Genomic DNA, 56,280 nt, shown 5'->3' with positions numbered 1-56,280 from the left:
CGTCGAGGCGGTGGACTCGGCGGGCCGCCGCGTACCGACCGACCAGACCCGCGTGGACTTCACGGTCACCGGCCCGGCGAAACTCCTCGGCGGCCACAACCCGGGCGTCCCGTACAGCGTGTTCCAGTCCTACGTCAGCACGGAAGCGGGCATCAACAGGATCTTCGTACGCACGACGCGCACCGCCGGTGCCATCACGGTCCGCGCCACGCGCAGCGGCCTGGCCGCCGCCGCGGTGACGGTCACTTCCACACCTGTCGTGACGACGGGGGGACTCACAGAGCCCCCGCCGTCGTGAACTCCACGCGCCTAGGCTGCCCCGGACTCCCTCAGCTCGCCCAGCAGTTGGGGCAGGGCCGTGCCGATCGGTTCCCGTACGACCTCGTCGGCCCGGTCGTCGTACGGGGTCGGCTCGGCGTTGACGATGACGAGCCGGGCGCCATGGTCGGCGGCGACACCGACGAGCCCGGCGGCGGGCTGGACCTGGAGGCTGCTTCCGACGGCGATGAACACCTGGCAGGCCTTGGTGACGGCGAGGGCATCACCGAGGACGACCGGGTCGAGGCGCTGACCGAACATGACGGTCGCCGACTTCAGGATCCCACCGCAGATGAGGCAGGCGGGGTCGTCCTCGCCGGCCTCGACCCGGTCGAGGGCGTCCTCCATGGGCCCGCGAGCGTGGCACTTGGTGCACACGAACTCCCTTGCGGTGCCGTGCAGTTCGAGTACCTTCCGGGCCGGCATCCCGGCGAGCTGGTGCAGCCCGTCGACGTTCTGCGTGATCACCCGCACGGGGACCCCGGCCCGCTCCAGCTCGGCCACGGCCAGGTGCGCGGCGTTGGGCTCGGCCTGGAGGGTCCGGTTCTGCCGCCGCATCTGCCAGGAACGGCGCCGGATCTCGGGATCGCCCATGTAGTAGTCGTACGTCACGAGCTTCTCGGCCTCGGGATCCCGCCGCCACAGGCCGTTCGGGCCGCGATAGTCGGGGATCCCGGAATCGGTCGAGATGCCGGCGCCGCTGAGCACGGCGACGAGAGGCTTGGTCATGTTGCCGAGGGTAGGTCCCGGGGGTTCGGGGCAGCGACCGGTTAACGGCCCGAGGCCCGTCTCCCGCAGCCGGTGTACGAACAGACGCCCGGTGTTAGGGTCCGCCCATGGCAGCCAAGGTCTCCGTCTCGCTCGACGCCGAACTCGTCGTCGAAGTCATGGTGCTCGCGGGCGTCGGGAACCCGCAGGACGCCGTCGAACTCGTCGTACGTGACTACATCGCCCGCGGCCACCGCACGGAGGCCCGTGTCGCCGAGCGCGACGACTGGCGACGGGCGGCGGACGATGTGACGCCGCCGGACGTCCAGGGCTGAACCGCGTCCTGGGGTGCTCGTCAGGCCACCCGGCTGCCGTTCTCCAGTTCCGCCGTTCCCCCGCCCTCCGCCAGGACGTCGAGGGCGTGCAGTACCCGGCGGCCCAGGGAGCCCTGGAGGTACCCGGCGAGGTCCTCGCGCGCTACCAGCCGCCACGACAGCAACTCCTCCTCCTGCAAGGTGATCGACTTCAGCTCGTCCTCGCCGAGGACGCCACCGTCGTACAGGTACGCCACCAGCGGCGGGTGGCCCGCGATGTGGACCCAGTCGACGGCCAGCAGACGGCCGAGTTCACGGTCGAGGCCGATCTCCTCAAGGGTCTCCCGGCGTGCCCCCTGGCGCGGGGTCTCCCCGTCGTCCGACTCGATCGTGCCGCCCGGAAGAGCCCAGCCCTCACGGTAGTTGGGCTCGACGAGCAGGATCCGTCCGTCGGCGTCACGGAAGAGCGCGGCGGCGCCGGCCAGGACACGGGGCAGGCCGGCGATGTACGTGGCGAAGTCTTGAATGGTCATCCGGGAAGCGTAACCAGGGGAGATGACCCGGAGACGTCCGTCGATGTTCCGTCACACCTGCGGGTGCGGTCCGTCACTTCGCGCACTTCGCGCGGGCACGAACGCCCGGGCTGTGAGCGGCCGGGAAGGCATGACGGGGCGGGTCTCCTGCGGTTAAGGTCGCAGCGGCGCGACTGCCCTGACGTGTACGGGGCCGAGAGCAAGGGGAATACAGGGTGGCGGACGCTGCGGTTTCGGCGAAGGTGACAGGCGCGCGGACGACTCGGGTGCTGATCGCCGCCGACAAGTTCAAGGGATCGCTGACGGCTGTGGAGGTCGCCGAGCGGGTGACCGCCGGGCTGCGCAGGGCCGCCCCCGGTGTCGAGGTCGAGTCGCTTCCCGTGGCCGACGGCGGCGACGGGACCGTGGACGCCGCTGTCGCCGCCGGATTCGAACGGCGTGAGGTACGGGTCGCGGGGCCGCTCGGGCACGAGGTGACGGCCGCGTTCGCGCTGCGCGGCGACACCGCCGTGGTGGAGATGGCGGAGGCGAGCGGGCTCCAGCGGCTGCCCGCTGGCGTCTTCGCGCCGCTCACGGCATCGACGTACGGCTCCGGAGAACTGCTGCGGGCCGCGCTCGACGCGGGCGCGCGCACGATCGTCTTCGGGGTCGGCGGCAGCGCCACCACCGACGGAGGCGCGGGCATGCTCTCCGCGCTCGGCGCACGCTTCCTGGACGCCGACGGCGAGTCCGTGCCGCCCGGCGGCGGCGGCCTGGACGGACTCGCCTCGGCCGACCTCTCGGGCCTCGACACCCGCCTCGCGGACGTCGACTTCGTGCTGGCCAGCGACGTGGACAACCCGCTGACCGGGCCGAAGGGCGCGCCCGCGGTGTACGGCCCGCAGAAGGGCGCCTCCCCGGACGACGTGGCCGCCCTGGACGAGGCCCTCGCGCACTACGCGAAGATCCTGGAGACGGCGCTCGGCGCGAAGGCCGCCGGGTACGCGACCGCGCCGGGTGCGGGCGCCGCCGGTGGCATCGGTTACGGCGCCCTGGTCCTGGGCGCCCGGTTCCGGCCCGGCATCGAGGTCATGCTCGACGTCCTCGGCTTCGCGTCCGCGCTGGACCGCGCCACGCTGGTGATCACCGGCGAGGGCTCCCTCGACGAGCAGACCCTGCACGGCAAGGCCCCGGCCGGCGTCGCCGCGGCGGCCCGGGCCGAGGGCCGCGAGGTCGTCGCGGTCTGCGGGCGCCTGGCCCTGCGCCCGGAGGCGCTGGGCCGGGCCGGCATCCGCCGCGCGTACCCCCTGACGGAGATCGAGCCGGACCTCGCCAAGTGCATCTCCGACGCCGGGCCGCTCCTGGAACGGGTCGCGGAGAACATCGGACGGGACTTCCTGGTCTGAGGCCCGCAGGGCGCCGACCGCGTCACTGGGCAAGGCGTGCGGTCTCCTCCTGCGCGCCCGCCGGCCCCGACAGCCGGTACGCGTCCAGCGCCAGCGTCATCTCGATCAGGTCCCGTGGTCTGGCCAGCGACCGGGACGTCAGCTGTTCCAGCCGCCGCAGCCGGTTGAACACCGTGTTGCGGTGGCAGTACAGCCGCCCCGCCGCCCGGCCCGCCGACCCCTCGCAGGCCAGCCACACGTCGAGGGTCTCCAGCAGCACCTCCCGGTCGGCGGGCTCCAGCCCGACCAGCGCGCCGAAGACGGCCGAGACCAGCCGGTTCGCGAGTTCCGGCTGGCTCACCACCAGCGCCGTCGGCATCCGCTGATCCAGGCGTACGACCTCACTCGCGTCCGGCAGGCAGGTACGCAACGCCAGTTCGGCCAGCCGCCGGGCCCGCCCCAGCTCGGCCAGCCCCGGTACGACGGGACTGATCCCGCCCGCCCCCGAGCACCGCCCGCTCAGCGCCTGCGCCACCGCGTCGAGCCCCTGGTCGGGCCCCAGCAGCACCACGCCCACCTCCTGGTCGGCCCGCATCCGCCACACGAACCGGTACCCGGCGCCCCGTAACGGCCGGTGGAAGGCCTCCCGGGGATCCCGCCGCTCCGCCCGCAGCACCACCACCGCGTACGCGCCCCGCTCCGGCAGATCGAGCCCCGCCGCTGCCCTGGCGGCCAGCCCCGGTGACTCCTGACCGTCGAGCAGCGCGTCCAGTAAGGCCTGCAACTGCTCGTCCGTGCGCCGCCGTAACTCCATCTCGGTCGCCCGGTAGGCCTCGGACGCCGTCGCCGCCTGCGCGTCGATCGCCGCCCACACCAGGGTCGCCGACCGCATCAGGACGCCGAGCCGTTCCGGGTCCTGGCCGCCGACGCCCTCCAGCAGCGCGTCCCAGACCAGATAGCCCGCACTCCGGTACGCGTGCACCAGCAGTTCCAGCGGCAGTCCCTGCTGGGCGCGGCGCCGGCCCGCGTCCTCCGCGTACTCCAGGTCGCGGCGCGGGGAGCCCCGGGGTGCGGAGATCGTCCCGATGCCGATCCGCATCGCCTCCTCCGCCTCCCGCCACTGCTGGTCGTACGGGAGGACCTGGCCGTAGACGGGGGAGTGCTCCGACAGTTGCCGCACATGTTCGTCCACCAGCTCCGGCACCCGTTCCAGCAGCGCCGTGCAGGAGTCGGCGAGCACCTGCCAGTCATGACCCGTACGCCTTCTGCGCGGTCCCATGAACGGAGGATGCCACCCTGCGCGCACCTTCGGCAGGCCCCTGACACGCAGCGTTGTGCGCGTGCACAACGGGTGGGGGAGCCGACTGGTCCCCGGCCACGTTTCGGCGCGGGTTCGGTCGCGACCCGTGGACGGACGCCCGCCCCGGTGCTGGGGTGAGCGCCACACCGGACGTGTGTGCGGGAGGGAGCAGACGCCATGGGCGGTGGGACAAGGGGATCTCCGGACGGCCCTACGGGCGGTTCCGCGGGCAGATCTCCGCGTGGGGCTTCGGGCAGCTCTCCGGGTGGCGCCGATCTCGTCGTACGGGATCTGTCGGTCGGGTACGGGCCCGTGCGTGCCCTTCGCCGGGTGTCGCTGGAGGTGCCCGAGGCGGCCGTCGTGACGGTGCTGGGCAGCAACGGCGCAGGCAAGTCCACGCTGTTACGGGCCATCAGCCGCACCCTCTCCTTCCAGGGCGGGGCGACGACCGGCGGCACCGTCACGCTCGGCGGCCGCCGGATCGACGGGCTCGCCCCCGACCGGGTGGTGGCCGCCGGTGTGTCCCAGGTCCCGGAAGGGCGGCGGGTGTTCGCCCGGATGACCGTCGCCGACAATCTGCGCGCCGGAGCGCTCGGCGCGAGCGGCGGACGTGTGGAACGGGCCGCCGCCCTGCGCCGCGTGCACGAACTGTTCCCCGTCCTCGCCGAGCGCGCCCAGCAGCGCGCCGGACTGCTGTCGGGCGGCGAGCAGCAGATGCTGGCTGTCGCGCGTGCCCTCATGGCCGCCCCCAAGGTCCTGCTCCTCGACGAGCCGTCACTCGGCCTGGCCCCGCTGATGGCCGCGCGGATCGCCGACACCGTGCGCGAGATCAACGCCCAGGGCACCTCCGTCCTGCTCGTCGAACAGAACGCCGCTCTGGCGCTTCGGCTGGCCACCCAGGCCTATGTCCTGGAGGTCGGGGAGGTCACCCTTTCCGGTCCCTGCGCCGAACTCGCCGCCTCCGACGAGGTACGGCGCCGCTATCTGGGCGTGGTGGACGAGGACGCGGCGGCGGACGCGGCAGGGGCGACGGGGGCGACGGGCGGAGCGGGTGCGTCCGGGTTGACGCGGTCCACTCCGAGGTTGACCAGATGGGAGAGTTGATCCACATTGACCACACTTGACGGACCGGCGTCCACCATTGACGCCCACGCCGTACCCTCCCTCAACGTTGATCACCTCACCGTCCGCTTCGCCGGCCTGCTCGCCCTCGACGACGTCAGCTTCACGGTCCGCCCCGGCACCGTCCACGCCCTGATCGGCCCCAACGGCGCGGGCAAGTCCACCTGCTTCAACGTCCTGTCCGGTGTCTACCGGGCCACCTCCGGCAGCGTCCGCTTCGGCGAGCACGAGCTGACCGGCATGGCCCCGCATCGCATCGCCGGCCTCGGTGTCGCCCGTATCTTCCAGAACCTCGCCCTGCCGCCCCACGCCACCGTCGAGGACAGCCTGCTGCTCGGCCGCCACCGGCTGACGAAAACCGGGTTCGTCGCCGCCGGACTCCGGCTGCCGTCGGCGGCACACGAGGAACGCAGGCACCGCGCGCGCGTGCGGGAGATCGCCGAGTTCGTCGGTCTGGAGGCGCACCTGGGACGCCCCGCCGGCTCCCTGCCCTACGGGCAGCAGAAGCTCGCTGAACTCGCCAGGGCCCTGTGCATGGAGCCCCGGCTGCTGCTCCTCGACGAACCGGTGGCCGGGATGACCGCCGACGAACGGCGCCGGGTCGCGGCCGTCATCGCCGGGGTCCGCGACAGCCTCGGCATCTCGATCGTCCTGGTGGAGCACGACATGGGGGTGGTGATGAGACTCGCGGACACGGTCACGGTCCTGGACTTCGGCCGGCTGATCGCGGACGGGGCCCCGGCGGACGTACAGAACGACCCGGACGTCGTACGGGCCTATCTCGGTGAGGAGGCCACCCCATGAGCACCTTCGCCGAACTGCTCCTCAACGGCATCTCCATGGGCAGCGTCTACGCCCTGATCGCCCTCGGCTTCGTCGTGATCTTCCGGGCCACGGAGGTCGTCAACTTCGCGCACGCCTCACTGCTGCTCGCCGGCGGCTACGTCACCGCCTCCCTCCACGACGACATCGGCTTCTGGTTCGCTCTGCTCGCGGGAATCGCCGGTGCCGCGCTCGTCGGCGCGGCCGTGGAGTTCCTGGTGATGCGCCGTGCCAGGGGCGGCGACCACAGTGTGCTGGCCATCGTCACCATCGGCGTCGACATCCTGCTGACCACCGAACTCACCCGCCGCCTCGGTACGGACGTCCTCGCGCTCGGCGACCCCTGGGGCGACGCCGTCCTCACCCTCGGCCCGATCTCGCTCGCGCACACCCGGATCGCCGCCTTCGTCGCCGCGGCCCTGCTCATCACGGCCTTCCTGCTCGCGTTCCGCTACACCAGCTGGGGCGTGGCGATGCGCGCGGCGGCCGAGAGCCCGGAGACGGCGGCCCTGATGGGGGTCAGGCTGGGCCGGGTCTCACTCGGCGCCTGGGCCGTCGCGGGCGGACTCGCGGCCGTCGCCGCCCTCTTCCTCACCGTCTTCCCGACCCCGGGGCTCGAACGGGCCACCTCGCTCGCCGCGTTCAAGGCGTTCCCGGCCGCCATCCTCGGCGGCCTCGACTCCACGACCGGAGCCCTCGTCGGCGGCCTGGTGGTCGGCGTCACCGAGTCCCTCGCCACCGGTTACCAGAGCGACCTGGCCTTCATGGGCCGGGGCCTCGGCGACCTCGCGCCCTATCTGGTCATGGTCGCGATCCTGCTCGTCCGGCCCGCCGGGCTCTTCGGCACGAAGGAGCCCGCCCGTGTCTGACGTCCTCGCCGACCGGGCCGCCAAGCCCCGAAGCGTGCTCCGCCGACCGCACGCGCGTACGTACACGGCTGCCGCGGGCGCCCTTCTGCTCTTCGCCCTCCCGTTCTACCTGGACCGCTTCTGGCTCCAGGCCGGCCTGTTCGCGATGGCTGCCGCGATCGGCGCCATCGGCATCAACCTCCTCACCGGCGCCACCGGCCAGCTCTCCATGGGCCACGCCTTCTTCCTCGCGGTCGGCGCCTACGCCTACTGCGTGTTCGCCTCCGACGGGGGCGACGGGCTGACCGGGTTCGGGCTGCCCACCTGGCTCGCGGTCGTGCTGGCCACGCTCGTCGCGGGCGTCGCGGGCGGCCTGTTCAGCCCGATCGCGGGGCGCCTGCGCGGCCCCTACCTCGGTATCGCCACCATCGCCCTGATCTTCATCGGCCAGCACGTCCTGTTCAACGCCCGCGACCTCACCGGCGGCTTCAACGGCCGTGACGTACCGCCCCTGAGCCTCTTCGGCCTCACCTTCGACGACCGCGAACTCCTTGTCGCCAACGTGCCGTTCGGCTCCGCCGAGAAGCTCTGGTACGCCGGACTCGTCCTCCTGCTCGGGGGCGCCCTGTTCGCCCGTGGAGTCCTGCGCGGACGGCCCGGGCGGGCCATGAACGCCGTCCGCGACCACCGTGTCGCCGCCGGGGTGATCGGCGTGCCCGTGGCCCGCTACCGGGCCGCCGTCTTCGTCCTGTCCTCGATGTACGCGGGGCTCGCCGGCGTCCTGCTCGCCCTCGTCTTCCAGCGGACCGTGCCCGACTACTACGGCATCACACTCTCGCTGGAGTACCTCGCCATGATCGTCATCGGCGGGCTCGGCTCGGTCTCCGGGGCGGTGGTCGGCGCGGCCTTCGTCTCGCTGCTGCCGCAGCTGCTGACGCGCTACAGCGACGCCCTGCCGCTGGTCTCCGCCCCGGGCACGGGCGGGATCGCACCGGGCGAGGCGTCCCGGTACCTGTACGGCGCCGCCATCGTGGCGGTGGTGCTCTTCCTGCCGGGAGGGCTGGTCAGACTGGGCGCCGCCCGGCGCCGCTTCGGACGCAATCCAGGGGAGGAACGATGACCACGAGATACGCGGCCCGAGCCGCCGCGGGCGCGCTCGCCGTGCTGCTCACAGTGGCCGGGTGCAGCTCCAAGGCCAAGGACGACGACGGGGGCGACAACGGCTCGGCGTCGGCGGGCGGCGTCAAGACGGACGTGGGCGTTTCCGCCAAGACGATCACGCTGGGCGCGCTCACGGACATGACCGGGGTCTACGCGACCCTCGGCAAGAGCGTCACCCAGGCCCAGCAGCTGTACGTGAAGCAGCTGAACGCCGCCGGAGGCGTCTGCGGCCGACAGGTGACCCTCACCGTCCGCGACCACGGCTACGACCCGCAGAAGGCCGTCTCCGGCTACACGGAGCTGGCACCGAAGGTGCTGGGGTTCGCCCAGTTCATCGGCTCGCCGTTCGTCGCGGCGGTGAAACAGCGCATCGACGGCCAGGACAAGGTCCTGGTGCTCCCGCAGGCTTGGGCGGCCTCACTGCTCGGCAGCCCGTACATACGCGTGATCGGGTCAACGTACGACATCGAGACGATCAACGCGGTCGACTTCCTGATCAATGAGAAGGGGATCAAGAAGGGTGACAAGATCGGTCACGTCTACTTCGAGGGGGACTACGGGGAGAGTGCCCTGGCCGGTGCCAAGTACATGGCGGAGAAGTCGGGGCTGACGGTCGTCGAGCAGAAGATCAAGCCGACCGACAACGACATGACCGCCCAGGTCGCCGCGTTGAAACAGGCGGGAGTCAAGGCGATCGTGATCAGTGCCGGCCCGCGCCAGGCCGCCTCACTGGTCGGAGTGGCCGCGGCCGGCGGCTTCGACGTGCCCGTCATCGGCAACAACTCGGCCTTCGCGCCCCAGCTCCTGGCCACCCAGGCGGGCCCGGCCCTCTCCAAGAACTACTGGGTCGCCTCACCGGCCCTGCCCATCGGGGCGGACACCCCGCAGGCGAAGAAACTCGTGGCCGACTACCAGGCCGCGTACCCGAGCGACTCGCTGGACAACGGTGTGGTGGCCGGCTGGACGGCGGTCTCCGTCTTCGGTGAGGCACTGAAGAAGGCCTGCGCGAACAAGGACCTCACCCGCGCGGGCGTGGACAAGGCCCTGCTGACGATCAACGCGTTCGACGTCGGCTTCGGCAGCCCGCAGGACTTCACCGACCCGAAGGCCCCCTCCTCCAAGGAGAGCGTGATCCTCCAGCCCGACAAGGGCGTCACGGGAGGCATGAAGGTCGTACGGGAGTCCGAGGCGTCGTCCGTCGCGGAGGGCTACTCGCCGGGCGCGTGAGCCCTGGCGTGAGCCCGAAGAACCTCGTACGCAACGCGGAGGGCCCCGAACCGTCCGGTTCGGGGCCCTCCGTACAAACACATCACGCGACCGCTACGGCAGCTGTGCCGCCCGTGCCTCGCGGCGGGTGCCGCGGAAGTTGTTCACACGGCGGGCCGTGGCGAAGAGCGGGATCACCGCGCCCAGGACGAGCTGCAGGGCGCAGCCGGTCTGGAGGAGGAGCTGGCCACCGGGGGCGTCGAAGGCCCAGGCCGCCAGGAGGCCCATCCCGGAGACGATCCAGGCGACCATCGCGATCGCGAGGGGACCCCGCGGCTTCGGGTACTCGACCCGGCTCACCATCAGCCAGGCGGTGCCGACGATGGCCATGAGCGTGGCCACGAACGGCAGTTCCAGAAGCACGATCGAGACGACCGTCAGGGCGCCGAAGGGACTCGGCATGCCCTGGAAGGTGCCGTCCTTCACCGTCACGCACGAGAATCTCGCGAGCCTCAGCACCACGGCGAGCAGGACGACGATCGCGCCGACCGCCGCCACCTTCTGGTAGGCGTCGTCCGCGACCATGCCGTACACCAGCACGAAGTACGCCGGCGCGAGGCCGAAGCTGATCAGGTCGGAGAGGTTGTCCAGCTCGGCGCCCATGGGGGAGGAGCGCAGCTTGCGGGCGACCAGGCCGTCGAAGAGGTCGAAGACCGCCGCGCAGAGCATCAGGATCACCGCGGTCGCCGCCGAGTGACGGGCCATGCCCGACTCGTCACTGCCGGTGAGATGGGGGATCAGGATGCCCGTGGTGGTGAAGTACACCGCCATGAAGCCACAGGTGGCGTTGCCGAGGGTGAGGGTGTCCGCTATTGAGAGGCGGAGAGAAAGAGGCATCTCCTCCTCGTCGTCACCCACCTCGTCGGCCTCCGGCACCCACTGGGTCTCGGGATCAATCACGGTCAATGCGAGTCACCCCTGCCACGGTCTTCTGGCCGACCTCGACCGCGACCTCGACACCCTCGGGGAGGTAGATGTCGACGCGCGAGCCGAAGCGGATCAGGCCGATCCGGTCGCCCTGCTCGACCTTCGTGCCCTGCGGGACGTACGGGACGATGCGGCGAGCGACCGCACCGGCGATCTGGATCATCTCGATGTCACCGAGTTCGGTGTCGAAGTGCCAGACAACTCTCTCGTTGTTCTCGCTCTCCTTGTTGAACGCCGGAACGAACCCGCCGGGGATGTGCTCGACGGACGTCACCGTGCCGGAGAGAGGCGCGCGGTTGACGTGTACGTTGAGCGGGCTCATGAAGATCGCGACGCGGGTGCGGCCGTCCTTCCAGGGCATGATGCTCTGGACCACGCCGTCGGCGGGTGAGATCACCCGGCCCTGCGTGATCTCGCGCTCGGGGTCGCGGAAGAACCACAGCATGCCCGCCGCCAGCGCGGTGGCGGGTACGGCCACGGCCTTGGCGGCGCCGGACTTGCGCGCGCGTACCAGGCTGAGGGCTGCGGTGGCGACGGTCGGGAGGAGCCACGGCGATGCTCCGCGCGCCAGGCGTACGCCTGCCAGGCTGTCGCGAGGTGCAGAGGTTTGGCTGTGGGGCATGGATGACCTTCGTAGCGGATGATGCCGCGCTGTATCAGGGGACGGCGGCTTTCCGTCGATCGTAGCGGCTCACGACCACAACTGGGTAAGCCAGGAAGCGGAGTCGGCGACTGAGGAGTGCTGACGGGGTGTGACCTTCTTCTCCAAGAAAACACCCCGAAGCGGACAATCAGCCCTGGAATTTGTACTCTTCGAGCAACCTGCGCCCGATGATCATTTTCTGGATCTCGGCGGTCCCTTCGCCGATCAGCAGCATCGGGGCCTCCCGGTAGAGGCGCTCGATCTCGTACTCCTTGGAGAAGCCGTAGCCGCCGTGGATCCGGAAGGCGTCTTCCACGACCTCTTTGCAGTACTCGGAGGCGAGGTACTTCGCCATCCCCGCTTCGAGGTCGTTTCGCTCACCGGAGTCCTTTTTGCGTGCCGCGTTCACCATCATCGCATGGGCGGCCTCGACCTTGGTAGCCATCTCGGCGAGCTTGAACTGGATCGCCTGGTGCTGGGCGATCGGCTTGCCGAAAGTGTGCCGTTGCTGGGCATACGAGACGCCGAGTTCGAACGCACGCTGAGCGACGCCGCAGCCACGCGCCGCCACATTCACGCGCCCCACCTCGACACCGTCCATCATTTGGTAAAAACCTCGGCCGGTGGCGCCACCGAGAACGCGATCGGCCGGAATTCGCAGGCCGTCCATGATGAGTTCGGTGGTGTCTACGCCCTTGTAGCCCATCTTGTCGATCTTCCCCGGGATGGTGAGCCCGGGCCGGACCTCACCGAAGCCCGGCTCCTTCTCGATCAGGAAGGTGGTCATCGACTTGTGGGGCGCGGTCCCCTCCGGGTGTCCTTCGTCACTTCGGACGAGGACGGCGACCAGGTTGGACGTTCCGCCGTTCGTCAGCCACATCTTCTGGCCGGTGAGGACGTACTCGTCGCCGTCCCGGACCGCCTTCGAGGTGATGGCCGACACGTCCGAACCTAGCGCCGGCTCCGACATCGAGAAGGCGCCGCGGACGTCGCCGGCCGCCATCCTCGGCAGGAAGTGGTCCTTCTGCTCCTGCGTGCCGTGCTGCTTGAGCATGTACGCCACGATGAAGTGGGTGTTGATGATCCCGGAGACCGACATCCAGCCCCGTGCGATCTCCTCGACGCAGAGCGCGTACGTCAGGAGCGACTCGCCAAGACCGCCGTACTCCTCGGGGATCATCAGGCCGAACAGGCCCAACTCCTTGAGGCCGTCGACGATCGCTTGCGGATACTCGTCGCGGTGCTCCAGCTCGGTCGCGACCGGGATGATCTCCTTGTCCACGAAGTCCCTGACCGTGGACAGGATTTCCTGCTGGATGTCGGACAGACCGGCGGTCTGGGCGAGTCGCGCCATGGCTACTTCTCCTGCTCCCTGAGCTGGGGGCGGCCGGGCTGCTCGCCGCCGCGCTCCTTGATGTACGTCTCGGTCGGCACCATCACCTTGCGGCGGAACACACAGACCAGCGTGCCGTCCTGCTTGTAGCCCTTGGTCTCCACATAGACGATCCCGCGGTCGTTCTTCGACCGGGAGGGCGTCTTGTCGAGGACCGTCGTCTCGCCGTAGATCGTGTCGCCGTGGAAGGTCGGCGCCACGTGCTTCAGCGACTCGACCTCCAGGTTCGCGATCGCCTTGCCCGACACGTCCGGCACGGACATGCCCAGCAACAGGGAGTAGACGTAGTTCCCCACAACGACGTTCTTGCCGAAGTCGGTCGTGTTCTCCGCGTAGTTGGCGTCCATGTGGAGCGGGTGGTGGTTCATCGTCAGGAGGCAGAACAGATGGTCGTCGTACTCCGTGACGGTCTTTCCGGGCCAGTGCTTGTAGACCGCCCCGACCTCGAACTCCTCGTAGGTGCGTCCGAACTGCATGGTGCTCAGGCCTCCGGAGCTTCGAACTTGGAGGTGCGCCGCATGCCGGCCGCGCGGCCCTTGCCCGAGATGACCAGGGCCATCTTGCGGCTGGCCTCGTCGATCATCTCGTCGCCGATCATCGCGGAGCCCTTCTTGCCGCCCGCCTCGGACGTGAAGTACTCGTACGCGTCCAGGATCAGCTCGGCGTGGTCGAAGTCCTCCTGGGACGGCGAGAAGATCTCGTTGGACGCCTCGACCTGGCCCGGGTGCAGCACCCACTTGCCGTCGAAACCGAGGGCGGCGGCACGCCGTGCGACTTCGCGGTAGCCGTCGACGTTGCGGATCTGCAGGTAGGGGCCGTCGATCGCCTGGAGGTTGTTGGCGCGGGCGGCCATCAGGATCTTCATCAGGATGTAGTGGTAGGCGTCCGCCGGGTAGCCGGGCGGCTGCTCACCCACGACGAGCGACTTCATGTTGATCGACGCCATGAAGTCGGCCGGGCCGAAGATGATCGTCTCGACGCGCGGGGAGGCCGTCGCGATCTCGTTGACGTTGTTGAGGCCCTGGGCGTTCTCGATCTGCGCCTCGATGCCGATCCTGCCGACCTCGAAGCCCATCGTCTTCTCGATCTGGGTGAGGAGGAGGTCCAGCGCGACGACCTGCTGGGCGGTCTGCACCTTCGGCAGCATGATGCAGTCGAGATTCGTGCCCGCGCCCTCGACCACTGTCACGACATCGCGGTACGTCCACTCGGTCGTCCAGTCGTTGACGCGCACGACCCTCGTCTTGCCCGTCCAGTCGCCCTCGTTGAGGAACTTGACGATGGTGTGCCGCGCATCGGGCTTGGCCAGCGGGGCGCACGCGTCCTCCAGGTCCAGGAAGACCTGGTCGGCCGGCAGGCCCTGGGCCTTCTCCAGGAAACGGGGGTTGCTCCCGGGGACCGCGAGACAGGAGCGTCGCGGACGCAGACGGTTGACAGGAGAAGAGGTGCCGGTCGCGAAGCGGCCGTCAGGCAGGGTGGCGGTGGGAGACGGGTGGGCGGTCATGCGGGGACCTCCAGGGGGTCGAGCTTGTTCGCTTTCCGGATCTCGTCGACTATGCGGCCGATGATTCCGGTGATGTCGAAGTCCTTCGGGGTGAAGACCGCGGCCACGCCGGCAGCCCTGAGCTTTTCGGCGTCACCATGGGGGATGATCCCACCGGCGATGACAGGTACGTCTGTGGCACCGGCCACACGGAGCCGTTCCACCACGTCCGGCACCAGCTGGGCGTGCGATCCGGACAGGATGGACAGGCCGACACCGTGCACGTCCTCGGCTATCGCCGCGTCCACGATCTGCTCCGGGGTGAGCCGGATACCCTGGTAGACCACCTCGAACCCGGCGTCACGGGCTCGCACCGCGATCTGCTCGGCGCCGTTGGAGTGCCCGTCCAGACCCGGCTTGCCGACCAGGAAACGGAGCTTGCCGACGCCCATCTCCCGCGCCGTGATCTCCACCTTGCGCCGGACCAGCGCCAGCCCGGTGCCCTCCGCGGCGGACACCGCGACCGGCGCGGACGAGACACCTGTCGGCGCCCGGAACTCCCCGAACACCTCGCGCAGGGCCCCGGCCCACTCGCCGGTCGTGACGCCGGCGCGGGCGCACTCCAGGGTGGCCTCCATGAGGTTGTCGGTGCCCTTCGCGGCCTCCTTCAGCCGCTCCAGCGCCTTGCAGGGACGCGGGTGGTTGAAGGGCGGCTGGTACCGCGTGTCGCGCCAGCCCCGGAGCGCCGACGTCACCTGGGCCTCGACAGCCGGATCGACCGTCTGGATCGCCGCGTCGAGGTCGGCCGTGAGCGGGTTCGGCTCGGTCGACTCGAAGATGTTGACGCCCACGATCTTGTCCTGACCGGACTCGATACGGGCCCGCCGCTCGGCGTGCGAGGCGACGAGGTTCGACTTCAGATAGCCCGACTCGACGGCGGCCATCGCGCCGCCCATCTCCTCGATGCGGCCGATCTCGGCGAGCGACTCCTCGACCAGCTCGGCGACCTTCGCCTCGACGACGTGCGACCCGGCGAAGATGTCCTCGTACTCCAGCAGGTCGCTCTCGTAGGCGAGCACCTGCTGCATCCGCAGCGACCACTGCTGGTCCCAGGGCCGGGGCAGGCCCAGCGCCTCGTTCCACGCAGGGAGCTGGACGGCACGCGCGCGTGCGTCCTTCGACAGCGTCACCGCCAGCATCTCGAGCACGATCCGCTGGACGTTGTTCTCCGGCTGCGCCTCGGTCAGCCCGAGGGAGTTGACCTGCACGCCGTACCGGAAGCGCCGCTGCTTGGGGTTCTCGATGCCGTACCGCTCGCGCGTGACCTGGTCCCAGATCCGCCCGAACGCCCGCAGCTTGCACATCTCCTCGATGAACCGGACACCCGCGTTCACGAAGAAGGAGATACGGGCGACGACGTCACCGAACTTCTCGGCGGGCACCTGCCCGGAGTCCCGTACGGCGTCCAGCACCGCGACGGCCGTCGACATGGCGTACGCGATCTCCTGGACCGGGGTCGCCCCCGCCTCCTGGAGGTGATAGCTGCATATGTTGATCGGGTTCCACTTGGGGATGTGGTTGACCGTGTAGCAGATCATGTCGGTCGTCAGCCGGAGCGAGGGCACCGGCGGGAACACGTGCGTGCCCCGGGACAGGTACTCCTTGACGATGTCGTTCTGGGTCGTCCCCTGGAGCGTGGTGATGTCGACACCCTGCTCCTCGGCGACGACCTGGTAGAGCGCCAGCAGCCACATGGCGGTGGCGTTGATCGTCATCGAGGTGTTCATCTGGTCCAGGGGGATGTCCTGGAACAGCCGGCGCATGTCACCGAGGTGCGAGACGGGGACGCCGACCCGGCCGACCTCGCCGCGGGCGAGGATGTGGTCGGGGTCGTACCCGGTCTGGGTCGGCAGGTCGAAGGCCACCGACAGACCTGTCTGGCCCTTGGCGAGGTTGCGCCGGTACAACTCGTTGGACGCCTCGGCCGTGGAGTGACCGGCGTACGTGCGCATGAGCCACGGCCGGTCTTTCTGACGCTCAGTCATCGGTGACCTCCGGTCCTCAGATGTTCCGGAAGCGGTTGATGGCGTCGATGTGCTGGGCGCGCTTCTCCTCGTCGCGCACACCGAGGCCCTCCTCGGGGGCCAGGCACAGGACACCGACCTTGCCCTGGTGGGCGTTGCGGTGGACGTCGTGGGCGGCCTGCCCGGTCTCCTCCAGGGAGTACACCTTGGAGAGCGTCGGGTGGATCTTGCCCTTGGCGACCAGCCGGTTGGCCTCCCAGGCCTCGCGGTAGTTGGCGAAGTGGGAGCCGATGATCCGCTTGAGGGACATCCACAGGTAGCGGTTGTCGTACTCGTGGTTGAAGCCCGAGGTGGAGGCGCAGGTGACGATCGTGCCGCCCTTGCGGGTGACGTAGACGGAGGCGCCGAAGGTCTCGCGGCCAGGGTGCTCGAAGACGATGTCGACGTCCTCGCCACCGGTCAGCTCACGGATCCGCTTGCCGAACCGCTTCCACTCGCGCGGGTCCTGGTGGTGCTCGTCCGCCCAGAACTTGTAGTCCTCGGCGTTGCGGTCGATGATCGCGTCGGCGCCCATCGCCCGGCAGATGTCCGCCTTCTGCTCGCTGGAGACGACACAGATGGGGTTGGCGCCGCCGGCCAGCGCGAACTGTGTGGCGTAGGAGCCGAGGCCGCCGCTCGCGCCCCAGATGAGGACGTTGTCGCCCTGCTTCATCCCGGCGCCGTTGCGCGACACCAGCTGGCGGTAGGCGGTGGAGTTGACCAGCCCGGGTGCGGCGGCCTCCTCCCAGCTCAGGTGGCCCGGCTTGGGCATCAGCTGGTTGGACTTGACGAGGGCGATCTCCGCGAGGCCGCCGAAGTTCGTCTCGAAGCCCCAGATGCGCTGCTCGGGGTCGAGCATCGTGTCGTTGTGCCCGTCGGAGGACTCCAGCTCCACCGACAGGCAGTGCGCGACGACCTCGTCGCCGGGCCGCCAGGCGTTGACGCCCGGGCCGGTGCGCAGGACGACGCCTGCGAGGTCGGAACCGATGATGTGGTACGGCAGGTCGTGGCGCTTGGTGAGCTCGCTGAGCTTTCCGTAGCGCTCAAGGAAGCCGAAGGTCGACATCGGCTCGAAGATCGACGTCCAGACCGAGTTGTAGTTGACCGAGGAGGCCATGACGGCCACCAGGGCCTCGCCCGGGCCGAGTTCCGGCACCGGGACGTCGTCCAGGTGGATCGACTTGCGGGGGTCCTTGTCGCGGGTCTCGAGGCCCGCGAACATGTCCGTCTCGTCCTTGTGCACGGTGATGGCACGGTACGACTCGGGGAGCGGAAGAGCGGCGAAATCGGCCGGAGTCGAGTCCGGCGACTGGATCGCGTCCAGGATGTCCTTCACGGTCACGGTGTTGCCTCCGGCGAATGGCGTCCTGAGGGAAGACGCTGAGGGTTACGTCGGTGCTGCTGAGGGTTGGGTGTGAGACGTGCCGTCGGTTCGGCGGGTGGTGCTTCGGCAGCGCGTGGTGGCGCGGGAGGTTGCCTGTGACGCAGGCGTCCGGGCGCGCAAGCACGTGGTTTGCGGGGACAGCCGACGTACGTATGGTCTCTGCACGCCGGCCGCCCGGACACCTTCAAGGTATGACACCCCGTGTCAGGTGACAAGGCACTGAGTGCCAGAAAATGGCCTCAGATGAAATCTTTACGTAACAAATGAGCGATGATCGATCAAAGGCTACTGAGGAGTAGCCCTCGCGGGTACGGAAGAGGCGGGCCGCAGTGTCTGCGGCCCGCCTCTTCCGTACCCGTCCTGTGTCGTCGCTGTCCCTACGACCGTTCCTTCAGCGCCTGCTCGATGGTGCGCATCACCTCGTCGAGCGGCGCGTCGGTCCGGGCCACAGCCACCAGCACCTCTCCCTGCGAGGCCACCGAGGCCGGAGCGCTCCGGGGAGCGGTGTCGCGACCGGCCCCGATGCCCGTACCGAACGTCTTCCGTACGATCCCGAAGGCGTGGTCGAGCTGGGTCTCGACGTCGCCCTGGCCGCCTGCCCGCAGCCAGCGCCGCAGGACGTGGTTGTGGGCGGTGACCACGGCCGACGCGGCGACCTCGGCCAGCAGCGGATCGTCGTTCGCGTCGTCGTCGTGGGCGTGCTCGTCGAAGTGGCCCAGGAGGTAGCGGGTGAAGAGACGTTCGTAGCGGGCGACCGACGCGATCTCCGCCTCCCGCAGGGTGGGGACCTCGCGCGTCAGCTTGTAGCGGGCGACCGAGATCTCCGGCCGGGCCGCGTACATCTTCATGACTTCCTTGATGCCCCGGCACACGGTGTCCAGCGGATGCTCGTGCGCCGGCGCCGCGTTGAGCACCGCCTCCGCCCGGATCAACGTGTCGTCGTGGTCCGGGAAGATCGCCTCTTCCTTGGAGCGGAAGTGCCGGAAGAAGGTGCGGCGGGCCACGCCCGCCCGGGCCGCGATCTCGTCGACGGTGGTGCCTTCGTAGCCCTTGGTCGAGAACAGCTCCATCGCCGCCGCCGCCAGTTCTCGGCGCATCTTGAGCCGCTGGGCGGCGGCGCGACCGCCCGCGGCACTCTCCGGCGCGTCGGGCGTGGCTGGGGTACGGGAGGACTTGGCGGGCTGGGGCATGACCCGAACGTACTGCATCCGCGCAGGGTGGCGCGCACGTCCGGGATCACCCCCGCCCAAGGCGGGCGGGGGTGGGGAAGCCGGGTCGAGAAGGCCGCCCCAGTCCTCGTCATGTCCGGGAACGCGCCCGAACCCCTGTCCGAAGTCGGCCGCGGACCAGTCGCCGGCCCCGTCAGCGGCGGGCATATTCGCGGAAGCCGCGGCCCGTCTTGCGGCCGAGGCAGCCGGCGGCCACCAGGTGCTCCAGGAGCGGCGCGGGGGCCAGGCCCGGGTCACGGAACTCGCGGTGCAGGACCTTCTCGATGGCCAGGGAGACGTCCAGCCCGACCACGTCCAGCAGTTCGAACGGGCCCATCGGGTAGCCGCCGCCCAGCTTCATCGCCGCGTCGATGTCGTCAAGAGACGCATAGTGCTCCTGCACCATCTTGATCGCGTTGTTGAGATACGGGAAAAGCAGTGCGTTGACGATGAACCCGGCCCGGTCGCCGCAGTCGACGGCGTGCTTCTTGATCCTGACGCAGACCTCACGGACCGTCGAGTGGACGTCGTCGGCCGTCAGCACCGTACGGACGACCTCGACCAGCTTCATCGCCGGCGCCGGGTTGAAGAAGTGCATGCCGATCACGTCCTCGGGACGCGAGGTGGCACGGGCGCACGCGACCACGGGCAGCGAGGAGGTCGTGGTGGCCAGCACCGCGCCCGGCTTGCAGACCTTGTCCAGCGTCGCGAACAACTGCTGCTTGACCTCCAGGTCCTCGGCGACGGCCTCGACGGCCAGATCGACGTCCGCGAAGGCGTCGTAGGAGCCCGCCGCGGTGATCCGGTCGAGGGTCTGCGCGGCGGCCTCGGCGGTGAGACGGCCCTTGTCGACCGAGCGGGCCAGCGACTTGCCGATCCTGGCCTTGGCGGTCTGGGCCTTCTCCTCGCTGCGAGCGGCGAGGACCACGGCGTACCCGGCCTTCGCGAAGACCTCGGCGATGCCGGAGGCCATCGTGCCGGAGCCGGCGACACCCACGGAGCGGACGGCGCGACCGGGGGTCTCGGGGGCACTGGAGAGTGGCGTCAGCGCGTCCGCCACGACCGTCGCGCCGCCGGGCGCCTCGTAGGAATAGAAGCCGCGCCCGGTCTTCCTGCCGGTCAGACCGGCCTCGCTGAGCTGCTTGAGGATGGGCGCCGGGGCGTGCAGCCGGTCGTGGGACTCGGAGTACATGGCCTCCAGCACCGTACGGGCCGTGTCGATGCCGATCAGGTCGAGCAGGGCGAGCGGGCCCATGGGCAGCCCGCAGCCGAGCCGCATCGCGGCGTCGATGTCCTCACGGGAGGCGTACTTCGCCTCGTACATCGCGGCGGCCTGGTTGAGGTAGCCGAACAGCAGTCCGTCGGCGACGAATCCGGGGCGGTCGCCGACCGCGACGGGCTCCTTGCCGAGCTCGATCGCGAGATCGGTGACCGCGGTGACGGCCTGCGGCGCGGTCAGCACCGACGAGACCACCTCGACCAGCTTCATCGCCGGGGCCGGGTTGAAGAAGTGCAGGCCCAGGACGCGTTCGGGACGCGCCGAGTCGGCGGCGAGGCGGGTGACGGAGAGCGCGTTGGTGCCGGTCGCGAGGATCGTCTCCGGGCGCACGATGTCGTCGAGGGCGCGGAAGATCTGGTGCTTGACCTCGTACGACTCCGGCGCCACCTCGATGACCAGGTCGGCGTCGGCCGCCTCGCGCAGGTCGGTGGAGGTGCGGAAGCGGGCGAGGACGGCCTCGCGCTCCTGTTCGGTGAGCCGGCCGCGCACCACGGCACGGGCGGTCGAGGTCTCCAGCGCGGTGACGGCCTTCGAGGCCGTGGCCTCGCTGATGTCGATGCCGACGACCTCGCGGCCGGCGCGGGTGAGGACCTCGGCGATGCCGGTGCCCATCGTGCCGAGGCCGACCACGGCGACGGTCCTGAGCGGGGACGGAGAGGTGTCGGACAGGGGAGTGGCCATCGCGGGACTCCAGAAATGAGGGTGACGACTGGGAGCGCGCCCGGGTGCGCCGGAGGGAGCCCTGCGAACAGGGAAGCCCTGCGAGCGGCGCACCGGGTGCGAGGAAAGGAGTGCTGAGTGCGGGTGATGCCGGGCTGCGAAGCGCACACGCCCGGTGCCGTGGTCGCGGGCGTGCACACGCCCGGAGAACGGTGAGGTCCGACCGGCCCTGTCCCAAGCCGTGTCGCACTCACGACGGCTGCGTCACCAGGCCGTCGTCAGCAAGCATTGCAAGCGAGTGGGTAACTCGCTCGTCTGAGCTTAACCGGTGGGTAACGAGCGCGCCAGCCCCCGGTCTTGTGATGTACGTCCCGGGATCCTGCCCACGCGGCCCCGCTCCCGCACCTAATCTCGGCATCATGGACAAAGAGTTGCGATCACTCACGGAGCGTTTAAGGTCCGAGGCCGGAGCGGACACCTCGGAGGCGTACGAAAACCTGGTGGCGACCGGCGACCTCGACGAGCTGGCCGATGTCCTCACCGCCCCCGGACAGCCGCTGTGGGCCAGGGAGTTGGCCGCCTTCCGGCTGGGGCTCGCGGGGGACCGGCGAGCCTTCGAGGCCCTTGTCCTCCTCCTCAACCACCGTGACCCGCAGCGCTGCGCCTCCGCCGCGTACGCCCTGGCCCGCCTCGGCGATCCGCGTACGGCCCGCGCGGCAGCCACCCTCGCGACCAACGAACTTCGCGTCGCCTACGCCCTGCACCCGGTCCGGCTGCTGGCCCAGCTGCGCGCCCCCGAGTCCGTGCCCGCGCTGATCACCACGCTGGCCCGCCGACTGAAACCCCACGACCCCCACCGGCGGGTGGCGCTCGCCTGTGTGGAGGCGCTGGGCACGCTGGGGGACCGGCGTGCGGCACCTGTCCTGAACGAGGCCCTCGCGCACCCGGCCCTCGCTGAGGCGGCCGTGCACGCGCTGGCGCGCATCCCCAGACAGAGATGAGATGAACCGGGGGAACTGTCAGCCGAGCAGTTCCCGCACGTACCGCACCTCCGGTACGGCGACCCCGTCCACGTCGAAGGGCTCCTCGGCGCCGTCGGCCGCGAACCCCGCCCGCTCGTAGAACCGCCGGGCGCGTCCGTTGCCCTTGAGGACCCACAGGAGCATGCGTGGGTGCTTGGCATCGGCGCACCGGCGGACCGCCTCCCGCAGCAGCGCCTGCCCGACTCCGGCGCCGAACTGCCCGGTGTCCACGTAGATCGCGTACAACTCGGCGTCGTCGGTGCGGATCTCACCGTCCCGGTAGGGCCCGTGACAGGCCCAGCCGATGACCTCGCCGGCCCGTTCCGCGACCAGGTCGACGACCTCCGACCCGGCCCGCACGAAGAACGTCCGCCGGCGCTCGGCGTCCTCCGTCACGCTGAGGGCGTCGAGGTACGGCTGCGGCATCAGGCCCTTGTAGGCGTGCTGCCAGCTCCGGATACGTATCCCGGGCACACGGTCGCAGTCGTCGAGGGTCATCTCGCGCACGAGGATCGGGTCGTTCATGGCGGCACCCTTTCAGAGAAGGGTCAGCTGGACCGGCTCGGGTGCCCCGGTACCGGGTTCGGCGGGGTCGGCCTCGACGGGCTCGGGGATCCTGCGCGGCATCCCCGCGTGCGTGGGACCCATTCCGTACTCCTGGGCCAGCTCGTGGACCTGGCGGGTGATCCGGCGCTGGTACCACTTGGGGGCGTAGGCGCCCTCCGCGTACAACCGCTCGTAGCGGCGCACGAGATGGGGGTGGTGGTGCGCGAGCCAGGCCATGTACCACTCGCGGGCACCGGGGCGCAGATGCAGCACCAGCGGGGTCACCGAGGTCGCCCCGGAGGCGGCGATCGCCCGCACGGTGGCCCGCAGTTGGGTCGGGTCGTCGCTGAGAAAGGGGAGCACCGGCGCCATCAGCACCCCGCAGCCGATGCCGTGCTCGCCCAGTGCCCGTACGACGTCCAGGCGCCGTTCCGGAGCGGGGGTGCCCGGCTCGACCGTACGCCACAGGTCGGGGTCGGTGAAGCCGACGGAGACGGAGATGCCGACATCCGTGACCTGCGAGGCCTGCACCAGGAGGTCCAGGTCGCGCAGGATCAGCGTGCCCTTCGTCAGGATCGAGAAGGGGTTCGCGTGGTCGCGCAGGGCGGCGAGGATGCCCGGCATCAGCTGGTAGCGGCCCTCCGCGCGCTGGTAGCAGTCGACGTTGGTACCCATCGCGATGTGCTCGCCGAGCCAGCGGCGTGAGCCGAGCTGGCGGCGCAGCAGCTCCGGGGCGTTCACCTTGACGACGATCTGGGAGTCGAAGCCGAGACCGGTGTCGAGGTCCAGATAGCTGTGCGACCTGCGGGCGAAGCAGTACACGCACGCGTGCGTGCACCCTCGATAGGGATTCACCGTCCACTCGAACGGCATGCGTGAGGCCCCGGGGACCCGGTTGATGATCGAACGGGCCCGGATCTCGTGGAAGGTGATCCCGCGGAACTCGGGGGAGTCAGAGTTGTCATCAGACACACATGAGAAGGCTTGTTGGCCTAGCAGTCCGTCCTTCTGGCTGTCCCAGCGCATGCGCGCTCCCGTTGTTGTTGCTGCTCGTATCTCAGAATAGAACACCTGTTCCCGTTCGGAGGTCAAGGTACTCCACGCAGCGAAGAGCCCCCTTCGCGGGGCCTACCTCCCGCCTGGGCTTTCCCTCGTCGCCAACGGAACCGGCAAGTCGGAACCCGTCTTCACCTCGCAGCAGTGGGATGGCCTGCGTTCTTCGCAGGTGCGGGCAGACCAGTGACGATCAACGTCACATCTACGACTCAGCTCGACGGCCAGAAGCTGAAGGGCGTTGTCGACGAACGCATCGAGCTCCACGACGGCGCCGTTGCGCGCGACGTCACCAACGGACGCATCTTCCTCTGACGCACCACGCGTACACACGGGCCGTCCCTGTCATGGGGACGGCCCTTCCCATGCCCCGTCGGCCGACATGGACGCGGGGCGCTCCCATGATCTTGAGAGGACCGACCATGTTCGGACATTCGGCAAAGAAGCAGCAGGCCACGTGCCTGCACTGTGGCTGCGACGTCGCTCAGAGCCCCGGAGTGGGGCGTGTGAAGCAGTACTGCACCCCCGAGCACGGCCGGAATTGGCGCCGTCGTATGCGTCTCGCCGGGTGGTTGTAGGCGCTCTTGACGTCTGCACCCGTCGGCGGAATGGTCATAGAACGTTGCAGAATCCACGTGACAACGGAGGTCATCATGGCGCTACGGTTCTTCGGGAAAGACCCTGAGACAAACGGCGACCACTGCTCGACTGTGTGGCTCGACGAGGAGAAGCAGGAGTTCGTGATCCAGGGATGGAAGGCGGACGAGGCGCTCCAGGCACAATGCCTTGTGTCGGGGCCCATCCCCGACACGGAGGCAGTCGTCCGGCTGCCCCTCCGTATGGCGACGCAGATCAGGGAGGCGCTCGATGCCGCGGAACGTGCCCCCGTTCACTGACTTGATTGCCGGATGTCACCGCTCGGCGGTACATCTGGAGACGCGCGACGCCTACGGAGTCGACGAAGAAGACGCCGACTTCGCAGCCTGGCGCGACGGCGGGACCTACGACCTCGACGACCGCGCGTCGTGGTGGAACGGCTTTCATGACGTCGTGTCAGATGCCGTTGACCGCGGAGTCGCCGTGCGCCGTGCTCGCGTCGTGTCGGAGCCGGTCAGCGAGTACATCCGTTACGAGTACTCGTGCACACCGCAGAACATCGCGGCCGGCGAAGACGTCCGGTGGCTGCCGCGACGTCTGGCGTCGGATCTCCTGATCCCCGGCAACGATCTATGGATCTTCGACGATCGTCTGATCCGCTTCAGCCTCTTCGCGGGCGACGGACGGTTCGTCGCTGATGTCATGGAGGACGCGGCCGACGTCGTGAAGCGCCATGCGGAGGCGTTCGACGCGGTCTGGGATCGGGCAGTCCCGCACGAGGACTTCCGGATCTGAGCGACGCGCACCCATGCAATCTCCCTACCCGTCGACGGCCCTTGACGCCGTACGCCGTGCCATCGCTGACCAGCTCAGCGAGATCCGGCGTGATGCTGGGCTGACGGGTAGGGAGATTGCTGCCTTGGCTGGCTGGCAGCCTTCGAAGGTTTCGCGCCTTCAGAACGCAACAACGCCCCCGTCGGACGATGACATCCGGGCGTGGTGCCGCGCGTGCGACGCTGAGGCCGGGATCCCGGATCTCCTGGCAGCAAACCGAACGGCAGACTCGATGTACCTGGAGTGGCGCCGTGTCCAGCGGACGGGGCTCCGGCGGCTTCAGGAGTCGCGCATCCCGCTGTACGAGCGCACACAACAGTTCCGCGTCTACAGCTCTACCGTCATCCCCGGGTTCCTCCAGACCTACGAGTACGCAGTCGCCCTCCTGGGAAACATTGCACGCGTTCACGGGACGCCGGACGACGTCACCGACGCCGCAGCCGTCCGCGTCGAACGCTCCCACATCATCCGAGAGGGCGGGCACCGGTTCGGGATCCTGCTAGAGGAGTCTGTCCTTCGCCATGTGGTGGGGGAGGAGGCCACCATGGCTGGCCAACTGGGCTATCTGCTCTCGGTCATGGCGCTCCCGTCAGTATCAGTCGGGATCATCCCCGCTGGACGATCGCGGACCATGTGGACGCTTGAGACGTTCACGATGTTCGACGACGAGCGCGTTCATGTGGAGCTACTGACGGCTGCTGTCACCGTGACGACCCCTGGCGAGATATCTCAATACGCCCACGCGTTCGAGGAAATGGCGAGCCTGGCTGTCTACGGAGCGGGGGCTCGTGCGCTCATCGCTACGGCCATTGACTCCCTGGACTGAGTTTGCATAGAACTTCGTAGAAGTCTGTGGAACTCTCCCGCCTGTCCCTCCTAGCTTCGATGCATGAAGCGATATGGGAGGTGCAGCCATGGCGTCGCAACACACTTTGAGTACGCCCGTCCAACTGTCTGACCCGTTCACCGTGGCGCCGCCGGTTCCGGTTCGAGGGTGCGACGTGTGCGGAGCATGCGCACGCCAGTGGAAGGAAGCATCCAACCCCAACAGTCCTGCCTATGACCCGTCGCATGCAACGGATCTGGCAGTGGAAATCAGTCGGCATCCGCATCCCCGAGTGGGGGCGCGACGGTGACGTCAGATCCGTTCCCCGACCTTTTCGCGCACCTGGAGATATCCGCCCTGCCGTCGCGCAGGTGGGTCGAATGCGTCAACTGCGTCGACCATGCGTTGCTCGACGACGGCAAGACGGATCCGCAGGAGTGGGCTGTCGGGCACGTGATCCTGCATCCGGGTCACACTCGGTACCGAATCGTCAGTCAGGTCGGATTCCGCCTCGATGCGACGGTGACGCCATGAGCGACGTCGAGAAGGGTGTCTGCGGCGCTGTGACGCAGCTTCCCCCGGAGTTTGTGAAGACAGAGCGCCGCGTCACGGGCACCGACTGGGCTGACGTCACCGTGGCGTGTGCAGCGTCGGCGCACCCTGGCCCCGAGCAGGTCGGCCCGCTGGTTCTCCATGGTGAGAGGCACGGCGTCCACTACTGGACAGCGAACACCCCCTGAGCCTGCTTTCTGGCGCCCTGTGGTGCCGGCGCGCGGAGGGCGCGGCAGGAGTCGGACAGCTGGTGAGGTCGGCCCTTCCGGCTCCTGCACGCTTCCCGAGCCCCTCACGACCCGACGTCTCCCGCGTCCGTAGGGTCGTGAGGTTCCCCGCTCAACCCCTGTGCGCCGCCATCGGTGCGGGCGGGGACGAAGCCCCGTCCACCCCGGATCCGACCCCGGCGGTGGGCGGGGCTTTTGCGTTTCGCCTACTCGTAGTCCGCTGCGGGGTTTTCCTCCCGCCAGACAGTCTGAATGCGATCAGGGTCGACAACCTTGTGACCCCGTTTTCCGGGAAGGATCGTGATTTCCTGGAACGCCTCCTCCAGGAGTTCGCGGCGGTCGTCGACGAGGGCGCCACGCCAGTACTCACCCATTGTCTGTCCAGTGGCGACCATCTCTGTTCGCCAGGCAGGTTCGGCAGAGGACAACTCGCCACGGCGGACCTGGAGCCGCTGGAGCTTTGCGAAGGTGTCCGCGTCCGCGTGCGTCGCCAAGTCTGCCAGGGTCTCCCTGATTTCCGCCTCCACGGAGGCCAGCTCATCCACGTCGGAGACGATCGTCCGCTCCACGTACATGGGCATGGCGGAGACAACGGAGAGGTAGCGTTTGGTCACGATGGCCTCAGCCTGGGTGGCGCTGACGCTCACGGCTGACTTGCAGGTTCCGCCCTGACTTCGTGTGACGCAGCGGTAGCCGACTTGAGGGTCTGGATTCTGGGTCCGCGACTTTCGATGGTGTACCTGCATCGTGCCCTCGCAACCCGGGCAGGTCAGGAGGGTGGACAAGAGGCGCGCGGGGCGACGCCCTCCCGAGTAAGGGGCATCCGGATTTGGTGCAAGTACGGCACGGATAGTCGTTACCTCAGCGGGCGTCAGGATTGCTGGCCAGGGGGACAGGATGTTGCCCTCGTCGTCGCGGATCGGCCGACCGTTGCTGACTGCGACGCCCATCACGTGGTCACCTGTGAGTACCTTCGTCAGTGTCTGCCTCGTCCACTCCTTGGCTCGACGTGGCTTGACTCCTGCGGCGTTCAGTCGGCGAGCGACACGATTCAGCGGAACGGGGTCTGCCGTCAGGAGTGCTTCCGCCGCAGCCCTGACGTGGCGTGCCTCCTCCGGCTCGATGGCCAGGACCCAACCACGAGGCTTGCCCTCGTCGTTCAACTCCGGGTTGGGCACGGCTTTGTAGCCGAAGGGCGGGGTGCCTCCTCCCCAGCGGCCTGCGTGTCGGAGTCGTCGAGCAAGGTCCCGTGAACGCTGACGGATGCGCTCGCGTTCGGCGCGGCCCACTTCGGCCTGAATCACGAAGCGAAACCGGAACCCGTCACCGTGGAGGGAGTCGAGTCCGTTGCAGTCGACGAGCCGTACGGGTCGGTGCGATGGTCGACCGGTGGCGGGGTCCTTACCCTCTACGACGTCGAGGATGGACGCCGCGACGTTGAGCCCCTCGCGCGTCAGGCGGTCGGTTACAGGGGTGACCAGTACTTCGCATCGACCCTGGCGGGCGTCGTTCAGCCACGCTTGGAACTCGTCGCGGTCGCGGAAGCCACCAGACTTACCGTCGTCGACGTGTACGGGCTCCAAAACCTCTAGCCCTTCGCGGTCGCAGAGGGCCCGCATGTCCGCAATCATGCCGTCCAGGGACATGTTTCCCGCATCTGCGGCTACCGACAAGCGGGCGTACAGGCTGGCCCTCTGACGTTTGGTCATGCAGTCATGCTAGCTGCTCTGATGTGTGTATGGTGGCAGTTTGGATGAGTCGAAGGTACGGGTGGTCACCGCGTCCGCGCCGAACAACGCGGCGTCGGCCGGGCCGGAGCCGGACTCCACAGTGAGGTTCTCCCAGCGCATGACACCTCCTCGGATAGCACTGATCACAGAATAGAACAGATGTTCCCTTAATCGTGCGATCGTATGTTCGAGTGTTGTGAAGCTCCTGGGCGGCGCCCTTGCCGGACCCCTTGTGGGACCCCGATTTGGGCGGCCGGGCGGCGGGGTGGTTGGCTGAGCGCGACCCACCGAAGAACCAGCTGCTGGAGGAACGCAATGGCGCAGGTCGAGGCCACCACGGAGCGCATCGTCGCGGCGGACGCGGAGACGGTGTTCGACGCCCTCGCCGAATACAGCGGCACGCGCGCGAAGGTGATGCCGGAGCAGTTCAGCGAGTACGAGGTGCGCGAGGGCGGCGACGGCGAGGGCACCCTCGTCCACTGGAAGCTCCAGGCCACCAAGAAGCGCGTCCGGGACTGTCTGCTGGAGGTCAGCGAGCCCACCGACGGCGAGCTCGTCGAGAAGGACCGCAACTCCTCGATGGTCACCACCTGGCGTGTCACCCCGGCCGGCGAGGGCAGGTCGCGGGTCGTCGTCACCAGCGTCTGGGACGGCGCCGGCGGCGTCGGCGGCTTCTTCGAGCGGACCTTCGCCCCCAAGGGCCTCGCCCGCATCTACGACGGTCTCCTCGACAAGCTCGCCGCTGAAGTGGAGAAGTAGCCCAAGGGGCAACCCCTCGCGGGGCGTTGGCTCCCGCCCCCGCTCCGCCCTCGCGCACCTCACCGGTTCGAGTGGATCTCCGTCCCGTGCGCCGATACGCCGTAACTCGTCGCGCTTGCTCACAGTTGTCGCCCAAAGCGGGAATTGTCGGTAGGTGCGACGAGGGGAGCGGTACGTGGGCGGGATCACTCTGGTGCAGGACGAACCGGCGACCACGCTCCTTCCACCCCCGCCCGGGCCTCCGCAACTCGGCCCGCGCCAGGTCCGGTTGGTGTTCTTCGGGCTCATGCTCGCGCTGCTGCTCGCCGCCCTGGAGCAGATGATCGTCGCCACCGCGCTCCCGAAGATCGTCGGGGAGCTGCACGGCCTGGACAGGATGTCCTGGGCGATCACCGCGTACCTGCTCACCGCCACCGTCGGACTGCCCGTCTACGGCAAACTCGGCGATCTGCTGGGCCGCAAGGGCGTCTTCCAGTTCGCGATCGTCGTCTTCGTCGTCGGCTCGGCGCTGGCCGGCCGGTCGCAGACCATGGACCAGCTCATCGCCTTCCGCGCCCTCCAGGGCGCCGGCGCGGGCGGGTTGATGATCGGCGTCCAAGCGATCATCGCGGACATCGTGCCGCCGCGCGAACGCGGGCGCTTCATGGGCCTGATCGGCGCCGCGTTCGGCCTCGCCTCGGTCGCCGGACCCCTTTTGGGCGGCTACTTCACCGACCACCTCTCCTGGCGGTGGTGCTTCTGGTTCAACGTGCCGTTCGGTCTGCTGACGCTGGCCGTCGTCACCGTCGTACTGAAGCTGCCCAAGCCCACGGCCAAGGCCCGCTTGGACCTCCTCGGGGCGCTGCTGCTCGCCGTGGCCTCGACCTGCCTGGTGCTGCTGACCAGTTGGGGCGGAACCGAGTACGCGTGGGGCTCGCGCGAGATCCTCGGACTCGGCGCCGGAGCGCTCGTGGCCGCCGTGCTCTTTGTCGTCGCCGAGCGCTTCGCACCCGAACCCCTCATCCCGCTGCGGCTGTTCAGGGACTCCGTCTTCAACGTCACCGGTCTGGTGGGCCTGGTGATCGGCGTGGCACTGTTCGGCGCCGCCAGCTATCTGCCGACCTTCCTCCAGATGGTCGACGGCGCCACCGCCACCGAGTCCGGGCTGCTGATGCTGCCCATGATGGCGGGCATCGTCGGCGCGTCGATCGTCTCCGGGCAGCTCATCAGCCATACCGGCCGCTACAAGGTCTGGCCGGTCCTGGGCAGTGCCCTGTCCGCCCTCGGCATGTGGCTGCTGTCCCGCCTGGAAGTGGACACGCCCCGGCTGCACTACAGCCTCTGGATGGCCGTCCTCGGCGTCGGCATCGGCATGGTGATGCCGGTCCTGGTCCTCGCCGTGCAGAACTCCGTGCGCCCCGCCGACCTCGGCACCGCGACCAGTGCCAACAACTACTTCCGGCAGATCGGCGGCAGCGTCGGCGCCGCGGTCTTCGGCACCCTCTTCGCGAACCGGCTCGCCGAGTCCCTGCGGAAAGGCCTCCCCACGCGCGCGGGTGCCCGGCTGCCCGACCCCGACTCGATCACCCCGCAGCTCGTCCACGCGCTCCCCCCGGCGCTGCGCGACAGCTACATCAGGGCCTACGCCGACGCCATGCCGGGCATCTTCCTGTACCTCGTGCCGGTGCTGGTCCTCGGCCTGTTCGTCGCCTGTTTCCTCAAGGAGAAACCGCTGGTGTCCCACCACACCGCCCCCGCCGCCCCCGACCCCGGGGGACCCACGACCACCCTGACGGTCCCGGCGGCCCTCCCCCACCCTTCGGGCGGGGGGACCCCCGTCTCGCCTCGCTCGCCGTACGCCGCCGGAATCCCGGTGTGCGGCACCGTCCAGCACCCGGACGGGACCGTCGTACCGCGCGCGGCGCTCACCCTCATCGACGTCACGGGCACGCAGATCGGGCGTGGCGCGAGCGCCGAGGACGGGCGGTACACGCTGTCCACGCCCGGCTCGGGCGCGTACGTCCTGATCGCCGCGGCGGGCGGCCACCAGCCGCAGGCGGTCACCGTGACCGTCGGCGACCGTCCCGTCGAAGTGGACCTCGTCCTCGGCGGCGCGGGACGCCTGGCGGGCAGGGTGCTGACCGGGGACGGCACCGCGGTCCCGGACACCACCGTCACGCTCACCAACGTGCACGGCGAGGTCGTCGCCACCACCCGCAGCGGACCCGAGGGCGGGTACGTCATCACCGAACTGGTGGCCGGCGAGTACACCCTCGCCGCCAGCGCGCCCGCGTTCCGCCCGGCCGCTCTCCCGGTCACCGTACGGGCCTCCCGGGAGACCCGGCAGGACGTCGAACTCGCGGGCGGCGCCGTCCTGAAGGGCACCGTGCGGGCCGGCGGCGGGCGGCCCCTGGAGGACGCGCGCGTGACCCTGCTCGACGTCGCCGGCAACGTCGTGGACACGCTCACCACCCCGGCCGACGGAACATTCCGGTTCGTGGACCTGTCCTCCGGCGAATACACGGTCATCGCCTCCGGTTACCCGCCGGTCGCCACCGTCCTCCAGGTGGCCGGCGGCGGCCGTACGGAACGCGACCTTCAGGTCGGGCACGAGGACTGAGCGGGCGGGGCGCGCGTCCGCGCGCCGGAGCGGACCGGCCAAGACCAATTACCGGATTGCCACACATCGCGACGGACCGGCGCCGTACGGTGGTGAGGACGGCACAGATCTTGCGGAGCCGTGGGAAGAAGGGGCCTGCGCCATGGACCGTGGCACCGACTCGGGCGCACCTCCTGGCCGCGGGGCTGAAGAGAGCGCGTCCGCGGAGCAGGCCGCCGCGGGCCGTATCCCGCTGGCCGTGGTCGTGGTCGACCGTGAAGGCCTGGTCTCGCACTGGAGCCGGGGCGCGCGGCGTCTGTTCGGCGCCTCCAGGGAGGAAGCCCTCGGCCGGCCCGCTGTCGACCTGCTGCCCGTCTCCGGCGCCTTCCCCGACATCGACGACGATGCCGATGACTCGACGCCGTTCGGCTCGTTCGCGGCCTACGACGGTCTCGGACCCGACCTCGAGTCCTCCCTCGACGGCAGGCTGTCCTACCCGGCCTCGGGTCGCGCCCGCCTCACGGTGCCCGGCCGCGACGCCGACCGCGTCGATGTGCTCTGGTGGGCCTACCCCCTGGTGGGTCCGGGCCACGAACGCCTCCTCGTGCTGGCCGCCGACACCGACGTACTGCGCCAGGCGGACGACGAGGTCCCGGTCGAGCGCATCGCGCCCGGATTCGCCCTGCACACGAACTTCCCCGGCGCCGACGAACTCGCCCGCAGACTCCCCGAGATCCTGCCCAGCATGAGTGTCGGGGAAAGCGCCCGCATCGTCTCGCAGATCCTCGAACTGGGCTATCCCGTCCTGGAGTTCAGCCAGAACGACCTGGTCCCGGTGACCCCCGACTGGGGCGTGCCACGACGCGCCGAGCGCAAGGCCCGCCGGGAGCGGGTGGCCAGGGCCGTGCTGGCCGGCGAGCCCCTGCCCGAGGACCTCCAGGACGATGTCGAGAACCTCGAATACGCGGCTGTGCGCGAGCGGCTGGAGTTCCTCAACGACGTCAGCGGGCGCATCGGCACCTCACTCGACCTGTCCCGCACGATCATCGAGGTCAGCAGGGCCGTCGTACCCCGCTTCACGGACGTGGCGGGCACCTATCTGCGCGAACAGGTCGTCGCGGGTGAGGGGTTCCCCGACGGGGTGCCCGACACGACGACGATGTGGCACCGCGTCGCCCTGGAGCACACCGACGAACCGGGCCGCTGGGACGACGTCGTACCGGTCGGCGAGGCCATGCCGTTCCCGGCGCACACCCCCTTCTTCCAGTGCATGACCAGCGGTCAGCCCGTCCTCGTGCCGCGCATCAGCGAACAGATGGGGCACATGATCGCCTCGCAGTTCGAGAAGCGCGACATCCGGCCGCTGATCACCGGCCGCTCCATGTTGGTCGTACCGCTGAAGGCCCGCAACGTCGTCCTCGGCTTCATGATCCTGCTGCGCCACCCGGAGCGCGTCGAGTTCAACGACATGGACCGCGTCACCGGCGCCGAACTCGCCGCCCGCGCGGGCCTCGTGCTCGACAACGCGCGCATGTACACCTACCAGGAGAGCGTCGCCGAGACGCTCCAGGACAGCATGCTGCCGCAGATCCCGCCGCGCATGGCGGGCTGCGACATCGCCACCCGCTATCTGCCCGGCACGCTGCTGGGCCGGGTCGGCGGCGACTGGTTCGACTCCGTGAAACTGCCGGGCGCCCGCACTGCCCTCGTCGTCGGTGACGTCATGGGACACGGCCTCAACTCGGCAGCGATGATGGGCCAGTTGCGTACGGCCGTCCAGACCATGGCCGCCCTCGACCTGCCGCCCGCCCAGCTCCTGCGCAACCTCGACGACCTCGCCCAGCGCCTCGGCGACAACTACCTCGCGACCTGCCTCTACGCCGTCTACGACCCGATCGTCGGCGAGCTGCACATCGCCAACGCGGGCCATATCCCGCCCGTGGTGGTCCGCGCGGTGGACGGCCGGAGCGAGCTGCTCGACCTGCCCACCGGTGCGCCCATCGGCGTCGGCGGAGTGCCCTTCGAGGCGGTACGCGTGCGCGTGGAGCCCGGCGACCGGCTCGTGATGTGCACCGACGGCCTGGTCGAGGTACGCGGGGAGGACATCGGCGTGGGCCTGGCGACGCTCTGTGAGTCCGCCGCCCACCCGGCGGCCTCCATGGACGACGCCTGCGACACGATCATCCGCGCCCTGAACGTACGCGGGGGCCGCAAGGACGACGTGGCGCTGCTGATGACCCGGCTCAACGGCATCGAACCGGACGACGTCGCCGAATGGCGGCTCACCCCCGGCCCGGCCGAGGTCGGGCGGGCCCGTGCCGTGGTCCGCGAACAACTCCACGACTGGGGCCTGGCGCGGCTGGTGGACATCGCCGAACTGCTGGTCAGTGAACTCGTCACCAACGCCGTACGGCACTCGCACGGGCATCCCGTCGAACTGCGGCTCGTGCGAGGCGAGACACTGCTGTGCGAGGTGGACGACGACGATCACACCCTGCCCACGCTGCTCAGCGCCGAGCCCATGGCCGAGGCCGGCCGCGGGCTGCGCGTGGTGAGCACGCTGGCCCGGGAATGGGGCGCCAGCCGTACGGGAGCGGGCAAGACCGTGTGGTTCGAACTCACGTTGCCGCGCCGACGCTGACGCCGCGCCGACGATGTCGGTGCCCTGTGCTTGGATTGCTGTTGCCGCGGGGCCGGGGAGGCGTGCGAGGCGCACACCGGCGTACACCTCTCGAACGAGCCGTGAAGGTATACGCGGTGCGCTTGTGGGCGTAACCGGGGCACGGTAGACCGAACTGCCCCGTCCCCTCGGACGGGCAGCCGTCGCACCCTGGGGAGTTGGGCATGAGCGTGACGAGTCGGTACAGGGAGGCCTGGGAGGGCTTCTGGCGCGACGCCCCCCACGGACAGGGGGCCGTCTTCTGGGACGCGGAGCCCGTGCTGACCGTCGGCCTCCACCTCGCCGTCTTCGAACCGCACCTCGCGGACTTCGAGTTGCCCCTGCTGGACCTCGGCTGCGGCAACGGCACCCAGACCCGGTTCCTCACCGACCGGTTCACCCGGGTCGTCGGCGCCGACCTCTCGCCCGCGGCACTGGAGCGAGCCCGACAGGCCGACCCGGAGGGCGCCGCCGAGTACGAACTGCTCGACTGCGCCGAGAAGACCGAGGTCGAGGCACTGCACGGAAAGCTCGGCGACACCAACGTGTACATGCGCGGTGTGCTCCACCAGTGCGACGCGGACGACCGGCAGACCCTTGTCGACGGCATCGCGACCCTGATCGGGCAGAGCGGCAGGGCCTTCCTGGTCGAGCTGTCGCAGGACGCGCGCCCCATCCTGATGGGCCTCGCCCAGAGCCCCGAGGGCCCGCCGCCCAAGCTGCGCCCGGTCCTCGAGCACGGCATCGCACCCGGCGAGGTGGCGGACTCGGCGGTCCCCGTCTATCTGAGCGCGGCGGGCCTGGAGGTCCTCGGGAGCGGCGAACTTCCGCTCACCACCACCGAGTACACAGCGGACGGAACCCGCATCGTGCTGCCCTCGAAGTGGGTCGTGGTGGCGCAGCAGCGCTGAGGATCGCGGCGGCCCGGGGCGTGACGCCGGAGGCCGCCGTGATCAAGTCGGAATGTGGAGAACTCGTGGAGGATTGACGGGAGTCGCCCGGCGTGGCGAGAATGCGGATCACTTCGCTGCGCCTGAAGCGAAGCGGAGTGGCGCTGGTGACCTGGTCGCGCACGCTTCGTGTGTCCGCCCTCGCCGGTCGCCGGCACTCGACACACCTCCCACACATTTCGATCCACAGAGGCTCATTTTGTCGCGTTCGCACCACTCCAGAACTCTGACTGTCCTCGCCGCAACCGCCGTCGCCGCCGCTGTCGTTCCCGTACTCGGGGCGGGCACGGCGAGCGCGACCACAGGCGGGTCGTGCCAGTCCGCCACCGTCCAGTACCGCATCGACGGCGGCGACTGGACCTCGCAGGGCGGGTTCCACGCCTGGGACAGGGCTCCTGGCGCTGTCGAGGTGCGGCTGGCCCCGGGCCAGAGTGTCGGGGAGGGCTGCAAGTACCCCGTGTCCCTGGCCGAATACACGACCGAGGGCCCGAACTGGAACACCTCCGGTCACCAGACCTTCGTCGACAAGGACACCGTCTACCTCACCTCCGCCGACGTCGCCGATGCCGGCGGTGCGGAGCACGCCTGGCAGAAGCTGAGCGTGAAGTCCCCGGACTGCTACGGACAGATCGACCTCTACGGCGACGACATCACGTACGACGGCAAGGAGGGGGAGGGCCACGGCCCCGCCCCCTACCAGCCCGACGGCGTGGTCACGCCCTACCACCTCATAGCGGCCTGGAACGGCGGCGACAAGGCGTGCGACAACGGCGCCTCCGTGCCGCCCGCCCCCACACCGTCGGAGCCCGCGCCGAGCACCCCGGCCACCCCGACCACGCCCGCGACTCCCACGACGCCCGCGAGCAGCGAGCCGCCCGCCGAGGAGACGACCCCGCCGGCCACCCCCGGCACCTCCACCACGCCGCCCACCACCCCGGACGTGCCCCCGGCGGAGTCGACGCCGCCCACCAGCCCGGAGCCCTCGCCCAGCGAGAGCACCCCGCCGCTGGCGGAGACCGGCGCCGGCGCGCCGGTCGGCACGATCGCCGGTGCGGCGGCCGTGGTGCTCGCCCTCGGAGCCGGCGCGCTCCTCATGGCCCGTCGCGCCCGCCGCTCCTGACCCGCAGCCCAGGGACCGCAGTCGTCCCGTAGCGCGACAACTCGTCCGGCAGCCCCGTCTCCGCAGGGAGGCGGGGCTGCCGCCGCGTTCCGGCTACTGAACGGTTCGGTGGGGAGATCCGTGAGTCCACCGGGGAGGCCGAAGCGCTGCTTCCTGGCCGGGACCGGGCCCGGCGCGTAACGTTCGGACAGCGAGCCGCTGACCTGCGACGGGACTGTCTCACGATGAAGATCCTCATCAGCGCCGACATGGAGGGCGCCACCGGCGTCACCTGGCCGGCCGACGTGCTGCCGGGCACCCCGCAGTGGGAACGGTGCCGTTCGATGTTCACCTCGGACGTCAACGCCGCCGTGCTCGGCTTCTTCGACGGCGGCGCCGACGAGGTGCTGGTCAACGAGGCCCACTGGACGATGCGCAACCTGTTGCTCGAACGGCTGGACGAGCGGGTGGAGATGCTCACCGGTCGCCACAAGTCGCTGTCCATGGTGGAGGGCGTCCAGCACGGCGACGTCGACGGCATCTCCTTCGTCGGCTATCACGCGGGCGCCGGCATGGAGGGCGTCCTCGCGCACACCTACCTCGCCAACTCCATCACCGGCGTGTGGGTGAACGATGTACGGGCCAGCGAAGGGCTCCTCAACTCCCATGTGGCAGCCGAGTACGGCGTTCCCGTCGTGCTCGTCACCGGCGACGACCTCGCCTGCGAGGATGCGCTCGGATACGCGCCCGAGGCGCTGAAGGTCGCCGTCAAGGACCATGTGTCGCGGTACGCCGCCGTGTGCCGGACGCCCGCGAGGACCGCCGCCGACATCCGGGCCGCCGCGAAGGAGGCCGCCGCGCTGGCCGTGCGGCACGAGCCCGTCGTCGGCGGACCGTTCACCGTCGCGCTCGAGTTCGACGCCGAGCATCTCTCCATGGCCGCCACCGTCGTGCCCGGCGTCGCGCGGATCGGGGAGCGGAAGGTGGCGTACACGAGCGGCACAATGTACGAGGGCATTCGTACCTTCAAGGCGGTCACGACGATCGTCTCGGCCGCGGTGGAGGAGCAGTATGGCTGAGCAGCAGGCGCTCGACGAGGTGGTGTCGTTTACCTCCGACCTCATCCGGATCGACACGACCAACCACGGCGGCGGCGACTGCCAGGAGCGGCCCGCCGCCGAGTACGCCGCCGCCCTCCTCGCCGAGGCAGGCCTCGAGCCCACGCTCCTTGAGCGGACCAGGGGCCGCACCAACGTCGTCGCCCGGATCGAGGGCACCGACCCCTCCGCCGACGCGCTGCTCCTGCACGGGCACCTGGACGTCGTGCCCGCACGTGCCGACGACTGGAGCGTGCACCCGTTCTCCGGGGAGATCCGCGACGGCGTCGTCTGGGGGCGGGGCGCCGTCGACATGAAGAACATGGACGCGATGATCCTCGCCGTCGTCCGCGACTGGGCCCGTGAGGGCGTCCGGCCCCGGCGCGACATCGTGATCGCGTTCACCGCCGACGAGGAGGACAGCGCCGCGGACGGCGCCGGGTTCCTGGCCGCCGAGCACGCGGGGCTGTTCGACGGGTGCACCGAAGGGGTCGGCGAATCAGGGGCGTTCACCTTCCACGACGGCGGCGGACGCCACCTGTACCCCATCGCCGCCGGTGAACGCGGCACCGGCTGGCTGAAGTTGACCGCCAAGGGCCGCGCCGGACACGGCTCGAAGGTCAACCACAGCAACGCCGTCACCCGCCTGGCCGCCGCCGTCGCCCGCATCGGCGCGTACGAGTGGCCGCTGCGCCTCACCCCCACTGTGCGGGCCGCGCTCACCGAACTCGCCGCCCTCTACGGCGTCGTGCCCGACCTGGACGACGTCGACGGACTCCTCACCAAGCTCGGACCCGCCGCCCGGCTCGTCGAGGCGACCGTCCGCAACAGCGCCAACCCGACCATGCTGAACGCCGGTTACAAGGTCAACGTGATCCCCGGCGAGGCCGTCGCCTTCGTCGACGGGCGCTTCCTGTACGGCTGTGAGGACGAGTTCCGGACGACCCTCGACGAACTCACCGGCCCCGAGGTCACCTGGGAGTTCCACCATCGCTCGGGAGCCCTTCAGGCGCCCGTGGACTCACCCACGTACGCCCGAATGCGCGCCGCCGTCGAGGAGTTCGCGCCCGAGGGGCTCGTGGTGCCCTACTGCATGTCCGGTGGGACCGACGCCAAGCAGTTCTCGCGGCTCGGCATCACCGGGTACGGATTCGCGCCCCTGAAACTGCCCGAGGGCTTCGACTACCAGGCGCTCTTCCACGGTGTGGACGAGCGTGTCCCGGTCGAGGCGCTGCACTTCGGAGTCCGGGTACTCGACCGGTTCCTGCGCACGGCCTAGGAGTGGGGAACACAGTGCAGACACTGCCGTACGGATCATGGCTCTCGCCCATCGACGCGGAACTCGCCGCCGAGCACGACGGATCCCCCGACTACGTGGGGTTCGTCGGCGACGAGGCCTGGTGGACCGAGCCCCGGCCCACCGAGGACGGTCGGCGCACCCTGGTGCGGCGGCGCGCCGACGGCTCCCAGGAGTCGGTCCTCGACGCGCCGTGGAACGTGCGCAGCCGCGTCATGGAGTACGGCGGCCATCCGTGGGCCGGTGCCGTGCGCGACGGCGGTTCGCTGGTCGTGTTCGTCAACTTCGCCGATCAGCGGCTGTACTGTCTGGCGGAGGGTCAGGAGCCGCGCCCGCTCACGCCGTTGTCCCCGGTCGGCGGCGGACTGCGTTGGGTGGAGCCGCAGTTGCGGCTCGAACTCGGCGAAGTCTGGTGCGTGCTCGAGGAGTTCACCGGCGAAGGACCCACTGATGTGCGGCGCGTGCTCGCCGCCGTGCCGCTGGACGGATCGGCCGCCGAGGACCGCGGCGCCGTACGCGAACTCACCGACGACCGGCACCGGTTCGTCACCGGACCCCGGATCTCACCCGACGGCCGGCGCGCGGCCTGGCTCGCCTGGGACCATCCGCGGATGCCCTGGGACGGGACCGATCTGGTGGTCGCGGAGGTGGGCGCCGACGGCACGCTGAGCGATGCCCGGACGGTCGCCGGAGGGCCCGAGGAGTCGATCGCGCAGGTGGACTGGGCGGGCGACGGAGCACTGCTGTACGTCAGCGACCGCACCGGCTGGTGGAACCTCTACCGGGACGACGTGCCCGTGTGCCCCCGCCCGGAGGAGTTCGGCGGGGCGCTGTGGAAGGTCGGGCAGCGCTGGTTCGCCCCGCTGGAGGGCGGTCCCGTCGCGGTCGTGCACGGGCGTGGGGCGACCTCGCTCGGGATCCTGGACCCGGAGACCGGCGACGTCGTCGACACGTGCGGCCCCTGGACCGAGTTCGGGGCCACCCTCGCCGTGCACGGGGACCGGGTCCTCGCCGTCGGGGCCAGCCCGCGCAGCGCGGCCGAGGTCGTCGAGCTGGACACCCGCACGGGACGGACCCGGGTCATCGGCGCCGCCCACCAGGACCCGGTCGACCCCGTGCACTATCCCGAGCCGCAGATCCGCACCTTCACCGGTCCGGAGGGCCGGGACATCCACGCGCACATCTATCCGCCGCACCACCCCGGGTACACGGCGCCGGGCGACGAGCTGCCCCCGTACGTCGTGTGGGCGCACGGCGGGCCGACCGGGCGGGCGCCGCTCGTACTCGACCTGGAGATCGCCTACTTCACCTCGCGGGGCATCGGCGTCGCCGAGGTCAACTACGGCGGCTCGACCGGGTACGGGCGCGAGTACCGCAACCGGCTGCGCGAACAGTGGGGCGTCGTCGACGTCGAGGACTGCGCGGCCGTCGCGCTCGCCCTCGCCGACGAGGGCACCGCCGACGGCGCCCGGCTCGCCGTCCGGGGCGGCAGCGCGGGCGGCTGGACCGCGGCGGCCTCCCTTACCAGCACCGACGTCTACGCCTGCGGCACGATCCTCTACCCGATCCTCGACCTGGCGGGCTGGGGCTCGGGGGAGACCCACGACTTCGAGTCGCAGTACCTGGAGTCCCTGGTCGGCCCGCTCGCCGAGGTCCCGGGCCGCTATCTGGAGCGCTCGCCCGCCGAGCACGCCGCCGACATCACCGCACCCTTCCTGCTGCTGCAGGGGCTCGACGACGTCATCTGCCCGCCCGTGCAGTGCGAGCGGTTCCTCGCCCGGCTCGCGATGGAGGGACGGCGCGTGCCGCACCGCTACATCGCGTTCGAGGGGGAGGGGCACGGATTCCGGCGGGCGGACACGACCGTGCGCGTCCTGGAGGCCGAACTCTCCCTGTACGCACAGGTCTTCGGCCTCACCCCGCCCGGCATCCCGACCCTGGAACTCGTCAAGTGAAGCCCCTGACAAGGCCGTCGAGGCTCGCGCCGGGTGCCCGCGTGGCCGTCGTCGCACCCAGTGGGCCCGTGCGCGAGGAGCGGCTGCAGTCCGGCCTTGACCTGCTGCGCGGCTGGGGCCTCGACCCCGTCGTCGCGCCCCATGTCCTGGACCGGCACGGGGAGTTCGACTACCTCGCGGGTACGGACGCCGACCGGGCCGCCGACTTCCGGGCCGCCTGGTGCGACCCCACGGTCGACGCGGTGCTGTGCGCCCGCGGCGGCTACGGCGCGCAGCGCATGGTCGACCTGCTCGACTGGGACGAACTGCGGGCGGCCGGTCCCAAGGTGTTCGTCGGCTACAGCGACATCACCGCGCTGCACGAGGCGTTCGCGGTCCGTCTGGGACTCGCCACGCTGCACGGACCGATGGTCTCCGCCGTCGACTTCCTCAAGAACGCACGGGCGCAGGAGCATCTGCGGGCCACGCTGTTCGATCCGGAGTCGGTACGGGTCATCCATGCCGCAGCCGGTTCGGCGCTGGTACCCGGGCGGGCCCGGGGTGTCGCCCTCGGCGGCTGTCTGGCCATACTCGCCACCGAACGGGGCACCCCGCACGCCCGGCCCGGTGCGCGCGGCGGACTGCTCATGATCGAGGACGTGGGGGAGAGCGCGTACCGGATCGACCGGGACCTCACCCAGCTGCTGCGTACCGGCTGGCTCGACGGCGTCGCCGGGATCGCGCTCGGCTCATGGGAGCGGTGCGGTCCGTACGAGGGGCTGCGCGCTGTGTTCGCCGACCGGCTCGGCGGGCTCGGGGTGCCGGTGGTGGAGGGGTTCGGGTTCGGGCACTGCGACGGGGCGCTGACGATCCCGTTCGGAGTGGCCGCCGAACTGGACGCCGACGCGGGCACACTGACGCTGGAGGAACCCGCGCTGCGGTGAGGGCGGTGCGGGTCGGCTCTCGGTGCGATCACCCGTCCGGCGTACCTCCGGGCGCGCGGGAAGTCGTGGCTCGGCTCATGCTGGCCTCATGAGCCCGAAGACCTCCGAGAGCCGTGGCGACGCCGCCGGCGGGACCGGAGGTGCCCGGGGGCTGCTGACGCCCGCCCGGGTCGCCGTCGGGGCGCTCGCCCTCCTCGCCCTGATCTTCATCTTCGAGAACACCCGCGCCACCAGGATCCGGCTGCTGATCCCCGAAGTGACCATGCCGCTGTGGATGGCACTGCTCGGCACGGCGGTCATCGGCGCGCTCTGCGGGGCCTATTTCATACGCCGCCGGAGGTGAACGAGGGTCGCGCGTAGGGTGGCTGAGTGTCTGAGCTCCGTGGATATCTTGCCGAAGGGCCCCGCGTGGGCATACGTCCGTTCACCTACGAGGACGGTGCCGAGTTCATCGACCGGGTGCGGGAGAGCAAGGCCCTGCATCACCCCTGGCTGGCTCCGCCGGCGAGTCCGGACGCCTATGCCTCGTACGCCGGGCGACTGATCGAGGATCCGGCCAAGGCCGGGTTCCTCCTGTGCGAAAAGGACAGCGGGGGCGACGTCGCCGGGTTCGTCAACATCAACAACATCGTCCAGGGCGGCTTTCTGTGCGGTGCCCTGGGATACGGGGCGTTCGCGCACGCGGCCGGGCGGGGGCTGATGAGCGAGGGGCTCGGTCTCGTCGTCCGGTACGCCTTCGGGCCGCCGCTGAGGCTGCACCGGCTGGAGATCAACGTGCAGCCCGGCAACGTCGCCTCGATCGCCCTCGCCCGGCGTTGCGGCTTCCGGCTGGAGGGCTTCTCGCCGGACTTCCTCTACATCGACGGCGCCTGGCGGGACCACGAACGGTGGGCGATCACCTCGGAGATGCCGAAGCGCTGAACTCCGCCGGTGAGTCGGGCGGCGCTCAGGTCCGCCTGACGACTGCCCTCCCGGCAACCGGGGGGCTGCGAGACCCGCCCAAGTGGTGCTCCTGCCAGCTTGGTTGTCACCGGACGGGAACACGTACCGGCGCATCACCTGGATCGCCTCCTCCAGCATCTCCAGGCGGGTGTGCGCGGGCGGCCACCGGTCGCCGAGGGTGTGCTCGTTCAGCGCCTCGCCGGTGCCGACGCCGAGCCGGAACCGGCCGTCCGTCATCACCGCGCTCGTCGCCGCGGCCTGCGCGACCACCGCCGGATGCATCCGCACGGTCGGGCACGTCACGGCCGCCTGGACGGGCAGCGGCACCGCCTGCGACAGTGCGCCGATCACGGACCACACGAAGGGGCTCTGGCCCTGGGCGTCGTTCCACGGGTGGTAGTGGTCCGAGATCCACAGCGCCTAAAACCCGGCCTGTTCGGCCTGCCCCGCCTGCTCGACGAGCTCCGCCGGGCCGAATTCCTCGCACGCGAGGAATTAGCCGTACTCGGGCATGAAGAAGCACCTCCGGGAAAAGGGCGGGTCGGGGTGTGCTCCGAGTACCCGGCGGGCGGCCGGGAAACCGGCGCGGGATGTAGGACCGCGGATGGTCGAACCAGGCCCCGACGGACGTTTGGGCGCCCTGACCAGGGGGACGCGGATAGCTCCGTACGTCGTCCACGACGGCGTCCGTACGGCTGACCGAAGGTTCTGCACGCGCGATCTCGTCGGAGGCGAAAACGTGAGTCGACCCCGCATCCTGATCGTCGGCGCGGGCTTCGCCGGGTACCAGACGGCCCGCACCCTGACCCGGCTGACCCGGCAGAAGGCCGACATCACCCTGCTGAACCCGACCGACCACTTTCTGTACCTGCCGCTGCTGCCCCAGGTCGCCGCCGGTGTCCTGGAACCGCGCCGTATCACCGTCTCCCTCCCCGGCACTCTGCCCCAGGTGCGCCTGGTGCTCGGCGAGGCCGAGGCCGACGGCATCGACCTCGACGCGCGCACCGTCCGCTACACGGACCCCGAGGGCGAGAGCGGCACCCTCGGCTACGACCGGCTCGTCCTCGCCGTCGGCAGCGTCAACAAGCTGCTGCCCGTGCCCGGCGTCGCCGAGAACGCCCACGGTTTCCGCGGTCTGCCCGAGGCCCTGTATCACCGCGACCACGTGATCCGGCAGATCGAACTGGCGGCTGCCGCCGACGACCCCAAGAGCTGCGCCGCCCGCTGTACGTTCGTCGTGGTCGGCGCCGGCTACACCGGTACCGAGGTCGCCGCGCAGGGGCAGCTGCTCACCGACGCGCTGGTGCGCCAGCAGCCCTTGCGCGAAGGCATCCGGCCACGCTGGCTGCTGCTGGACACCGCGCCGCGCGTCCTGCCCCAGCTGGACGAGAAACTGTCGCGCACCGCCGACCGGGTGCTGCGTGAGCGGGGTGTCGACATCCGCACGGGAACCTCCGTGAAGGAGGCGACACCCGGCGGAGTCCTGTTGTCCGACGGGGAGTTCGTCGAGTCGCGGACCCTGGTGTGGTGTGTCGGCGTGCGCCCCGACCCGCTGGTCGAGGGCATCGGGCAGCCCCTGGAGCGCGGGCGGCTGATCGTCGACCCGTTCCTCCAAGTGCCGGGCCACCCCGAGGTGTTCGCGTGCGGGGACGCCGCCGCTGTGCCCGACCTGAACAAGCCCGGTGAGTTCACGGGGATGACCGCGCAGCACGCCTGGCGGCAGGGCAGGGTCGCGGCCCGCAACGTCGCCGCCTCGCTCGGTGTCTGCTCCCGCCGCGCCTACCGCCACCGTGACCTGGGGTTCGTCGTGGACCTGGGCGGGGTCAAGGCCGCCGCGAACCCGCTCGGCGTCTCGCTGTCCGGGCCGCTCGCCGGCGCGGTCACCCGGGGCTACCACCTCGTGGCGATGCCCGGAAACCGGGTGCGGGTCGCGGCCGACTGGCTGCTGGACGCCGTACTGCCGCGCCAGGGAGTGCAGTTGGGGCTTGTCCGCTCCTGGTCGGTCCCCTTGGACACGTCGTCGCCCGAGCTCGCGCGGGTGCCGGGCGGTGAGCGGCAGTCCCCGGGACGGGTGCCGAAACAGTCCCCGCGACAGGCCGCGGAACCGTCCACCCCATCGGAAGGAGAGTCGTGAACACCGCAGGACCCCTGCGCAACACCGCCGAACTCGCCGAGCTGGGCCAGCAGTTGCGCGTCGACAGCGTCCGGGCCTCGACTGCCGCGGGCTCCGGGCATCCGACCTCGTCCATGTCCGCCGCCGACCTGATGGCCGTACTCCTGGCCCGGCACTTCCGGTACGACTTCGACCGTCCGAACCACCCCGGCAACGACCGCTTCGTCCTCTCCAAGGGGCATGCCTCGCCGCTGCTCTACGCCGCCTACAAGGCAGTTGGCGCCATCGACGACGCCGAACTGCTCACCTACCGTGGGCTGGGCAGCAGGCTCGAAGGGCATCCGACGCCCCGGCGGCTGCCGTGGGTCGAGACGGCCACCGGATCACTCGGCCAGGGACTTCCCGTGGCCGTCGGTATCGCGCTGGCCGGGAAGCGGCTCGACCGCACCGGGTACCGGGTGTGGGTGCTGTGCGGGGACAGCGAGCTGGCCGAGGGGTCGGTGTGGGAGGCCGCCGAGCACGCCTCGTACGAGCATCTCGACAATCTGACCGTCGTCGTCGACGTCAACCGGCTGGGGCAGCGCGGACCGACCCGGCACGGGCACGATCTCGACGCCTACGCCCGCCGGTTCAAGGCCTTCGGCTGGCACACCGTCCAGATCGACGGGCACGACGTCGAGGCCATCGAACGTGCCTACGGCGAGGCCGAGTCGACGACCGGACAGCCCGTCGTCGTCCTCGCCCGCACCCTCAAGGGCAAGGGTGTCGCGGCCGTCGAGGACCGCGAGGGAATGCACGGCAAACCCCTGCCCGACGCCGACGAAGCGATCGCCGAACTCGGCGGCCCCCGCGACCTCCGCGTCCGCCCGCCCGAGCCGCGCGCCGCCCGGGCGCTGCACGCCGTACGGGCCGGAGACCTGGAACTGCCCCGCTGGGACGTGGGGGAGGAGATCCCCACCCGGGACGCCTACGGGCAGGCGCTCGCCGCGCTCGGCAACGCCCGGCCGGATGTCGTGGCCCTCGACGGCGAGGTGAGCGACTCGACCCGTGCCGAGGCCTTCGCCAAGGAATACCCCGACCGGTTCTTCGAGTGCTACATCGCCGAACAGCAGATGGTCGCCGCCGCGGTGGGGTTGGCGGCGCGCGGCTGGATACCGTACGCGTCGACGTTCGCGGCCTTCATGACCCGCGCGCACGACTTCCTGCGCATGGCGGCGGTCAGCGGGGCCGGCCTCAACCTCGTCGGCTCGCACGCGGGCGTCGCGATCGGCCAGGACGGGCCCTCCCAGATGGGCCTGGAGGACCTGGCGATGTTCCGCGCGCTGCACGGTTCGACCGTGCTGTATCCGTGCGACCCCCACCAGACCGCGCGGCTCGTCGCCACGATGGCCGGCCTCGACGGCATTCGGTATCTGCGCACCTCGCGCGGCGGGGCACCGCTGCTCTACGGGCCTGACGAGGAGTTCCCCGTCGGCGGCAGCAAGGTGCTGCGCACCGCCGGGCGCGAGGACCGGCTGACGGTGGTCGCGGCGGGCGTGACCGTCCACGAGGCTCTGGCCGCCGCCGACGCGCTCGACGCCCAGGGCATCCCGGTGCGGGTCATCGACCTGTACTCCGTCAAACCCGTCGACCGGCTCACGCTGCGCCGGGCCGCCGAGGAGACCGGCTGTCTGCTCACCGTCGAGGACCACCGGGAGGAGGGCGGCATCGGGGACGCGGTCCTCGACGCCTTCCTCGACGGACGGCCGCTGCCCCGGCTGGCGCGCCTCGCCGTCCGTACGATGCCCGGCTCGGCGAACCCCGACGAGCAGCTGCACGCGGCGGGCATCGACGCCGAGGCGATCATGGCGGCGGGCCGGCTGCTCGTGGAGGAGGTGATCGTGCCGTGAGTGACGGCGCGGTACGGCGGGTGCGGGCCGGGCGGCGGACCGTCGAGGTCCACCGGCCCGACAAGGTGCTGTTCCCGGGCGGCGACGACGTCAAGGAGTACACGAAGGCCGACCTCGTCGACTACTACGTGGCCGTCGCGCCGTTCATGCTGCCCCACCTGCGCGGACGCCCGCTGATGCTGGAACGCCACCCGGACGGCATCGACGGCCCCCGGTTCATGCAGAAGAACATCTCCGACAGTTCCCCGGAGTGGATCAACAGGGTCGAGGTGTCCAAGGAGGGCGGTACGGTCGTCCACCCGGTCTGCGACGACACGGCGACCCTCGTCCACCTCGCCGACCAGGCCTCCGTCACCCTGCACCGCTGGCTCTCGCGCGTCGGCCGCGTCGAGTACCCGGACCGTATGGTCTTCGATCTCGATCCGGCGGTGGACGACTTCGCCGAGGTACGCGAAACGGCCCTGTATCTGGGGGAGTTGCTCGACATGCTGCGGCTGCCGTCCGCGCCGATGACCACCGGCTCGCGCGGGCTGCACATCGTCGTGCCGCTCAGCGGGCGTCACGGCTTCGACGAGGTACGGGAGTTCGCGCATGGCGTCGCCGAGGTGCTGGCCGCCGCCCACCCCGACCGGCTGACCACCGCCGCCCGCAAGAAGGAGCGCGGCGACCGGCTCTACCTCGACGTGCAGCGCAACGGGTACGCGCAGACCGCGGTGGCGCCGTTCTCCGTCCGGGCCGAACCCGGGGCCCCCGTGGCCGTCCCCATCAGCTGGGAGCAGTTGGACGCACCCGGCCTGACCGCCCGGCGCTGGACGATCGCGGACGCGGTCGAGCAGGCACGCACCCACCCGTGGGGCGAGCTGATGCGGCGTGGGCGGGCGCTGGGGCCGGCGCGCCGAAGGCTCGACGCGATGGGCTGAAGCCGGACCACATCAACAGACGTACCTCAAGAGGAGCAGGAGTGAGTACGAACAGCGACACGAACACGAACAGCGGCACGAACACGAACAGGGGTGCAAACGCGAACAGCGGTACGAACGCGGGCGACGACATGGGCATCGACACGAGTATCGGTACGTACGTCTACGGCATCATCGCCGCCGACCATCCCGAACTGCGTTCTTTCGCAAGGGAGTTGCGCGGCGTCGGTGATCCGCCGCGTTCCGTGCGCGTCCTGACGGAGGGCGCTCTGGCGGCGATCGTCAGCGACGCACCCGAGGAACTGCGCCCCCAGCACGAGGATCTGCTCGCCCACCGGCACGTGCTGGAGGAGGCGGGCGTGGCCGGGTGTGTGCTGCCCATGCCGTTCGGCAGTGTCGCACCGGACGACGACGCGGCCACCTCCGTACTGGCCGAGCGCGCCGAGCACTACGCGGAACGCCTCGAAGCCCTCGACGGCAACGTCGAGTACAAGGTCGAGGTGAGCCACGAGGAAGAGGTCGTCCTGCACCGCGTGCTGGCGGAGAACCCGGAGCTCCGGGCCCTCGCCGAGGCCAACAGGCAAGCAGGCGGCGGCAGTTACGACGACCGGGTGAGCCTCGGTGAGATGGTCGTGGCCGCGGTGCGGGCCCGGGAGGCCGAGGACGCCGTCGAGGTGCGGCAGCGGCTGGAGCCGTCCGCGGTGGCGGTGAGCGTGGGCGCCGAGTCGACCGAACGGCCGGCGGACGTGTCGTTCCTGGTGGCCCGTGACTCGGCGGAGGCGTTCCGCACCGCGACCGAGCAGCTCCGCAAGGCCCATCCGTATCTCGAAGTACGGGTCGAGGGGCCGCTGCCGCCGTACAGCTTCGTCGAACCGGGCCCGGTCGAGTCCGCGGCTTCCCCGACAGGCGCCGACAACGGGACGGTACGAGGATGAACCGAGTGGAACTGGGCCTCGCGGTAGGGGCCGGATACGTTCTCGGCCGTACGAAGAAACTGAAACTGGTCTTCGCCGTCGGCGCCGTAATGGCCGCCAAGCGGATGCAGCTGAGCCCGCAGGCGCTCGCGGACCTGCTGTCGGGGCAATTGCGCGACAACCCGCGGTTCAAGGAGATCGTCGACCGGTTGAGCGAAGACCTGCGGGACCTCGGCAAAGCCGACCGCACAGGCTGGTCCGGCAATCAACGGGCGTTCAAGGAAGGCGGTGAGTGAATTGCCGCGGCCCGGGGACCAGATTCTGGTCCCCGGGCCGCGAAGCACCCTGTTTTCCAGGGGTTGGTCACCTACTGATGCCGGCTACCAGCGGTACCACCGGCCCCTTGATCCGCTCGCGCTCGTGCCCCGCACCAGGAAGCCCAGTAGCCAGACGACGAGCACGATCAGTGCGATCCACCAGAGTATTTTCACCGCGAATCCGGCACCGAAGAGAATCAGAGCCAGAAGCAGTACGAGCAGAATGGGAACCATTGTGAACCTCCTGGACTCCGAGTTTCCCGAAATCGGCGTCTCAGTCGTCCGTGAAGGGAATCAGTTGGTCTTTCGGCAGAGAATCTCTCCGTGCAGGACGGTGAACCAGGCGTCCTCCCGCCGTCCCCACTCCCGCCAGGCCTCCGAGACCGCCCGCAGCTGATCCAGGGTCGCCAGGCCGCCCTCCGTGGCCCGGTCCGCGTACGCCGACGCGAGTGTCCGGTCCGCCCACAGGCCGCTCCACCAGGCGAGCTCGTCGCTGTCCGCGAACGTCCAGGTGCTGGACGTGGCCGTGATGTCCGTGAGTCCGGCCCGCAGCGCCCAGGACTTCAGCCGCCGCCCCGCGTCCGGCTCGCCCCCGTTGGCCCGGGCCACCCGCCGGTACAGGTCCAGCCAGTCGTCCATGCCCTCCGACGCCGGATACCAGGCCATGGCCAGGTAGTCCGACTCGCGGACGGCGACGTATCCGCCCGGTCTGGTGACCCGGTGCATCTCGCTCAGCGCGCGCACCGGGTCACCCACGTGCTGGAGCACCTGATGGGCGTGGACCACACAGAACGTGTCGTCCGGGAAGTCCAGCGCGTGGATGTCCGCGACCGCGAACTCGACGTTTCCCAGGCCCCGTTCGGCGGCCGTGGCCCTGGCCTGGTCCAGGATGCCGGGCGCCCGGTCGACGCCGGTGACCTGACCGTCGGGGACCAGTGCGGCCAGGTCCGCGGTGATCGTGCCCGGGCCGCAGCCGATGTCCAGGATCCTCATGTGCGGCTTCAGCGAACCGAGGAGGTACGCCGCCGAGTTGGCGGCGGTGCGCCAGGTGTGCGAGCGGAGCACGGACTCGTGGTGCCCGTGCGTGTAGACGGCGGTCTCCTGCGGCTGCGACTGCGGCTTGGACATGACCGTGCCCCTTCTCGTCTTCTCGAACGACCCGCTTCGAACGACTCGCTCATCACCGTACGCAGTCGTGCCGAATAATGAGACCCGCGTCTTGAGATGTGGACATCGCCCGTCAGCAGTCGCCAGCCGGGGGGCAGTTGCGGTCGAGCGGCCGGGCCGGGGGCGCGGACCGGTCGCGGGTCGCCGCGAGCTTCCGTACGGCGAACGCGGCGCCCGCGCCAAGGGCCGCGCCCGCCAGCACGTCACTGGGGAAGTGGACGCCGGTGTAGACACGGGACATCGCCACCGAGAAGGCGATCGGCGCCACCACGATGCCCAGACCCCGGGACTCCAGGGCGACACCGGTCGCGAAGGCCGCCGCCGACGCGGCGTGACCGGAGGGGAACGACGTGGTGATCGGCTGCCGCTTCAGCTGCCTGGCACTCGGAACGGCGTCCAGTACGGGGCGTGCGCGGCGTACCGAGCGCTTGCCGACGGTGTTGATCGTCGCGGAGGCCACGGCGAGGGAGGCGAGGCCCCGGACGGCGGCCCGGCGGGCCCGGGGGCTCCCGGTGGCCGCCAGGGCGGCGGCTGTCGCGAACCACAGGACGCCGTGGTTCGCGCTGCGGCTCAGCCTCGGCAGGACGCGCTCGGCGCCCGGCCAGTGCCGGGTGGCGGCGGTCTCGAACAGCCGGGAGTCGAGGTTCAGCAGGTTCTCGCGCAGGGCGTGACGGCCGAGCTGGGGAACGGTGAGGTCGATGATGTCTGCGGTCATGACCCTCTGGGTACCCTGAAGAGAGCCTTTTTGTCTTGTCGTGCCGGTCAGAGGGCTTGTCGCGAGATCGTAGGGCGAGAGGGAATCCGTATGCGTCTGCTGCTCATCCGGCACGGTCAGACCCCGTCGAACGTGAAATTCCTGCTGGACACCGCGGTGCCGGGGCCCGGACTGACCGAGCTGGGGGAGCGGCAGGCCGCAATGCTGCCGGAGGCGCTCGCGGACGAGGAGATCGACGCGCTGTACGCCTCCACGCTGACCCGTGCGCAGCTGACCGCCGCCCCGCTGGCCGGGGCGCGTGGTCTCGGCGTACGGGTGCGGGACGGGATCCGTGAGGTGGCCGCCGGGGACCTGGAGATGCGGGGCGACCCGGAGGCCGCGCACGCGTACATGACCACCCTGTTCGCGTGGGCGGCCGGTGACACGGAGCTGCGGATGCCTGGCGGGGAGAACGGGGTCGAGGCGCTCGGGCGTTTCGATGCGGTCGTCGCGGAGGCCGCCGGCAGCGGGGCCGGTACGGTCGCCATGGTCAGCCACGGCGCCGCGATCCGGATGTGGGCGGCGGCCCGCGCGGACAACGTCGATGTGCCCTTCGCCGCCGAGCACCGGCTCGACAACACCGGTGTGGTCGTCCTGGAGGGATCCCCGGCGGACGGCTGGAAGGCGGTGTCCTGGGCGGGAGCGGTCGTCGTGACGACCGCGCCGGGCACGGGCGGCGGGCCGACGGGAGAGGCGCTGCACGGCTAGCGGGGAGGTGAGGCCACGGGTGTGCGCTTATCGGTTTGCCCGGGGTCGTGGTCGGCCCGCAGAATGCGCCTCATGGGACACCTCGAAGCAGCGCACCTTGAGTACTACCTTCCCGACGGGAGGGCGCTGCTCGGCGATGTGTCGTTCCGGGTGGGCGAAGGGGCCGTCGTGGCCCTGGTGGGACCCAACGGTGCCGGGAAGACGACCCTGCTGCGGCTGATCTCCGGCGAGCTGAAACCGCACGGCGGCACCGTCAACGTGAGCGGCGGGCTCGGCGTGATGCGCCAGTTCGTGGGCTCCGTACGGGACGAGACGACCGTACGGGACCTGCTCGTGTCGGTCGCCACCCCGCGGATCAAGGAGGCCGCCAAGGCGGTCGACCTGGCCGAGCACGGCATGCTGACCGTCGACGACGAGGCGGCCCAGCTCCAGTACGCGCAGGCCCTCTCCGACTGGGCCGAGGCGCGCGGCTACGAGGCCGAGACCCTGTGGGACATGTGCACCACGGCCGCGCTCGGGGTGCCGTACGAGAAGGCCCAGTGGCGGCTGGTGCGCACGCTGTCCGGCGGTGAGCAGAAGCGACTGGTGCTGGAGGCGCTGCTTCGCGGCACGGACGAGGTACTGCTGCTCGACGAGCCCGACAACTACCTCGACGTACCCGGCAAGCGATGGCTGGAGGAGCGGCTCGCGGAGACCCGCAAGACGGTTCTCTTCGTCTCCCACGACCGGGAGTTGCTCTCCCGGTCCGCGCAGAAGATCGTGTCCGTCGAACCCGGTCCCGCCGGTGCGGACGCGTGGGTACACGGCGCCGGGTTCGCCACCTATCACGAGGCGCGGGCCGAACGGTTCGCGCGCTTCGAGGAGTTGCGCCGTCGCTGGGACGAGAAGCACGCCCAGTTGAAGAAGCTGGTGCTGAACCTCCGTCAGGCGGCCTCCATCAGCCATGAGTTGGCGTCCCGCTACCAGGCCGCGCAGACCAGGCTGCGGAAGTTCGAGGAGGCGGGGCCGCCGCCCGAGCCGCCGCGCGAGCAGGACATCACGATGCGGCTCAAGGGCGGTCGGACCGGCGTAAGGGCCGTCACCTGCAAGGGACTTGAGCTCACCGGGCTGATGAAACCCTTCGACCTGGAGGTCTTCTACGGCGAACGGGTCGCCGTGCTCGGCTCCAACGGCTCCGGCAAGTCGCACTTCCTGCGGCTGCTCGCCGGTGACACCGTGAACCACACGGGCGAGTGGAAGCTCGGCGCGCGGGTCGTGCCCGGGCACTTCGCGCAGACGCATGCCCATCCCGAACTGGAGGGCCGTCCGCTCCTCGACATCCTGTGGGCCGTGCACTCGCAGGACCGGGGCGCGGCCATGTCCAGGCTGCGCCGCTACGAGCTGACCGCCCAGGCCGAGCAGCGCTTCGAGCGGCTCTCCGGGGGCCAGCAGGCGCGCTTCCAGATCCTGCTGCTGGAGCTGGAGGGTGTCACGGCGCTGTTGCTGGACGAGCCGACGGACAACCTCGACCTGGAGTCCGCCGAGGCACTCCAGGAAGGGCTGGAGGCGTTCGAGGGCACGGTTCTCGCCGTCACGCACGATCGCTGGTTCGCTCGCTCGTTCGATCGATATCTGGTCTTCGGCAGCGACGGGCGGGTCCGGGAGACCGCCGAGCCGGTGTGGGACGAGCGGCGGGTGGAGCGGGCCCGGTAAGGAGTCGCTTCGCCTGTCGGTTCACGGGTACCCGGGCCGTACCGAAGGACCCGACGATCGGGGAGCCACCATGAACGGAGTCGACCCGGGCGGACTGGACGACCAGCAGCTGATGAAGGAGCTGGAGACGATCCACCGCACCCGGCACGACACGCTGCTGCACGCGTCGAACGACGCGCTGCGCGCCCACAACGACCGCATGGCGCAACTGGAGGGCGAGTACCTGCGCCGCCATCCGCGCCGCCCGATCGCCACCGGCCGCACCCGCGAGGGTGCCAGGGGCCGGGACTGCGCGCAGGAGTGAGCGACGGTGCCGCTGCCCGGGGCCCGAGGACTCCCGGCAGCGGCACGGGCCGCAGCGGTGGATCTCAGCGGCGCACCGGGGGAGGATCCCAGTGCCGATGGGCCGCGACCGCCGCGACGAAGGCGGGTTGTCAGTGGCCGGCCAGTGACCGAAGCCCTACAGGCGTGGACAGGGCGGCCTTTTTGCCGGATTCGGACACGAGTGCGTCGCAGAACGCCTTCAGGTCGTCCGGTTTGCGGCTGGTGATCAGGGTGTCGCGCCCGTGATCGCGGATCCGCACCTGCTCGTGGACCCGGTCATCGCCTGCCGGAGCTCGGTGAGTTCGATCTGTTCGACGCCCTCGGGGGCGGTCGGAAACGCGATGCGCACGAGTTCCTCCAGACTTCGGGGGTGCACGCCGCGTACCCGACGATCCGCTGCCGACACACGTCAGCGGTGCTTCGCCTGCGGGTCATGCTCGGCGGCGGGCCCCTGGGCCCAGTCGGGCGGTGACTTCCCCGGGGGTGAGGGCGGAGTGTTCCGCGGAGCACTCGACGACCACGCGGACCGGGGCGTCGCAGTCGGTGTGGCGAACGTCCAGCATCGGTCCCTCGGCGCCGAGCGCGTAGGCCTCGCCCCACTGGGTCAGCGCCATCAGGACGGGCCACAGGTCCCAGCCCTTGCGGGTCAGACGGTACTCGTTGCGGGAGCGGCTGCCCGGCTCCCGGTAGGGGACGGTCTTCATGACACCGGCCTCGATCAGCTTCCGGAGGCGGTCGCTGAGGACGGCCTCCGACAGGCCGATGTGGCGGTGGAAGTCGTCGAAGCGGCGAACTCCGTTGACGGCGTCACGCAGGATCAGCAACGTCCATTTCTCTCCGACCACGTCGAGCGTGCGCTGGACGGGGCAGTTCTCCGTGCTCGCCTCAAGCCACTCCATGCCGCCATCGTACGGCGCTGGCTTCGTCATTGACAGTCAGGTGCAGGGCCAGCTAGCTTCACTTGTAAAAGTCAGACCGGGAGGCGCTCGGCCATGGGGCGAACACGTACGTATCAATGGGAAGACCCGGCGATCCTGGCGGAGGCCGCCGGACGCATGGCAGGCCTCGACTTCCTGCGCGAGCTGCAGGCGGGACGCCTGCCTGCGCCGCCCGTCAACTACGCCGTCGACTTCACCCTGACCGAGGTGGAACCCGGCAGGGCGGTCTTCTCGCTGACGCCGGGGGAGGAGCACTACAACCCGATCGGCAGTGTGCACGGCGGCATTTTCGCCACTCTGCTCGACTCGGCGGCGGGGTGCGCCGTCCAGTCGACCCTCCCGCAGGGCATGGCGTACACCTCACTCGACCTGACGGTGAAGTTCCTGCGGCGGATCACCGTGGACACGGGCACGGTGCGAGCCATCGGCACGCTCGTCAACAAGGGCCGCCAAACCGCCCTCGCCCAGGCCCAGTTGTTCGACGCGCGGGACCGGCTCCTCGCCCACGCCACCAGTAGCTGCCTGCTCTTCCCGGTGCCGCCCCCGCAAGGGTGACCGGTCACCGGTCACCGGCGGACGGCTGCCGGTGAACCGGTCGGCCGACTCGGCTGCCCCGCCCGTCCGACGCGTGATCGGTACCGTGGTGGTGGTACCGGGACGACGGGAGGGGGCGGCGCGGTCGTGTGTGAGGAAGCGGAGATCAGGACGGCGAAGGAGGCTGCCGACCATCAGCTCGTCCTGGTGTTCGGGCGGCTGCACGGGGCGGCGGGCCGACTGGACTACATCATCGGCCGGGCGCTCGAGGAGCAATGCGGCATCAGTCATCTGGTCTTCGAGGTCCTGCTGATCCTCGGCCGGGCGGGTGGGCCGGGGCTGTCGATGCGGGCCGTCGCTCAGGAGCAGGTGCTGACCACGGGTGGCGTCACCCGTTTGGTGGACCGGATGGCGGCGGCGGGTCTGGTCGAGCGTGCGGAGGATCCCGACGACCGGCGCGGCCGGCTGGTGCGCCTGACCCCGCTGGGTGAGGAGACGACCGTACGCGCGTCGCGGGTCCATCTGGAGAATATCCAGCGGTACTTCGTGCAGCCCCTCCCCGTGGCGGACCGTGCGCGATTCGCGGAGGATCTCCGCATCCTCAGTCACGCGGCCCGGGATGTCATGCCCCGACTTCCCTGACCTGCGGCTCTGCGGCAACGCTGATCTAATGACGTCAGTCAGTCCGATATGGCCCACGTCACAAGGGCCGAGAAACATCTGATGAGTCAGCTACTGTTTGATCAGGTGAATCGCTCGCGGAAGGTGCGGGGGCCCCACGCTGCCGAGGTCTTTGATGAAGCTCGTCTATGTCTTCGATGCCTATTGCGGCTGGTCGCATGGTTTCTCCGGAACGCTGAGCGAGGTTGTCTCGCGTCATCCGGATGTGCCGGTGGAGGTGGTGTCGGGTGGCTTGTTCACGGGGTCGCGTCGGGTGCCGGTGCGGGAGTTCGGGTACGTCCAGGGTGCGAATGCGCAGATCGCGGAGCTGACCGGTGCGGAGTTCGGTGCGGCGTACGAGGTGCTGGTCGCCGACGGTTCGTTCGTGATGGACTCCGAGGTCGCCGCGCGCGGGGTTGTGGCTCTGCGTCAGGCCGCGCCCGCCCGTGCGGCGGAGCTGGCCGTCGCGCTGCAGCACGCCTTCTACGTCGAGGGTCTGAGCCTCTCCGACCCGGCGACCTACCGGAAGGTCGCCGGGGCGGCGGGTCTGGACGCCGATGCGGTGGTGGCCGCCTTCGAAGGGCCCAAGGCGGCGTCCACGGCTGCGGACGACTTCCACCGGGCGGCCGAACTGGGCGTCACCGGCTTCCCCACCCTGCTCGCCGTCGACGGCGACACCGCAACCCGCTTGGCGTACGGCCATGCCAACGCCGACGAGGTCGACCGGCGGCTCGCGACCCGTCGTACCCCCTGAATCTTCCTGTCCCCACCCCCACTCGCAAAGGAACATCCCAATGCTGAAGTCAAGCTGCTGCCGTGACGGGAAGTGACCCGTGGTAGCACTGTCCGTCACGCAGCATTGCCCAGAGGACGTTCACCCGTCGGCGGGCGAGGGCGATCAGGGCCTG

55 protein-coding genes and 3 pseudogenes (1 of these 58 only partly in view) are annotated in these 56,280 nt (G+C 70.2%); 36 read left to right on the top strand and 22 right to left on the bottom strand.

Annotated elements, in window-relative coordinates:
- A protein-coding gene (locus G3I71_RS29620; RefSeq protein WP_343243112.1) for a DUF4982 domain-containing protein crosses the window boundary here: on the top strand, window positions 1–298 show its final stretch. Its footprint begins 2,225 nt before the window's first position; 298 of the gene's 2,523 nt are visible here — the last part of the coding sequence; the start codon falls outside the window, past its left edge; the stop codon is at window positions 296–298.
- 11 nt (window positions 299–309) lie between these two features.
- Here G3I71_RS29620 and G3I71_RS29615 read toward each other — a convergent pair whose 3' ends face one another.
- Window positions 310–1,047, bottom strand: a complete 738-nt coding sequence (locus tag G3I71_RS29615) for a Sir2 family NAD-dependent protein deacetylase (RefSeq protein ID WP_164319246.1) — start codon at window positions 1,045–1,047, stop codon at window positions 310–312.
- A 107-nt stretch (window positions 1,048–1,154) separates the two neighbouring features.
- Here G3I71_RS29615 and G3I71_RS29610 point away from each other — a divergent pair, with 107 nt between their 5' ends.
- Window positions 1,155–1,361 carry a DUF2191 domain-containing protein gene (locus G3I71_RS29610; protein ID WP_164319244.1) on the top strand — a complete coding sequence of 69 codons (207 nt, stop codon included), beginning with the start codon at window positions 1,155–1,157 and terminating at the stop codon, window positions 1,359–1,361.
- Window positions 1,362–1,381: 20 nt separating this feature from the next.
- Here G3I71_RS29610 and G3I71_RS29605 read toward each other — a convergent pair whose 3' ends face one another.
- Window positions 1,382–1,873 (bottom strand): NUDIX hydrolase, encoded by a 492-nt coding sequence (locus tag G3I71_RS29605; RefSeq protein ID WP_164319242.1) that lies wholly within the window; start codon window positions 1,871–1,873, stop codon window positions 1,382–1,384.
- 266 nt (window positions 1,874–2,139) lie between these two features.
- Here G3I71_RS29605 and G3I71_RS29600 point away from each other — a divergent pair, with 266 nt between their 5' ends.
- Window positions 2,140–3,258 carry a glycerate kinase gene (locus G3I71_RS29600; protein WP_164319390.1) on the top strand — a complete coding sequence of 373 codons (1,119 nt, stop codon included), beginning with the start codon at window positions 2,140–2,142 and terminating at the stop codon, window positions 3,256–3,258.
- Window positions 3,259–3,280: 22 nt separating this feature from the next.
- On the opposite strand, the gene G3I71_RS29595 is transcribed toward G3I71_RS29600, so the two are convergent.
- Window positions 3,281–4,516: a CdaR family transcriptional regulator gene (locus tag G3I71_RS29595; RefSeq protein ID WP_164319240.1), complete on the bottom strand. Its 1,236-nt coding sequence runs from the start codon at window positions 4,514–4,516 to the stop codon at window positions 3,281–3,283.
- Between the two features lie 333 nt (window positions 4,517–4,849).
- On the opposite strand from G3I71_RS29595, the gene G3I71_RS29590 reads away from it, so the two are divergent.
- The 5 genes from G3I71_RS29590 to G3I71_RS29570 are packed head-to-tail and all read left to right on the top strand — an operon-like array spanning window position 4,850 to window position 9,717.
- Complete coding sequence (locus G3I71_RS29590; protein WP_343243111.1) at window positions 4,850–5,641, top strand: ABC transporter ATP-binding protein; 792 nt, start codon at window positions 4,850–4,852, stop codon at window positions 5,639–5,641.
- 36 nt (window positions 5,642–5,677) lie between these two features.
- Entirely contained in the window at window positions 5,678–6,463 is a 786-nt protein-coding gene (locus G3I71_RS29585) for an ABC transporter ATP-binding protein (RefSeq protein ID WP_164319388.1), read from the top strand.
- Window positions 6,460–7,350 carry a branched-chain amino acid ABC transporter permease gene (locus G3I71_RS29580; RefSeq protein WP_164319237.1) on the top strand — a complete coding sequence of 297 codons (891 nt, stop codon included), beginning with the start codon at window positions 6,460–6,462 and terminating at the stop codon, window positions 7,348–7,350. Before G3I71_RS29585 ends, G3I71_RS29580 begins: the two co-directional genes overlap by 4 nt.
- A 34-nt stretch (window positions 7,351–7,384) precedes the next feature.
- Window positions 7,385–8,449, top strand: a complete 1,065-nt coding sequence (locus tag G3I71_RS29575; protein WP_343243114.1) for a branched-chain amino acid ABC transporter permease — start codon at window positions 7,385–7,387, stop codon at window positions 8,447–8,449.
- Entirely contained in the window at window positions 8,446–9,717 is a 1,272-nt protein-coding gene (locus tag G3I71_RS29570; RefSeq protein ID WP_164319233.1) for an ABC transporter substrate-binding protein, read from the top strand. Before G3I71_RS29575 ends, G3I71_RS29570 begins: the two co-directional genes overlap by 4 nt.
- 93 nt (window positions 9,718–9,810) lie before the next feature.
- Here the strand turns inward: G3I71_RS29570 and pssA are convergent, their stop codons facing one another.
- From pssA to G3I71_RS29525, 9 genes are all read right to left on the bottom strand, one after another.
- Entirely contained in the window at window positions 9,811–10,632 is an 822-nt protein-coding gene (pssA, locus tag G3I71_RS29565; RefSeq protein WP_164319386.1) for a CDP-diacylglycerol--serine O-phosphatidyltransferase, read from the bottom strand.
- A gap of 16 nt (window positions 10,633–10,648) precedes the next feature.
- Window positions 10,649–11,305, bottom strand: a complete 657-nt coding sequence (locus tag G3I71_RS29560) for a phosphatidylserine decarboxylase (RefSeq protein WP_053747193.1) — start codon at window positions 11,303–11,305, stop codon at window positions 10,649–10,651.
- A 169-nt stretch (window positions 11,306–11,474) separates the two neighbouring features.
- Window positions 11,475–12,680 carry an acyl-CoA dehydrogenase family protein gene (locus tag G3I71_RS29555; protein ID WP_164319231.1) on the bottom strand — a complete coding sequence of 402 codons (1,206 nt, stop codon included), beginning with the start codon at window positions 12,678–12,680 and terminating at the stop codon, window positions 11,475–11,477.
- A 2-nt stretch (window positions 12,681–12,682) separates the two neighbouring features.
- Entirely contained in the window at window positions 12,683–13,195 is a 513-nt protein-coding gene (locus G3I71_RS29550) for a MaoC family dehydratase (protein WP_164319229.1), read from the bottom strand.
- Between the two features lie 5 nt (window positions 13,196–13,200).
- Window positions 13,201–14,223, bottom strand: a complete 1,023-nt coding sequence (locus G3I71_RS29545) for a CoA ester lyase (protein ID WP_239149420.1) — start codon at window positions 14,221–14,223, stop codon at window positions 13,201–13,203.
- Window positions 14,220–16,247 carry a protein meaA gene (locus tag G3I71_RS29540; RefSeq protein WP_164319227.1) on the bottom strand — a complete coding sequence of 676 codons (2,028 nt, stop codon included), beginning with the start codon at window positions 16,245–16,247 and terminating at the stop codon, window positions 14,220–14,222. The genes G3I71_RS29545 and G3I71_RS29540 overlap by 4 nt, the downstream gene beginning before the upstream one ends.
- 16 nt (window positions 16,248–16,263) lie before the next feature.
- Entirely contained in the window at window positions 16,264–17,607 is a 1,344-nt protein-coding gene (ccrA, locus tag G3I71_RS29535; RefSeq protein WP_164319225.1) for a crotonyl-CoA carboxylase/reductase, read from the bottom strand.
- A 419-nt stretch (window positions 17,608–18,026) separates the two neighbouring features.
- Complete coding sequence (locus tag G3I71_RS29530) at window positions 18,027–18,839, bottom strand: TetR/AcrR family transcriptional regulator (RefSeq protein WP_203731721.1); 813 nt, start codon at window positions 18,837–18,839, stop codon at window positions 18,027–18,029.
- Between the two features lie 172 nt (window positions 18,840–19,011).
- Window positions 19,012–20,817, bottom strand: a complete 1,806-nt coding sequence (locus G3I71_RS29525) for a 3-hydroxyacyl-CoA dehydrogenase family protein (RefSeq protein WP_164319221.1) — start codon at window positions 20,815–20,817, stop codon at window positions 19,012–19,014.
- Window positions 20,818–21,215: 398 nt separating this feature from the next.
- Here G3I71_RS29525 and G3I71_RS29520 point away from each other — a divergent pair, with 398 nt between their 5' ends.
- A complete protein-coding gene (locus G3I71_RS29520) occupies window positions 21,216–21,797 on the top strand; it encodes an adenylosuccinate lyase (RefSeq protein WP_164319219.1) in 582 nt (193 codons plus the stop codon).
- 18 nt (window positions 21,798–21,815) lie between these two features.
- On the opposite strand, the gene G3I71_RS29515 is transcribed toward G3I71_RS29520, so the two are convergent.
- A complete protein-coding gene (locus G3I71_RS29515; RefSeq protein WP_164319217.1) occupies window positions 21,816–22,343 on the bottom strand; it encodes a GNAT family N-acetyltransferase in 528 nt (175 codons plus the stop codon).
- A gap of 12 nt (window positions 22,344–22,355) precedes the next feature.
- Complete coding sequence (locus G3I71_RS29510; protein ID WP_203731719.1) at window positions 22,356–23,390, bottom strand: Rv2578c family radical SAM protein; 1,035 nt, start codon at window positions 23,388–23,390, stop codon at window positions 22,356–22,358.
- A 213-nt stretch (window positions 23,391–23,603) separates the two neighbouring features.
- On the opposite strand from G3I71_RS29510, the gene G3I71_RS52365 reads away from it, so the two are divergent.
- The 5 genes from G3I71_RS52365 (at window position 23,604) to G3I71_RS29490 (ending at window position 26,414) form a co-directional block, all read left to right on the top strand.
- Complete coding sequence (locus tag G3I71_RS52365) at window positions 23,604–23,732, top strand: hypothetical protein (protein WP_275409290.1); 129 nt, start codon at window positions 23,604–23,606, stop codon at window positions 23,730–23,732.
- Window positions 23,733–24,070: 338 nt separating this feature from the next.
- Window positions 24,071–24,313: a hypothetical protein gene (locus tag G3I71_RS29505; RefSeq protein WP_164319215.1), complete on the top strand. Its 243-nt coding sequence runs from the start codon at window positions 24,071–24,073 to the stop codon at window positions 24,311–24,313.
- Window positions 24,285–24,809 carry a DUF6879 family protein gene (locus tag G3I71_RS29500; protein ID WP_164319213.1) on the top strand — a complete coding sequence of 175 codons (525 nt, stop codon included), beginning with the start codon at window positions 24,285–24,287 and terminating at the stop codon, window positions 24,807–24,809. The genes G3I71_RS29505 and G3I71_RS29500 overlap by 29 nt, the downstream gene beginning before the upstream one ends.
- 13 nt (window positions 24,810–24,822) lie before the next feature.
- Window positions 24,823–25,674, top strand: a complete 852-nt coding sequence (locus G3I71_RS29495; protein ID WP_164319211.1) for a helix-turn-helix transcriptional regulator — start codon at window positions 24,823–24,825, stop codon at window positions 25,672–25,674.
- Window positions 25,675–26,204: 530 nt separating this feature from the next.
- Window positions 26,205–26,414: a hypothetical protein gene (locus G3I71_RS29490; RefSeq protein ID WP_164319209.1), complete on the top strand. Its 210-nt coding sequence runs from the start codon at window positions 26,205–26,207 to the stop codon at window positions 26,412–26,414.
- A 245-nt stretch (window positions 26,415–26,659) separates the two neighbouring features.
- Here G3I71_RS29490 and G3I71_RS29485 read toward each other — a convergent pair whose 3' ends face one another.
- Complete coding sequence (locus tag G3I71_RS29485; RefSeq protein WP_164319207.1) at window positions 26,660–28,162, bottom strand: recombinase family protein; 1,503 nt, start codon at window positions 28,160–28,162, stop codon at window positions 26,660–26,662.
- A 9-nt stretch (window positions 28,163–28,171) separates the two neighbouring features.
- Window positions 28,172–28,303 carry a hypothetical protein gene (locus G3I71_RS52360; protein WP_275409289.1) on the bottom strand — a complete coding sequence of 44 codons (132 nt, stop codon included), beginning with the start codon at window positions 28,301–28,303 and terminating at the stop codon, window positions 28,172–28,174.
- Between the two features lie 195 nt (window positions 28,304–28,498).
- Here G3I71_RS52360 and G3I71_RS29480 point away from each other — a divergent pair, with 195 nt between their 5' ends.
- The 11 genes from G3I71_RS29480 to G3I71_RS29430 all read left to right on the top strand — a co-directional run bounded on the left by G3I71_RS29480 (window position 28,499) and on the right by G3I71_RS29430 (window position 42,421).
- Window positions 28,499–28,942 (top strand): SRPBCC family protein, encoded by a 444-nt coding sequence (locus G3I71_RS29480; RefSeq protein WP_164319205.1) that lies wholly within the window; start codon window positions 28,499–28,501, stop codon window positions 28,940–28,942.
- 175 nt (window positions 28,943–29,117) lie between these two features.
- Entirely contained in the window at window positions 29,118–31,541 is a 2,424-nt protein-coding gene (locus G3I71_RS29475) for an MFS transporter (RefSeq protein WP_164319203.1), read from the top strand.
- Between the two features lie 142 nt (window positions 31,542–31,683).
- Complete coding sequence (locus G3I71_RS29470) at window positions 31,684–34,161, top strand: SpoIIE family protein phosphatase (RefSeq protein WP_164319201.1); 2,478 nt, start codon at window positions 31,684–31,686, stop codon at window positions 34,159–34,161.
- 203 nt (window positions 34,162–34,364) lie between these two features.
- Complete coding sequence (locus G3I71_RS29465; RefSeq protein ID WP_164319199.1) at window positions 34,365–35,090, top strand: class I SAM-dependent methyltransferase; 726 nt, start codon at window positions 34,365–34,367, stop codon at window positions 35,088–35,090.
- A gap of 238 nt (window positions 35,091–35,328) precedes the next feature.
- Window positions 35,329–36,249, top strand: a complete 921-nt coding sequence (locus G3I71_RS29460) for a hypothetical protein (RefSeq protein ID WP_164319197.1) — start codon at window positions 35,329–35,331, stop codon at window positions 36,247–36,249.
- 224 nt (window positions 36,250–36,473) lie between these two features.
- Window positions 36,474–37,307 (top strand): M55 family metallopeptidase, encoded by an 834-nt coding sequence (locus tag G3I71_RS29455; RefSeq protein ID WP_164319195.1) that lies wholly within the window; start codon window positions 36,474–36,476, stop codon window positions 37,305–37,307.
- Window positions 37,300–38,604: a M20/M25/M40 family metallo-hydrolase gene (locus G3I71_RS29450; RefSeq protein ID WP_164319193.1), complete on the top strand. Its 1,305-nt coding sequence runs from the start codon at window positions 37,300–37,302 to the stop codon at window positions 38,602–38,604. Before G3I71_RS29455 ends, G3I71_RS29450 begins: the two co-directional genes overlap by 8 nt.
- Window positions 38,605–38,618: 14 nt before the next feature.
- Window positions 38,619–40,577, top strand: a complete 1,959-nt coding sequence (locus G3I71_RS29445; protein WP_164319191.1) for a prolyl oligopeptidase family serine peptidase — start codon at window positions 38,619–38,621, stop codon at window positions 40,575–40,577.
- Window positions 40,574–41,500: an LD-carboxypeptidase gene (locus tag G3I71_RS29440; RefSeq protein WP_164319190.1), complete on the top strand. Its 927-nt coding sequence runs from the start codon at window positions 40,574–40,576 to the stop codon at window positions 41,498–41,500. The genes G3I71_RS29445 and G3I71_RS29440 overlap by 4 nt, the downstream gene beginning before the upstream one ends.
- Before the next feature lie 88 nt (window positions 41,501–41,588).
- On the top strand, window positions 41,589–41,843 hold the full coding sequence (locus tag G3I71_RS29435) for a LapA family protein (RefSeq protein WP_164319187.1): 255 nt from the start codon (window positions 41,589–41,591) through the stop codon (window positions 41,841–41,843).
- Window positions 41,844–41,869: 26 nt separating this feature from the next.
- Window positions 41,870–42,421 carry a GNAT family N-acetyltransferase gene (locus G3I71_RS29430; protein ID WP_164319185.1) on the top strand — a complete coding sequence of 184 codons (552 nt, stop codon included), beginning with the start codon at window positions 41,870–41,872 and terminating at the stop codon, window positions 42,419–42,421.
- 126 nt (window positions 42,422–42,547) lie between these two features.
- Here the strand turns inward: G3I71_RS29430 and G3I71_RS29425 are convergent.
- A pseudogene (locus G3I71_RS29425) lies at window positions 42,548–42,955 on the bottom strand (TIGR03557 family F420-dependent LLM class oxidoreductase); the annotation flags it as partial.
- A gap of 226 nt (window positions 42,956–43,181) precedes the next feature.
- Here G3I71_RS29425 and G3I71_RS29420 point away from each other — a divergent pair.
- From G3I71_RS29420 to G3I71_RS29400, 5 genes and pseudogenes are all read left to right on the top strand, one after another.
- A complete protein-coding gene (locus G3I71_RS29420) occupies window positions 43,182–44,576 on the top strand; it encodes an NAD(P)/FAD-dependent oxidoreductase (protein ID WP_164319183.1) in 1,395 nt (464 codons plus the stop codon).
- Window positions 44,573–46,444: a transketolase gene (locus G3I71_RS29415; RefSeq protein ID WP_343243110.1), complete on the top strand. Its 1,872-nt coding sequence runs from the start codon at window positions 44,573–44,575 to the stop codon at window positions 46,442–46,444. The genes G3I71_RS29420 and G3I71_RS29415 overlap by 4 nt, the downstream gene beginning before the upstream one ends.
- Window positions 46,441–47,364: a non-homologous end-joining DNA ligase gene (gene ligD, locus G3I71_RS29410; RefSeq protein WP_343243109.1), complete on the top strand. Its 924-nt coding sequence runs from the start codon at window positions 46,441–46,443 to the stop codon at window positions 47,362–47,364. Before G3I71_RS29415 ends, ligD begins: the two co-directional genes overlap by 4 nt.
- Before the next feature lie 149 nt (window positions 47,365–47,513).
- Complete coding sequence (locus G3I71_RS29405) at window positions 47,514–48,299, top strand: GvpL/GvpF family gas vesicle protein (RefSeq protein WP_164319378.1); 786 nt, start codon at window positions 47,514–47,516, stop codon at window positions 48,297–48,299.
- Window positions 48,296–48,520, top strand: a pseudogene (locus G3I71_RS29400) (DNA primase); the annotation flags it as partial. The gene G3I71_RS29405 and the pseudogene G3I71_RS29400, both read left to right, overlap by 4 nt.
- 138 nt (window positions 48,521–48,658) lie before the next feature.
- On the opposite strand, the gene G3I71_RS29395 reads toward G3I71_RS29400, so the two are convergent.
- The 3 genes and pseudogenes from G3I71_RS29395 to G3I71_RS29385 form a co-directional block, all read right to left on the bottom strand.
- Window positions 48,659–48,829 carry a hydrophobic protein gene (locus G3I71_RS29395; RefSeq protein WP_164319181.1) on the bottom strand — a complete coding sequence of 57 codons (171 nt, stop codon included), beginning with the start codon at window positions 48,827–48,829 and terminating at the stop codon, window positions 48,659–48,661.
- Between the two features lie 60 nt (window positions 48,830–48,889).
- Window positions 48,890–49,723, bottom strand: a complete 834-nt coding sequence (locus G3I71_RS29390) for a methyltransferase domain-containing protein (RefSeq protein WP_164319179.1) — start codon at window positions 49,721–49,723, stop codon at window positions 48,890–48,892.
- A gap of 148 nt (window positions 49,724–49,871) precedes the next feature.
- Window positions 49,872–50,477, bottom strand: a pseudogene (locus G3I71_RS29385) (phosphatase PAP2 family protein); the annotation flags it as partial.
- Window positions 50,478–50,567: 90 nt separating this feature from the next.
- On the opposite strand from G3I71_RS29385, the gene G3I71_RS29380 reads away from it, so the two are divergent.
- The 3 genes from G3I71_RS29380 (at window position 50,568) to G3I71_RS29370 (ending at window position 53,220) form a co-directional block, all read left to right on the top strand.
- Window positions 50,568–51,224, top strand: coding sequence for a histidine phosphatase family protein (locus tag G3I71_RS29380; protein WP_164319175.1), 657 nt, complete (start codon window positions 50,568–50,570; stop codon window positions 51,222–51,224).
- 72 nt (window positions 51,225–51,296) lie between these two features.
- Window positions 51,297–52,916 (top strand): ABC-F family ATP-binding cassette domain-containing protein, encoded by a 1,620-nt coding sequence (locus tag G3I71_RS29375; protein WP_164319173.1) that lies wholly within the window; start codon window positions 51,297–51,299, stop codon window positions 52,914–52,916.
- Window positions 52,917–52,986: 70 nt separating this feature from the next.
- Window positions 52,987–53,220, top strand: coding sequence for a DUF6158 family protein (locus G3I71_RS29370; RefSeq protein WP_164319171.1), 234 nt, complete (start codon window positions 52,987–52,989; stop codon window positions 53,218–53,220).
- 246 nt (window positions 53,221–53,466) lie between these two features.
- Here the strand turns inward: G3I71_RS29370 and G3I71_RS50415 are convergent, their stop codons facing one another.
- Together G3I71_RS50415 and G3I71_RS29360 are read right to left on the bottom strand one after the other, a co-directional pair.
- A complete protein-coding gene (locus G3I71_RS50415) occupies window positions 53,467–53,616 on the bottom strand; it encodes a hypothetical protein (RefSeq protein ID WP_203731718.1) in 150 nt (49 codons plus the stop codon).
- 55 nt (window positions 53,617–53,671) lie between these two features.
- Entirely contained in the window at window positions 53,672–54,139 is a 468-nt protein-coding gene (locus tag G3I71_RS29360; protein WP_164319169.1) for a helix-turn-helix domain-containing protein, read from the bottom strand.
- Between the two features lie 93 nt (window positions 54,140–54,232).
- On the opposite strand from G3I71_RS29360, the gene G3I71_RS29355 reads away from it, so the two are divergent.
- From G3I71_RS29355 to G3I71_RS29345, 3 genes are all read left to right on the top strand, one after another.
- On the top strand, window positions 54,233–54,733 hold the full coding sequence (locus tag G3I71_RS29355) for a PaaI family thioesterase (protein WP_164319167.1): 501 nt from the start codon (window positions 54,233–54,235) through the stop codon (window positions 54,731–54,733).
- 126 nt (window positions 54,734–54,859) lie between these two features.
- Window positions 54,860–55,354, top strand: coding sequence for a MarR family transcriptional regulator (locus tag G3I71_RS29350; RefSeq protein ID WP_164319165.1), 495 nt, complete (start codon window positions 54,860–54,862; stop codon window positions 55,352–55,354).
- Window positions 55,355–55,508: 154 nt separating this feature from the next.
- Window positions 55,509–56,126, top strand: coding sequence for a DsbA family protein (locus G3I71_RS29345; protein WP_164319163.1), 618 nt, complete (start codon window positions 55,509–55,511; stop codon window positions 56,124–56,126).
- Window positions 56,127–56,280 lie beyond the last annotated feature (154 nt).

Source organism: Streptomyces sp. SID12501 (assembly GCF_010550245.1).
Classification (GTDB): domain Bacteria; phylum Actinomycetota; class Actinomycetes; order Streptomycetales; family Streptomycetaceae; genus Streptomyces.
This window is presented reverse-complemented; position numbering and strand designations above follow the sequence as displayed.

Coding starts and splice junctions, on each gene's coding strand:
- G3I71_RS29545 (WP_239149420.1), bottom strand. CDS start 14,223: ATGACCGCCCACCCGTCTCCCACCGCCACCCTGCCTGACGGCCGCTTC.
- G3I71_RS29380 (WP_164319175.1), top strand. CDS start 50,568: ATGCGTCTGCTGCTCATCCGGCACGGTCAGACCCCGTCGAACGTGAAA.
- G3I71_RS29465 (WP_164319199.1), top strand. CDS start 34,365: ATGAGCGTGACGAGTCGGTACAGGGAGGCCTGGGAGGGCTTCTGGCGC.
- G3I71_RS29490 (WP_164319209.1), top strand. CDS start 26,205: ATGAGCGACGTCGAGAAGGGTGTCTGCGGCGCTGTGACGCAGCTTCCC.
- G3I71_RS29570 (WP_164319233.1), top strand. CDS start 8,446: ATGACCACGAGATACGCGGCCCGAGCCGCCGCGGGCGCGCTCGCCGTG.
- G3I71_RS29605 (WP_164319242.1), bottom strand. CDS start 1,873: ATGACCATTCAAGACTTCGCCACGTACATCGCCGGCCTGCCCCGTGTC.
- G3I71_RS29345 (WP_164319163.1), top strand. CDS start 55,509: ATGAAGCTCGTCTATGTCTTCGATGCCTATTGCGGCTGGTCGCATGGT.
- G3I71_RS29355 (WP_164319167.1), top strand. CDS start 54,233: ATGGGGCGAACACGTACGTATCAATGGGAAGACCCGGCGATCCTGGCG.
- G3I71_RS29550 (WP_164319229.1), bottom strand. CDS start 13,195: ATGCAGTTCGGACGCACCTACGAGGAGTTCGAGGTCGGGGCGGTCTAC.
- G3I71_RS29470 (WP_164319201.1), top strand. CDS start 31,684: ATGGACCGTGGCACCGACTCGGGCGCACCTCCTGGCCGCGGGGCTGAA.
- G3I71_RS29455 (WP_164319195.1), top strand. CDS start 36,474: ATGAAGATCCTCATCAGCGCCGACATGGAGGGCGCCACCGGCGTCACC.
- G3I71_RS29610 (WP_164319244.1), top strand. CDS start 1,155: ATGGCAGCCAAGGTCTCCGTCTCGCTCGACGCCGAACTCGTCGTCGAA.
- G3I71_RS29375 (WP_164319173.1), top strand. CDS start 51,297: ATGGGACACCTCGAAGCAGCGCACCTTGAGTACTACCTTCCCGACGGG.
- G3I71_RS29525 (WP_164319221.1), bottom strand. CDS start 20,817: ATGGCCACTCCCCTGTCCGACACCTCTCCGTCCCCGCTCAGGACCGTC.
- G3I71_RS29390 (WP_164319179.1), bottom strand. CDS start 49,723: ATGTCCAAGCCGCAGTCGCAGCCGCAGGAGACCGCCGTCTACACGCAC.
- G3I71_RS29480 (WP_164319205.1), top strand. CDS start 28,499: ATGGCGCAGGTCGAGGCCACCACGGAGCGCATCGTCGCGGCGGACGCG.
- G3I71_RS29540 (WP_164319227.1), bottom strand. CDS start 16,247: ATGACTGAGCGTCAGAAAGACCGGCCGTGGCTCATGCGCACGTACGCC.
- G3I71_RS29515 (WP_164319217.1), bottom strand. CDS start 22,343: ATGAACGACCCGATCCTCGTGCGCGAGATGACCCTCGACGACTGCGAC.
- G3I71_RS29580 (WP_164319237.1), top strand. CDS start 6,460: ATGAGCACCTTCGCCGAACTGCTCCTCAACGGCATCTCCATGGGCAGC.
- G3I71_RS29520 (WP_164319219.1), top strand. CDS start 21,216: ATGGACAAAGAGTTGCGATCACTCACGGAGCGTTTAAGGTCCGAGGCC.
- G3I71_RS29555 (WP_164319231.1), bottom strand. CDS start 12,680: ATGGCGCGACTCGCCCAGACCGCCGGTCTGTCCGACATCCAGCAGGAA.
- G3I71_RS29360 (WP_164319169.1), bottom strand. CDS start 54,139: ATGGAGTGGCTTGAGGCGAGCACGGAGAACTGCCCCGTCCAGCGCACG.
- G3I71_RS29450 (WP_164319193.1), top strand. CDS start 37,300: ATGGCTGAGCAGCAGGCGCTCGACGAGGTGGTGTCGTTTACCTCCGAC.
- G3I71_RS29435 (WP_164319187.1), top strand. CDS start 41,589: ATGAGCCCGAAGACCTCCGAGAGCCGTGGCGACGCCGCCGGCGGGACC.
- G3I71_RS29505 (WP_164319215.1), top strand. CDS start 24,071: ATGGCGCTACGGTTCTTCGGGAAAGACCCTGAGACAAACGGCGACCAC.
- G3I71_RS29395 (WP_164319181.1), bottom strand. CDS start 48,829: ATGGTTCCCATTCTGCTCGTACTGCTTCTGGCTCTGATTCTCTTCGGT.
- G3I71_RS29615 (WP_164319246.1), bottom strand. CDS start 1,047: ATGACCAAGCCTCTCGTCGCCGTGCTCAGCGGCGCCGGCATCTCGACC.
- G3I71_RS29510 (WP_203731719.1), bottom strand. CDS start 23,390: ATGCGCTGGGACAGCCAGAAGGACGGACTGCTAGGCCAACAAGCCTTC.
- G3I71_RS29530 (WP_203731721.1), bottom strand. CDS start 18,839: ATGCCCCAGCCCGCCAAGTCCTCCCGTACCCCAGCCACGCCCGACGCG.
- G3I71_RS29595 (WP_164319240.1), bottom strand. CDS start 4,516: ATGGGACCGCGCAGAAGGCGTACGGGTCATGACTGGCAGGTGCTCGCC.
- G3I71_RS29500 (WP_164319213.1), top strand. CDS start 24,285: ATGCCGCGGAACGTGCCCCCGTTCACTGACTTGATTGCCGGATGTCAC.
- G3I71_RS52360 (WP_275409289.1), bottom strand. CDS start 28,303: ATGCGCTGGGAGAACCTCACTGTGGAGTCCGGCTCCGGCCCGGCCGAC.
- G3I71_RS29370 (WP_164319171.1), top strand. CDS start 52,987: ATGAACGGAGTCGACCCGGGCGGACTGGACGACCAGCAGCTGATGAAG.
- G3I71_RS29495 (WP_164319211.1), top strand. CDS start 24,823: ATGCAATCTCCCTACCCGTCGACGGCCCTTGACGCCGTACGCCGTGCC.
- G3I71_RS29560 (WP_053747193.1), bottom strand. CDS start 11,305: ATGCCCCACAGCCAAACCTCTGCACCTCGCGACAGCCTGGCAGGCGTA.
- G3I71_RS29485 (WP_164319207.1), bottom strand. CDS start 28,162: ATGACCAAACGTCAGAGGGCCAGCCTGTACGCCCGCTTGTCGGTAGCC.